Origin of the sequence: Martelella limonii (genome assembly GCF_013344475.1) — a bacterium.
Classification (GTDB): domain Bacteria; phylum Pseudomonadota; class Alphaproteobacteria; order Rhizobiales; family Rhizobiaceae; genus Martelella; species Martelella limonii.
In genome coordinates this window covers 1-53,629 of record NZ_JABUOU010000009.1, presented here as the reverse complement: position 1 = coordinate 53,629, position 53,629 = coordinate 1, and the positions used below count along the sequence as shown (strand labels likewise).

The 53,629-nt window shown below is 61.3% G+C and carries 70 protein-coding genes (1 of these 70 cut by a window edge); 23 read left to right on the top strand and 47 right to left on the bottom strand.

The features are described from left to right. The 8 genes from HPQ62_RS16805 to HPQ62_RS16770 form a co-directional block, all read right to left on the bottom strand. On the bottom strand, positions 1-792 hold the 5' end (the start) of the coding sequence (locus HPQ62_RS16805; protein ID WP_174803727.1) for a [protein-PII] uridylyltransferase. Its footprint begins 2,112 nt before the window's first position; only the first 792 of its 2,904 coding nucleotides appear in the window; its start codon is at positions 790-792; its stop codon lies beyond the left edge, outside the window. A 55-nt stretch (positions 793-847) separates the two neighbouring features. After that, a complete protein-coding gene (gene mutS / locus HPQ62_RS16800) occupies positions 848-3,565 on the bottom strand; it encodes a DNA mismatch repair protein MutS (RefSeq protein WP_174803726.1) in 2,718 nt (905 codons plus the stop codon). Positions 3,566-3,968: 403 nt separating this feature from the next. After that, the gene (gene olsB, locus HPQ62_RS16795; RefSeq protein WP_425312642.1) at positions 3,969-4,829 is read right to left on the bottom strand and encodes a l-ornithine N(alpha)-acyltransferase; all 861 of its coding nucleotides are present in this window, start codon (positions 4,827-4,829) and stop codon (positions 3,969-3,971) included. A gap of 234 nt (positions 4,830-5,063) precedes the next feature. Then, on the bottom strand, positions 5,064-5,552 hold the full coding sequence (gene lspA / locus HPQ62_RS16790) for a signal peptidase II (protein WP_174803724.1): 489 nt from the start codon (positions 5,550-5,552) through the stop codon (positions 5,064-5,066). Then, a complete protein-coding gene (locus HPQ62_RS16785; RefSeq protein ID WP_174803723.1) occupies positions 5,549-6,406 on the bottom strand; it encodes a TrmH family RNA methyltransferase in 858 nt (285 codons plus the stop codon). The genes lspA and HPQ62_RS16785 overlap by 4 nt, the downstream gene beginning before the upstream one ends. Before the next feature lie 10 nt (positions 6,407-6,416). After that, entirely contained in the window at positions 6,417-7,511 is a 1,095-nt protein-coding gene (locus tag HPQ62_RS16780; RefSeq protein ID WP_174803722.1) for an RsmD family RNA methyltransferase, read from the bottom strand. Between the two features lie 80 nt (positions 7,512-7,591). Next, the gene (locus tag HPQ62_RS16775; RefSeq protein WP_174803721.1) at positions 7,592-7,939 is read right to left on the bottom strand and encodes a lipopolysaccharide assembly protein LapA domain-containing protein; all 348 of its coding nucleotides are present in this window, start codon (positions 7,937-7,939) and stop codon (positions 7,592-7,594) included. A gap of 29 nt (positions 7,940-7,968) precedes the next feature. Continuing rightward, on the bottom strand, positions 7,969-8,265 hold the full coding sequence (locus tag HPQ62_RS16770; RefSeq protein WP_138750217.1) for an integration host factor subunit beta: 297 nt from the start codon (positions 8,263-8,265) through the stop codon (positions 7,969-7,971). A 454-nt stretch (positions 8,266-8,719) separates the two neighbouring features. On the opposite strand from HPQ62_RS16770, the gene HPQ62_RS16765 reads away from it, so the two are divergent. The 6 genes from HPQ62_RS16765 to ptsN all read left to right on the top strand — a co-directional run bounded on the left by HPQ62_RS16765 (position 8,720) and on the right by ptsN (position 13,843). Then, positions 8,720-9,376, top strand: a complete 657-nt coding sequence (locus tag HPQ62_RS16765) for an LPS export ABC transporter periplasmic protein LptC (protein WP_174803720.1) — start codon at positions 8,720-8,722, stop codon at positions 9,374-9,376. Positions 9,377-9,398: 22 nt separating this feature from the next. Then, a complete protein-coding gene (locus HPQ62_RS16760; protein WP_174803719.1) occupies positions 9,399-9,935 on the top strand; it encodes an LptA/OstA family protein in 537 nt (178 codons plus the stop codon). A gap of 129 nt (positions 9,936-10,064) precedes the next feature. Next, the gene (gene lptB / locus HPQ62_RS16755; RefSeq protein WP_194246375.1) at positions 10,065-10,778 is read left to right on the top strand and encodes an LPS export ABC transporter ATP-binding protein; all 714 of its coding nucleotides are present in this window, start codon (positions 10,065-10,067) and stop codon (positions 10,776-10,778) included. A gap of 132 nt (positions 10,779-10,910) precedes the next feature. After that, entirely contained in the window at positions 10,911-12,434 is a 1,524-nt protein-coding gene (gene rpoN / locus HPQ62_RS16750) for an RNA polymerase factor sigma-54 (RefSeq protein WP_174803717.1), read from the top strand. 321 nt (positions 12,435-12,755) lie between these two features. Beyond that, complete coding sequence (gene hpf, locus HPQ62_RS16745; protein WP_174803716.1) at positions 12,756-13,325, top strand: ribosome hibernation-promoting factor, HPF/YfiA family; 570 nt, start codon at positions 12,756-12,758, stop codon at positions 13,323-13,325. Positions 13,326-13,378: 53 nt separating this feature from the next. Further along, positions 13,379-13,843, top strand: coding sequence for a PTS IIA-like nitrogen regulatory protein PtsN (gene ptsN / locus HPQ62_RS16740; protein ID WP_174803715.1), 465 nt, complete (start codon positions 13,379-13,381; stop codon positions 13,841-13,843). A 26-nt stretch (positions 13,844-13,869) separates the two neighbouring features. On the opposite strand, the gene HPQ62_RS16735 is transcribed toward ptsN, so the two are convergent. Beyond that, positions 13,870-14,691, bottom strand: coding sequence for an oxidoreductase (locus tag HPQ62_RS16735; protein WP_174803714.1), 822 nt, complete (start codon positions 14,689-14,691; stop codon positions 13,870-13,872). Between the two features lie 74 nt (positions 14,692-14,765). Between HPQ62_RS16735 and HPQ62_RS16730 the strand changes: the two genes are divergently transcribed. Next, on the top strand, positions 14,766-15,689 hold the full coding sequence (locus HPQ62_RS16730) for an AraC family transcriptional regulator (protein WP_174803713.1): 924 nt from the start codon (positions 14,766-14,768) through the stop codon (positions 15,687-15,689). Between the two features lie 77 nt (positions 15,690-15,766). Here the strand turns inward: HPQ62_RS16730 and grpE are convergent, their stop codons facing one another. After that, positions 15,767-16,390 (bottom strand): nucleotide exchange factor GrpE, encoded by a 624-nt coding sequence (grpE, locus tag HPQ62_RS16725; RefSeq protein ID WP_174803712.1) that lies wholly within the window; start codon positions 16,388-16,390, stop codon positions 15,767-15,769. A 77-nt stretch (positions 16,391-16,467) separates the two neighbouring features. Continuing rightward, positions 16,468-17,556, bottom strand: a complete 1,089-nt coding sequence (gene hrcA / locus HPQ62_RS16720) for a heat-inducible transcriptional repressor HrcA (RefSeq protein ID WP_174803711.1) — start codon at positions 17,554-17,556, stop codon at positions 16,468-16,470. Positions 17,557-17,708: 152 nt separating this feature from the next. On the opposite strand from hrcA, the gene rph reads away from it, so the two are divergent. The 5 genes from rph to HPQ62_RS16695 all read left to right on the top strand — a co-directional run bounded on the left by rph (position 17,709) and on the right by HPQ62_RS16695 (position 21,205). Continuing rightward, complete coding sequence (gene rph, locus HPQ62_RS16715; protein WP_174803710.1) at positions 17,709-18,431, top strand: ribonuclease PH; 723 nt, start codon at positions 17,709-17,711, stop codon at positions 18,429-18,431. 4 nt (positions 18,432-18,435) lie between these two features. Continuing rightward, positions 18,436-18,849 (top strand): VOC family protein, encoded by a 414-nt coding sequence (locus HPQ62_RS16710; protein WP_174803709.1) that lies wholly within the window; start codon positions 18,436-18,438, stop codon positions 18,847-18,849. 100 nt (positions 18,850-18,949) lie between these two features. Then, entirely contained in the window at positions 18,950-19,594 is a 645-nt protein-coding gene (rdgB, locus tag HPQ62_RS16705) for an RdgB/HAM1 family non-canonical purine NTP pyrophosphatase (RefSeq protein ID WP_174803708.1), read from the top strand. Between the two features lie 8 nt (positions 19,595-19,602). After that, complete coding sequence (hemW, locus tag HPQ62_RS16700) at positions 19,603-20,766, top strand: radical SAM family heme chaperone HemW (RefSeq protein ID WP_174803707.1); 1,164 nt, start codon at positions 19,603-19,605, stop codon at positions 20,764-20,766. Positions 20,767-20,857: 91 nt separating this feature from the next. Next, on the top strand, positions 20,858-21,205 hold the full coding sequence (locus tag HPQ62_RS16695) for a hypothetical protein (RefSeq protein ID WP_174803706.1): 348 nt from the start codon (positions 20,858-20,860) through the stop codon (positions 21,203-21,205). 122 nt (positions 21,206-21,327) lie between these two features. Here the strand turns inward: HPQ62_RS16695 and mnmA are convergent, their stop codons facing one another. The 4 genes from mnmA to wrbA all read right to left on the bottom strand — a co-directional run bounded on the left by mnmA (position 21,328) and on the right by wrbA (position 25,205). After that, positions 21,328-22,521 carry a tRNA 2-thiouridine(34) synthase MnmA gene (gene mnmA, locus HPQ62_RS16690; RefSeq protein ID WP_174803705.1) on the bottom strand — a complete coding sequence of 398 codons (1,194 nt, stop codon included), beginning with the start codon at positions 22,519-22,521 and terminating at the stop codon, positions 21,328-21,330. A 114-nt stretch (positions 22,522-22,635) separates the two neighbouring features. Continuing rightward, positions 22,636-23,502 carry an N-acetylmuramoyl-L-alanine amidase gene (locus HPQ62_RS16685; RefSeq protein WP_174803704.1) on the bottom strand — a complete coding sequence of 289 codons (867 nt, stop codon included), beginning with the start codon at positions 23,500-23,502 and terminating at the stop codon, positions 22,636-22,638. A gap of 110 nt (positions 23,503-23,612) precedes the next feature. Further along, positions 23,613-24,461, bottom strand: a complete 849-nt coding sequence (locus tag HPQ62_RS16680) for a PA3715 family protein (protein ID WP_174803703.1) — start codon at positions 24,459-24,461, stop codon at positions 23,613-23,615. A 144-nt stretch (positions 24,462-24,605) separates the two neighbouring features. Then, positions 24,606-25,205 carry an NAD(P)H:quinone oxidoreductase type IV gene (wrbA, locus tag HPQ62_RS16675; RefSeq protein WP_174803702.1) on the bottom strand — a complete coding sequence of 200 codons (600 nt, stop codon included), beginning with the start codon at positions 25,203-25,205 and terminating at the stop codon, positions 24,606-24,608. 186 nt (positions 25,206-25,391) lie between these two features. On the opposite strand from wrbA, the gene HPQ62_RS16670 reads away from it, so the two are divergent. The 3 genes from HPQ62_RS16670 (at position 25,392) to gpt (ending at position 27,643) form a co-directional block, all read left to right on the top strand. Then, a complete protein-coding gene (locus tag HPQ62_RS16670; protein ID WP_174803701.1) occupies positions 25,392-26,126 on the top strand; it encodes a competence/damage-inducible protein A in 735 nt (244 codons plus the stop codon). A gap of 87 nt (positions 26,127-26,213) precedes the next feature. Continuing rightward, on the top strand, positions 26,214-27,056 hold the full coding sequence (locus tag HPQ62_RS16665; protein ID WP_174803700.1) for a universal stress protein: 843 nt from the start codon (positions 26,214-26,216) through the stop codon (positions 27,054-27,056). Between the two features lie 86 nt (positions 27,057-27,142). After that, positions 27,143-27,643 carry a xanthine phosphoribosyltransferase gene (gene gpt, locus HPQ62_RS16660; RefSeq protein ID WP_174803699.1) on the top strand — a complete coding sequence of 167 codons (501 nt, stop codon included), beginning with the start codon at positions 27,143-27,145 and terminating at the stop codon, positions 27,641-27,643. Positions 27,644-27,751: 108 nt separating this feature from the next. Here gpt and HPQ62_RS16655 read toward each other — a convergent pair whose 3' ends face one another. The 3 genes from HPQ62_RS16655 to HPQ62_RS16645 all read right to left on the bottom strand — a co-directional run bounded on the left by HPQ62_RS16655 (position 27,752) and on the right by HPQ62_RS16645 (position 30,853). Then, a complete protein-coding gene (locus HPQ62_RS16655; protein ID WP_174803698.1) occupies positions 27,752-27,958 on the bottom strand; it encodes a hypothetical protein in 207 nt (68 codons plus the stop codon). 175 nt (positions 27,959-28,133) lie between these two features. Next, positions 28,134-29,450 (bottom strand): replication-associated recombination protein A, encoded by a 1,317-nt coding sequence (locus tag HPQ62_RS16650; RefSeq protein WP_174803697.1) that lies wholly within the window; start codon positions 29,448-29,450, stop codon positions 28,134-28,136. Continuing rightward, on the bottom strand, positions 29,447-30,853 hold the full coding sequence (locus HPQ62_RS16645) for a DegQ family serine endoprotease (protein ID WP_174803696.1): 1,407 nt from the start codon (positions 30,851-30,853) through the stop codon (positions 29,447-29,449). Before HPQ62_RS16645 ends, HPQ62_RS16650 begins: the two co-directional genes overlap by 4 nt. Positions 30,854-31,081: 228 nt before the next feature. Here HPQ62_RS16645 and HPQ62_RS16640 point away from each other — a divergent pair, with 228 nt between their 5' ends. Together HPQ62_RS16640 and HPQ62_RS16635 are read left to right on the top strand one after the other, a co-directional pair. After that, positions 31,082-31,459: a lysozyme inhibitor LprI family protein gene (locus HPQ62_RS16640; RefSeq protein WP_342343726.1), complete on the top strand. Its 378-nt coding sequence runs from the start codon at positions 31,082-31,084 to the stop codon at positions 31,457-31,459. 136 nt (positions 31,460-31,595) lie between these two features. After that, a complete protein-coding gene (locus tag HPQ62_RS16635) occupies positions 31,596-32,030 on the top strand; it encodes a hypothetical protein (protein ID WP_174803695.1) in 435 nt (144 codons plus the stop codon). Positions 32,031-32,242: 212 nt separating this feature from the next. Here HPQ62_RS16635 and ilvD read toward each other — a convergent pair whose 3' ends face one another. Next, positions 32,243-34,078 (bottom strand): dihydroxy-acid dehydratase, encoded by a 1,836-nt coding sequence (gene ilvD, locus HPQ62_RS16630; RefSeq protein ID WP_174803694.1) that lies wholly within the window; start codon positions 34,076-34,078, stop codon positions 32,243-32,245. A gap of 312 nt (positions 34,079-34,390) precedes the next feature. On the opposite strand from ilvD, the gene HPQ62_RS16625 reads away from it, so the two are divergent. The 6 genes from HPQ62_RS16625 to HPQ62_RS16600 all read left to right on the top strand — a co-directional run bounded on the left by HPQ62_RS16625 (position 34,391) and on the right by HPQ62_RS16600 (position 38,204). Further along, a complete protein-coding gene (locus tag HPQ62_RS16625) occupies positions 34,391-34,651 on the top strand; it encodes a PepSY domain-containing protein (RefSeq protein WP_244629749.1) in 261 nt (86 codons plus the stop codon). A 1-nt stretch (position 34,652) separates the two neighbouring features. After that, positions 34,653-35,291 (top strand): cytochrome b/b6 domain-containing protein, encoded by a 639-nt coding sequence (locus HPQ62_RS16620; protein WP_174803693.1) that lies wholly within the window; start codon positions 34,653-34,655, stop codon positions 35,289-35,291. After that, complete coding sequence (locus tag HPQ62_RS16615; RefSeq protein ID WP_174803692.1) at positions 35,288-35,818, top strand: helix-turn-helix transcriptional regulator; 531 nt, start codon at positions 35,288-35,290, stop codon at positions 35,816-35,818. Before HPQ62_RS16620 ends, HPQ62_RS16615 begins: the two co-directional genes overlap by 4 nt. A gap of 152 nt (positions 35,819-35,970) precedes the next feature. Continuing rightward, positions 35,971-36,948, top strand: coding sequence for a protein-methionine-sulfoxide reductase catalytic subunit MsrP (msrP, locus tag HPQ62_RS16610; protein WP_174803691.1), 978 nt, complete (start codon positions 35,971-35,973; stop codon positions 36,946-36,948). A gap of 8 nt (positions 36,949-36,956) precedes the next feature. After that, entirely contained in the window at positions 36,957-37,634 is a 678-nt protein-coding gene (gene msrQ, locus HPQ62_RS16605; RefSeq protein ID WP_174803690.1) for a protein-methionine-sulfoxide reductase heme-binding subunit MsrQ, read from the top strand. 6 nt (positions 37,635-37,640) lie between these two features. Then, positions 37,641-38,204 carry an ATP-binding protein gene (locus tag HPQ62_RS16600; protein WP_174803689.1) on the top strand — a complete coding sequence of 188 codons (564 nt, stop codon included), beginning with the start codon at positions 37,641-37,643 and terminating at the stop codon, positions 38,202-38,204. A gap of 209 nt (positions 38,205-38,413) precedes the next feature. On the opposite strand, the gene rplQ is transcribed toward HPQ62_RS16600, so the two are convergent. The 28 genes from rplQ to HPQ62_RS16460 form a co-directional block, all read right to left on the bottom strand. Further along, the gene (gene rplQ, locus HPQ62_RS16595) at positions 38,414-38,836 is read right to left on the bottom strand and encodes a 50S ribosomal protein L17 (protein WP_174803688.1); all 423 of its coding nucleotides are present in this window, start codon (positions 38,834-38,836) and stop codon (positions 38,414-38,416) included. Between the two features lie 45 nt (positions 38,837-38,881). Continuing rightward, entirely contained in the window at positions 38,882-39,892 is a 1,011-nt protein-coding gene (locus tag HPQ62_RS16590; protein ID WP_174803687.1) for a DNA-directed RNA polymerase subunit alpha, read from the bottom strand. A gap of 97 nt (positions 39,893-39,989) precedes the next feature. Beyond that, positions 39,990-40,379, bottom strand: a complete 390-nt coding sequence (gene rpsK, locus HPQ62_RS16585) for a 30S ribosomal protein S11 (protein ID WP_018065590.1) — start codon at positions 40,377-40,379, stop codon at positions 39,990-39,992. A gap of 208 nt (positions 40,380-40,587) precedes the next feature. Beyond that, positions 40,588-40,956, bottom strand: coding sequence for a 30S ribosomal protein S13 (gene rpsM, locus HPQ62_RS16580; protein WP_174803686.1), 369 nt, complete (start codon positions 40,954-40,956; stop codon positions 40,588-40,590). Between the two features lie 236 nt (positions 40,957-41,192). Continuing rightward, positions 41,193-41,843, bottom strand: a complete 651-nt coding sequence (locus tag HPQ62_RS16575; RefSeq protein ID WP_174803685.1) for an adenylate kinase — start codon at positions 41,841-41,843, stop codon at positions 41,193-41,195. Beyond that, entirely contained in the window at positions 41,840-43,177 is a 1,338-nt protein-coding gene (secY, locus tag HPQ62_RS16570) for a preprotein translocase subunit SecY (RefSeq protein ID WP_174803684.1), read from the bottom strand. The genes HPQ62_RS16575 and secY overlap by 4 nt, the downstream gene beginning before the upstream one ends. Before the next feature lie 219 nt (positions 43,178-43,396). Further along, positions 43,397-43,873, bottom strand: a complete 477-nt coding sequence (gene rplO, locus HPQ62_RS16565) for a 50S ribosomal protein L15 (RefSeq protein WP_174803683.1) — start codon at positions 43,871-43,873, stop codon at positions 43,397-43,399. Between the two features lie 14 nt (positions 43,874-43,887). Beyond that, positions 43,888-44,088 carry a 50S ribosomal protein L30 gene (gene rpmD / locus HPQ62_RS16560; protein WP_174803682.1) on the bottom strand — a complete coding sequence of 67 codons (201 nt, stop codon included), beginning with the start codon at positions 44,086-44,088 and terminating at the stop codon, positions 43,888-43,890. A 12-nt stretch (positions 44,089-44,100) separates the two neighbouring features. Further along, positions 44,101-44,673 carry a 30S ribosomal protein S5 gene (gene rpsE, locus HPQ62_RS16555; protein ID WP_174803681.1) on the bottom strand — a complete coding sequence of 191 codons (573 nt, stop codon included), beginning with the start codon at positions 44,671-44,673 and terminating at the stop codon, positions 44,101-44,103. Positions 44,674-44,832: 159 nt separating this feature from the next. Beyond that, positions 44,833-45,195, bottom strand: coding sequence for a 50S ribosomal protein L18 (gene rplR / locus HPQ62_RS16550; RefSeq protein ID WP_174803680.1), 363 nt, complete (start codon positions 45,193-45,195; stop codon positions 44,833-44,835). 12 nt (positions 45,196-45,207) lie between these two features. Beyond that, positions 45,208-45,741, bottom strand: coding sequence for a 50S ribosomal protein L6 (rplF, locus tag HPQ62_RS16545; protein WP_174803679.1), 534 nt, complete (start codon positions 45,739-45,741; stop codon positions 45,208-45,210). Between the two features lie 42 nt (positions 45,742-45,783). After that, positions 45,784-46,182 carry a 30S ribosomal protein S8 gene (rpsH, locus tag HPQ62_RS16540; RefSeq protein ID WP_174803678.1) on the bottom strand — a complete coding sequence of 133 codons (399 nt, stop codon included), beginning with the start codon at positions 46,180-46,182 and terminating at the stop codon, positions 45,784-45,786. A gap of 12 nt (positions 46,183-46,194) precedes the next feature. Further along, complete coding sequence (gene rpsN / locus HPQ62_RS16535; RefSeq protein ID WP_174803677.1) at positions 46,195-46,500, bottom strand: 30S ribosomal protein S14; 306 nt, start codon at positions 46,498-46,500, stop codon at positions 46,195-46,197. A 33-nt stretch (positions 46,501-46,533) separates the two neighbouring features. Then, complete coding sequence (gene rplE / locus HPQ62_RS16530) at positions 46,534-47,091, bottom strand: 50S ribosomal protein L5 (protein ID WP_174803676.1); 558 nt, start codon at positions 47,089-47,091, stop codon at positions 46,534-46,536. Further along, a complete protein-coding gene (rplX, locus tag HPQ62_RS16525; RefSeq protein WP_174803675.1) occupies positions 47,084-47,395 on the bottom strand; it encodes a 50S ribosomal protein L24 in 312 nt (103 codons plus the stop codon). Before rplX ends, rplE begins: the two co-directional genes overlap by 8 nt. 13 nt (positions 47,396-47,408) lie before the next feature. Beyond that, entirely contained in the window at positions 47,409-47,777 is a 369-nt protein-coding gene (gene rplN / locus HPQ62_RS16520; RefSeq protein ID WP_018065603.1) for a 50S ribosomal protein L14, read from the bottom strand. Between the two features lie 344 nt (positions 47,778-48,121). Next, positions 48,122-48,367 (bottom strand): 30S ribosomal protein S17, encoded by a 246-nt coding sequence (rpsQ, locus tag HPQ62_RS16515; RefSeq protein ID WP_174803674.1) that lies wholly within the window; start codon positions 48,365-48,367, stop codon positions 48,122-48,124. Between the two features lie 21 nt (positions 48,368-48,388). After that, complete coding sequence (gene rpmC / locus HPQ62_RS16510) at positions 48,389-48,589, bottom strand: 50S ribosomal protein L29 (protein WP_174803673.1); 201 nt, start codon at positions 48,587-48,589, stop codon at positions 48,389-48,391. A 12-nt stretch (positions 48,590-48,601) separates the two neighbouring features. Continuing rightward, the gene (rplP, locus tag HPQ62_RS16505; protein WP_018065606.1) at positions 48,602-49,015 is read right to left on the bottom strand and encodes a 50S ribosomal protein L16; all 414 of its coding nucleotides are present in this window, start codon (positions 49,013-49,015) and stop codon (positions 48,602-48,604) included. Positions 49,016-49,051: 36 nt separating this feature from the next. Next, complete coding sequence (gene rpsC / locus HPQ62_RS16500) at positions 49,052-49,765, bottom strand: 30S ribosomal protein S3 (protein WP_174803672.1); 714 nt, start codon at positions 49,763-49,765, stop codon at positions 49,052-49,054. Beyond that, positions 49,765-50,148 (bottom strand): 50S ribosomal protein L22, encoded by a 384-nt coding sequence (gene rplV, locus HPQ62_RS16495; RefSeq protein WP_174803671.1) that lies wholly within the window; start codon positions 50,146-50,148, stop codon positions 49,765-49,767. The genes rpsC and rplV overlap by 1 nt, the downstream gene beginning before the upstream one ends. Positions 50,149-50,150: 2 nt before the next feature. Beyond that, entirely contained in the window at positions 50,151-50,429 is a 279-nt protein-coding gene (gene rpsS / locus HPQ62_RS16490; RefSeq protein ID WP_024708105.1) for a 30S ribosomal protein S19, read from the bottom strand. Positions 50,430-50,444: 15 nt separating this feature from the next. After that, positions 50,445-51,281, bottom strand: a complete 837-nt coding sequence (rplB, locus tag HPQ62_RS16485) for a 50S ribosomal protein L2 (RefSeq protein WP_174803670.1) — start codon at positions 51,279-51,281, stop codon at positions 50,445-50,447. Between the two features lie 41 nt (positions 51,282-51,322). Continuing rightward, positions 51,323-51,616 carry a 50S ribosomal protein L23 gene (locus tag HPQ62_RS16480; RefSeq protein ID WP_174803669.1) on the bottom strand — a complete coding sequence of 98 codons (294 nt, stop codon included), beginning with the start codon at positions 51,614-51,616 and terminating at the stop codon, positions 51,323-51,325. After that, complete coding sequence (rplD, locus tag HPQ62_RS16475; protein WP_174803668.1) at positions 51,613-52,233, bottom strand: 50S ribosomal protein L4; 621 nt, start codon at positions 52,231-52,233, stop codon at positions 51,613-51,615. Before rplD ends, HPQ62_RS16480 begins: the two co-directional genes overlap by 4 nt. Next, a complete protein-coding gene (gene rplC / locus HPQ62_RS16470) occupies positions 52,233-52,928 on the bottom strand; it encodes a 50S ribosomal protein L3 (protein ID WP_174803667.1) in 696 nt (231 codons plus the stop codon). The genes rplD and rplC overlap by 1 nt, the downstream gene beginning before the upstream one ends. Before the next feature lie 123 nt (positions 52,929-53,051). Beyond that, complete coding sequence (gene rpsJ, locus HPQ62_RS16465; RefSeq protein WP_018065614.1) at positions 53,052-53,360, bottom strand: 30S ribosomal protein S10; 309 nt, start codon at positions 53,358-53,360, stop codon at positions 53,052-53,054. Positions 53,361-53,504: 144 nt separating this feature from the next. After that, on the bottom strand, positions 53,505-53,629 hold a 125-nt coding region (locus tag HPQ62_RS16460; protein ID WP_483308175.1), incomplete at its 5' end, for an EF-Tu C-terminal domain-related protein.

The window sequence follows — 53,629 nt, the reverse complement described above, 5'->3', positions numbered from 1 at the left end:
GAACAGCGTGTTGAGATCGCGCAGGCCGCCCTTGCCTTCCTTGACGTTGGGCACGACGAGATAGCGGGTATCGAATGATTTGCGGTGGCGCTGGTCGCGCTCGGCAAGCTTTGCCGCGATGAAATCCGGGCCGGTTTCGGCCACCACTTCCTTGTCGAAACGCCGCTCCAGCGTGTTGGCGAGCGCCTTGCGGCCAACGATATAGCGCATCTCCAGGATCGAGGTGCGGATCGTCATGTCGGCCTTGGAGAGCTTGATGCATTCCGAGATGCTGCGGGTCGCATGGCCGACCTTCTGGCCGAGATCCCAGAGCATGTAGAGAATATACTCGATCGCCTTCAGCGTGTCGGCACGGTCATTGTCCTCGATCAGGAACAGCAGATCGATATCGGAGCCCGGCGCCAGCGTGTCGCGGCCATAGCCGCCGACAGCGGTGATCGCGAATTCCTTGCGGGTATCGGGAAAGATCGTCTTGGTGACGAGGTCATGCAGCGCGATCAGGATCTGATCTTCAAGCCAGGAAATCCGCCGCGCGCATTCAAGCCCGCCGCCATCGGCCTTCAAGCGCTCATAGGCGCGTTCGCGTCCGGCAGCGTTGATCTCCTTCAGGCGCGCCAGGATATCCTGACGTATCGCATCTGCATTGCCTGCATTTTTCCGGGCAATGGCGCGCAATTCGTTGCGCAGCGCGGATGGTTCGAAGACCTCGGTCATGGCAAAGGAACCGGCCTCGGTTCCATCGCCGGTCACTGTCTGCTGCGCGGCGCGCTGATCTGGCCTTTGTGTCTGCATCGACCTGCCTTTTTCATCGGCGGTTCTTGCGCCGCCGGAGGTGTCTTAAAGCAAATCAGTCATCAATGGAAACGGCATCATGCATTTTCCGCTTCAGCGCATAGAGCGCCTCCAGCGCCTCGCGCGGCGTCATATCGTCGGGACGGATCTCGCCCAGCATGGCCTCGACTTCCGATGCCTTGGGCTCGGGCGCCCGCATCGCCGACTGGAACAGCGGCAAATCATCGATCAGGCTTGCGGCCGGGTTCTTGCGGTCGGCATCCTCGAGCCGGGCGAGCACGTTTTTGGCACGCTTGACCACCGCTGCCGGCAGTCCGGCAAGACGTGCCACCTGAATGCCGTAGGAGCGGTCGGCAGCGCCGGGCCCGACCTCATGCAGGAACACAACCTCGCCCTTCCACTCCTTGACCCGCATCGTGGCATTGACCAGACGGTTGAGCTTTTCCGAAAGCACGGTGAGTTCGTGGAAATGGGTGGCGAACAGGCCCCGGCAGCAATTGACATCATGCAGATGTTCGACCGCGGCCCAGGCAATCGACAAGCCGTCAAAGGTCGCCGTGCCCCGTCCGATTTCGTCGAGGATCACCAGCGAGCGCGGACCGGCCTGATTGAGGATCGCCGCCGTTTCCACCATCTCGACCATGAAGGTGGAGCGCCCGCGCGCCAGATCGTCCGATGCGCCGACGCGGGAAAACAGCCGGTCGACAATGCCGATATGGGCGCTTGCCGCCGGCACATAGGCGCCGATCTGCGCCATGATCGCGATCAGCGCATTCTGCCTGAGGAAGGTCGACTTGCCGCCCATGTTCGGACCGGTCAGAAGCCAGAGGCAGCCCTTGTCGCCCGACACCGGCGACAGCGTGCAGTCATTGGCGACGAATGGACCGGATGATTGCTTGCGCAGCGCCTGCTCGACCACCGGATGGCGCCCGCCGGTGATCTCGAAGGCCGTCGTCTCGTCCACCAGAGGCCGGCAATAGGCCTCGGCCTCGGACAGCACGGCAAAGGCTGCGGAGACATCGATGATGGAGAGCGCAAGTGCGCCCTTCTTGAGCGTTTCGGCTGCATCAACCACGCTTTTGCGCATCGTCTCGAAAGCTTCGAGTTCGATCACCAGCGCCTCGCCAGCAGCATTGGCGATCCGGCTTTCGAGATCGGCAAGCTCGGCGGTGGTGAAACGCATCGCATTCGCCATGGTCTGGCGGTGGATGAACTTCGCCTTTGCGTCATCGCCTTCGGTCAACGAGCGGGCATTGCCAGCGGTCACCTCGATGAAATAGCCGAGCACATTGTTGTGCTTGATCTTCAGCGCCTTGGCGCCGGTCTCCTCGGCATATTGCGCCTGCAGGCCTGCGATCACCCGCCTTGAGGCGTCGCGCAGTCCCCGTGCCTCGTCAAGCGCGGTATCCGCGCCCGCGCGGACAAAGCCGCCATCGCGCTTCAGCAACGGCAATTCGTCGCTCAGCGTTGCGCCAAGCTTCAAGGCGAGATCATCGGGCAGCGCCTCCAGCGCATTGCGTGCAGCGCCAAGCTCATCGGGAAGCGGTGCGCCGGCCAGCATATCGGCGATCGACCGGGCAACCTCGAGCCCCTTCAGGATCGCGCCCAGGTCGCGCGGACCGCCGCGGTCTAGGGCAAGGCGTGACAAAGCCCGCGGCATGTCGGGCAATTGTTTCAGGCCGTCACGCACGGCATCGGTCACGGATGGGTCACTGAGGAAGAAGGCGACGGAATCAAGCCGGTCGTGAATGATCGCGGCATCCGTCAGCGGGGACATCAAACGTTCGCCGAGAAGACGGGCACCGCCGCCGGTCACCGTACGGTCTATCGCCTTCAGGAGCGATCCGTCGCGGGCGCCCGCCATCGTGCGCACAAGTTCCAGATTGGCGCGGGTGGCGGGATCGATGAACATCGACGACGACGCACCGTCCTGTTCGGGGATGCCGAGCGGCGGGCGTTCGTTGATCTGGGTCTTCTCGACATAGGCGACCGCGGCAGCGGCGGCGGAAAGCTCGGTGCGCGAAAACCGGCCGAAGCCATCCAGTGTCGCAACACCGAAGAACCGGCCCAACCGATCCTGCGCGGTTGCCCCATCGAACAGAACGGAAGGCTGTGGGGAGACGGCGCGGCCGAGGAGATCGAAGACCGGGCGCAGCTTCTCGTCGCTGAAAACGCTGTCGGCAACGATCAGTTCGCGCGGCTCCACCCGCATGATATCGGCGGCGAGACGGTTTTCGGTCGAGGCGGTAACGCGGAAGACACCGGTCGAAATGTCGATCCAGGCTAAACCGTAGGCGCTCTCGCCCTTCACCCGCGACAGCGCCATCAGATAATTGCTCTCGCCGGGCGCGAGCAGCTTGTCCTCGGTAATGGTGCCGGCGGTCACGAGCCGGGTAACGTCACGCCGCACCACGGATTTCGAGCCGCGCTTCTTGGCTTCCGCTGGATCTTCAGTCTGCTCGCACACGGCGACCCGGAAGCCGAGGCCAATCAGCTTTTGCAGGTAGTCATCGGCGGCATGCACCGGCACGCCGCACATCGGAATATCGCGGCCCAGATGCTGGCCGCGCTTGGTGAGCGTGATCGACAGCGCGCGGGCGGCTTCGACCGCATCGTCGAAGAACAGCTCATAGAAATCGCCCATGCGGTAGAACAGCAGGAGATCGGGGTTTGCCGCCTTGATCTCGATATACTGCTCCATCATCGGCGTCGCGGATGCGCGGCTTTCCTCTGAGATCAGTTCTTCGGTCGGAATACGATTATCGTCTGCCACGGCGCACGCTCGAAATGAGGGGATTTTCCCCTTTCATCTGTCACGATTTTCTGGCGCTCGAAAGGGCGGGTGGGAAGAAAGCTGGGCAAAACATTATCAGGGTCACAATGGACAAGCTGCAGAGCATCATTATCTCGTTCGCAAGATCAGCGACATTCTCGCTGAATCGCCAAACGTTCGGCGTCATCCTCGGGCTTGACCCGAGGATCCAGTCACCTCTGCCGCGAGCGGAGCCTGCGGGTTTCGGGGAAGACGCGCTCAGAGCAAACCGACCGCTACGCCTGTCGCGAGGAACCGTGTTTACATCCTCGGGTCGAGCCCGAGGATGACGCAGAGTGGAGGTAGAGGGTCAGCGCCGCGCTGCATTTTCTTTCAATCGCTACGCAATCGGTCGCAAACCGCTTCAGCTCGCAAACCGGCCGGCATCGGCGCCGTAATAATTGAGGTAGCGATCCGAGATCGAGGCAATCGGCAGCACGATCAGCACGTCGGTGGTGTTGAACGCCTGGTCGATCACCGCGCCTTCGCCGACCATGGCACCGAGGCGCAGATAGCCCTTGATCAGCGGCGGCAGGCCGGTGAGCGCCCGGCGGCCCGAGGCTTCTTCGGCCGCCATCATGTTCATGTCGACGGCAAGTTCGGGTCGGGCGGCAACAGCCCAGTCGCCGGTGGCGCGGGCATTGTGGTGCAGGAAGGAAAGCGCCATCGCATGGGCTGAAGGGTCTGTGCCATGGAAAGAGGCGCAGCCGAACATCACGCCGATATCGTGCTTCAGCGCATAGGCCCAGTTGCCCTGCCACAAGAGTTCGACCGTGCGCTTGCTGCGATATTCCGGCAGCACGCAGGAGCGGCCAAGCTCCATGAACCGGGTTTCCGGATGACGGGCAACGAGATCGGCGGTCTGAAACTCGGCGTCGGAATAGAAGCCGCCATGGGCGAGCGCCACTTCATGGCGCAACAGCCGGTAGGTGCCGACGATCTGGTCTTCCGTCTCGCCCTCGATCTTGCGGTCGATGACAAGCAGATGGTCGAAGATCTCATCCCAGCGGTCGAAATCGCGCCGCGCGCTCATCGCCTCTTCGGGCAGCCGGGCCTGCATCTCCTCAACGAAGACGCGGTAGCGCACGGACTGAGCCGCATCGATTTCGGAAGGCGTTTCGGCAATCCGCGTTTCCAGGCTGCCAATGCGGCCGAGAATCCCCTCGCCCGCGACCTCAACGGCCCCAGCGGGCGCCGATGGCTGAAGAACGTCGAGAACTTCCATCGTCATAGCGTAATCCGGATTGTTCGTCTTGGGTGTCATAAAGCACTTTACTGCGACATCGTCGTGACAGTCGCATCCCGTATCTGAAGGCTCGGAAACCAAAAGCCGGATCCCCTGCAGCCATTTCGTGCTATCCGGGCCAGAGCCCGACCGATAACAACTGTAATACACGGCGTTAGCGAGGTCCAGCCGGATTTGACGATTGATCAATAACGCCGGAACGGGCGCCTGAAATCAGGACGTCCGGCCCCCAGGCCCTTTCAGGAAAAACTCCTGGATGAAGATCATCACCGCACCGACGGTGATGTAGCTGTCGGCGAGATTGAAGATCGGGAAGGTCCAGTCGCCGACATGAAAGCGGATATAGTCGACGACGTGGCCATACATGAAATGATCGAGAATGTTGCCGAGCGCTCCGGAAACGACGAGCGCAAAGCCGAGCAGAGCAAGCGATTGCCCAGGAGCGGTCTTGCGCCAGAGATAGATCACGACCGCGACGATGACCAGACGCATCGTGACCAGCGCCCAGCCATTGGTATCCGACAGAAGCGAGAACGCTATGCCCGGATTATAGGTCTTGTAGAGGCCGAGGAACGGGATCACGTCATAAGGCTGGTAGAGCGGCAGGTAGATCTCCACCGCATATTTAATCACCGCGTCGAGCAGCACCGCAATCACGATGAAGGCGATGGCGGGGCCCGGCCTGGAAAGGGAAGAGATCATCGGCCGTTATCCTCAAGGGCAAGCAAATGGCGGCGGGCTTCGTAAAGCATCACCGCGGTGGCGACAGCCAGATTGAGCGAATCAGCACGGCCCTGCTGCGGAATGCGGGCGAGCCTGCCAGCGCCATCCGCAAGTTCTGCCGGCAGCCCCTGCTGCTCATTGCCCATCAAAAGCACGACAGGCTTTTTGGTGTAATCGATGGTGCGGTAGTCGACCGAGCCTGCCAGATGCGTCGCGACGATCTCGACATCGCTCTTGCGGGCCCAGTCGAGAAAGGCCTTCGGTTCCGCGCGGGACACAGGCAGGGCAAAGACCGAGCCCATCGTGGCCCGGACAGTCTCCAGCGAAAACGGATCGGTGGTCTCGCCGACGAGGATGATGCCGGACGCGCCCGCGGCATCCGCCGTGCGGATGATGGTGCCGAGATTGCCCGGATCGCGCACCCGGTCGAGCGCGATATAGGTTTCGTTCCGGGTCGGCGCGATGTCGCCAAGCGGGCGGTAGCGGCTTTCGAAAACGCCTGCGACCATCTGCGGATTGTCGCGCCGCGTGATCGCACCCAGCACCTTTTCGGAGACCTCGAGCACCAGACCGCCGGAGGCGACGGTCTTGGCGGCGGCCTTTTCCACCGGCGCCTTGCCCTTGGCGGACTTGGCATAGATCAGCGTGCGGATGGTCCAGCCAAGCTCGAGCGCATCTATGATCAGCTTCAGTCCCTCGGCCAGAAACGTGCCGCTTTCCTCGCGGTGCTTCTTCTGGCCGAGCGCCCTGATATCCTTGATGATCGGGTTGGAGAGGCTTGTGACCTCCTTGACCGTGCCGACGCGCGGGGCGCGTTCCCTGTCGAAACTCATGTGTCGAAACTCATTGTGGCAACCACCGCGCATAAAGGGATGTGGAGAGCGCGCGGCCCGGCTCAGTGCCGGAAACCCCGCCCTCGCGGATGACAAGCTCGCCCGATTCGACCACGCCGCCGAAACCGCGCATGGTCTCCATCATCAGCTCGTGGACCGAGTAGAAGCTTGCCCGGATCGAATAGGCCGTCAGCACCAGGCCCAGGGCATCGGGCTTCAGGATCGCGCGGCAGAGATCGAGCATGCGCGGCAGATGCTCGAACAGCTGCCAGACCTCGCCATTCGGACCCCGGCCGAATTTCGGCGGGTCGGTGAGAATGATGTCATAGTGATTGCCGCGCCGCTCCTCGCGCTCGATGAACTTCATCGCATCGTCGCAGATCCAGCGGATCGGCTTGTCGTTAAGGCCGGAAAGCGCCTGGTTCTCCCGCGCCCAGCCAATCGCCTTCTTGGAGGCGTCGACATGGGTGACTTCGGCTCCGGCGCTGGCGGCCACCAGCGAGGCGACGCCGGTATAGCCGAACAGGTTGAGGACCTTCGGCTTTCCTCCGCGTTTCGAAGCACCCTCAAGCACGTCGCGCATCCACTGCCAGTGCGCGATCTGCTCGGGAAACACGCCCACATGCCGGAACGCGGTAAAACGGCCGAGGAAATCGATATCCATGATCCTGAGCGGCCAGGTCTCGCCGAGAGCGACCTGCGGAAACTGCCAGCGGCCCATGCCTTCTTCATCGGTGTCCCCCGTAAACACCGCATCGGCATTGGCCCAGACCTTGTCGTCGAGAAGCGGCGGCCAAAGCGCCTGCGCTTCGGGACGAACGATCCGCACGTCTCCATATTGCTCGAGCTTCAGACCGTGACCGCTGTCGATCAGGTGAAATCCGTCCGCAGAGGTGGATTCGAGAATATGGGGAATGCGCTCGGCAGGCCGCGCGCCAGGCTTCATCGCCACCCATTGCGGCTCGGGCTGGCTTTTCTTGCGCTCAGTGGCTGGCTCTTCATGCCGGCGCGGCGCATCGTTGCGCTGGGACTTTGCCGGGCGCTGGCCGCGGCCCGAACCATTGCCGGGTTTGCGGCGTGTCTTGTCCTGTCTTGAAGGCGTCATGAAGCCTGTTTCCCGGATTGGTCGAAAGCACGCGGTTTACCAGCCCTGCCGGGAAAATGGCAAGTCTCGTCGAACGAGGGTCAGGCGGACGGCAGCCGGTCGAGGGGCCGGGTCGGCGGAAGTTCGGCAGGCAGCGTCTTCTGGTGATCGGCCTCGGCGCGCCATTTTGCCGCTTCGCGCTTCTTTACCTTCGCGCTTTTGCGGTACTTGTGCTGGGAAAACCAGGTGGCAAGCGAACCGAGCACGATGCCGAGGATGAAGGCGATCAGGATGAACACGAAGAAGGGCGCGGAAACCGAAAGCACCTTGTCGCCCGTATCGAAGGGGTTGAGCGCCATCGAAACCGGCGCGCGATTGACCACGCACAGCACGATGAGCACGACGCCGATCGGAACCAGGATGAGAATATTGATCAGTTTCTTGGTCATGATGCCCTGCCCGTTGCTGTTGCCGCCGCTCAGTCGTCGTCTTTCTGGTCGGGATTCAGGCGTTCACGCAATTCCTTGCCGGTCTTGAAGAACGGAACCCACTTCTCCTCGACGAACACGGTATCACCCGTGCGCGGATTCCGGCCCGAACGCGATGGCCGGTTTTTCACCGAAAAGGCGCCGAAGCCGCGCAGCTCGACACGGTTGCCCGCAGCCAGAGCATCGGCGATTTCATCGAGAATGGCGTTGACGATATTCTCGACATCGCGGTGATAGAGATGCGGATTGCGCGCCGCAACAATCTGTACCAGCTCCGACTTGATCACATTCGACCCCTCAAATCTATGATTTTCATTGCCAATTAGTCTGCCCGACAGACCATGGCCCGTCAACAAGTCCGACCTGCGGCCAATCGACTTCGTGATCGAGCCGGACCGCAGCCGCTGGTTCGAAGCAGCCCCGCCCCCCGATTTTTCGCTAGGGAATGCCTCAAACCTGACCTGTTTACGGTATAGCAAGCCTCGATTTCAAGTATGCGAAGGCATAAGAGCCCGTGAAATTGCGGGTTTGTGCGCGGCGATGATCGCAAGGGGTGTTTTTTTTGCAGTGCAGAGCGGCCTTGGCCACCAATACCCCGACATTCACGCTTGCCAATGAGGGCAGGCGTGCCTACTTGCGAACAACCTTGTTCTCTTTCGCGAAACATAATATCCGTGACGTTTGCGATGAACGCGTGACATCATCGGCGCGGAAGGCGTCAAGACACCGAAACGGCATGGCATGAGCATCACACAAGCAGCACATCGGTCGGCGATTGATGAAGGCTTCCTGAGGGCGGCCAAGCATTCGCGTTCCGTGCGGCGCCTGAAAATATTCCTGCCGCTGGCGGCAGTGATCATCTCGCTGGCGCTGATTGCCGCCGCCTTCGTGCAATCCCTGATGCCTGCCAATGTCTCGCTCAGCGCCGCAACGATCGAAGACGGCATGATCGTGATGACCAATCCCGGCATGACCGGCCGCAATCGCGACGGAGTGCCCTATTCCCTGAAGGCCTCGCGCGCGCTTCTGCCGGCCGCCAACCCCGACGACAGCTCGGTGCTGATGGAAGACGTGGTTGCGAAGGTGCCGGTTGAAGATTCGGTGACGGCCGTGATCAATGCCGCAAGCACGCTCTATGACCGGGCGACGGAACAGCTCAACATTAACGAGCCGTTCACCATCAAGCTGTCAAATGGCATGCATGCGGAATTCAACTCTGCTGCGATCGACATCCAGGGCGGCACGCTGAAGAGCGACGATCCTGTGACGGTGACAGCGCCGCAGGCGTCGGTGGTTGCCCGCAATGTGAATATCACCGATAACGGACAGAAGATTCGGTTCGGGGGCGGTGTCCATGTTACACTTTCTCCTACAGCGCTCGGCAAGGGCGACCAGTGAGGTATTGATGGAGCTTCCGACTTTGAAACTCACAACCGCCATGATCCCGGCTGCTGCCGTACTGGCCTCCCTTCTGGTGGCCGCGCCGGCGTTCGCTCAAAACACGGAGACCACCGGTTTCCAGATCGCGGGCGACCAGCCGATCGACATCGATGCCGATGAATTCGAGGTCGACGACGCCACCAAGCTGATCACATTCTCCGGCAATGTCGTTGCCGTGCAGGGCGTGAACAAGGTGCGTTCCTCCAAGATGACGGTGCGCTACGAAGGCGGCTCCACGGGGATCGCCTCCGGCCAGGGCGATATCGACCGGATCGATCTTTACGGCGGCGTCCGCCTTGATACCGATACCCAGTCCGCCACCGGCGACACGGGTCATTTCGACATACCGACACAGCTCTTCGTTCTGGAGGGCAAGGAAGTCGTCCTGCAGGAAAACGGCAATGTTTTCGTGGGCTGCAAGCTGACGGTCAACATGGCAACCAGCCAGGCCAAGCTCGATGCCTGCGGCAAGCGCGTTCAGGTTCGCCTCAACCCGCAGTCGCGGCCCGGCAACTGATTACCGGGGGCGCATGTGACCACGACCAGAAATGCACCGGGGCGACCGGCTGAACCGACCGCCGCTCAGCCGAATGCTGCTCACGGCGCAAACGGCTCAACGCGCCGTGCTGTCGATTACGAGGGCACGCTGATTGCGGAGGGGCTGACGAAGTCCTACCGCACGCGCCGCGTGGTCAATGGCGTCTCTCTCGTCGTGCGCCGCGGCGAGGCCGTCGGCCTTCTCGGTCCGAACGGCGCGGGCAAGACCACCTGTTTCTACATGATCACGGGACTGGTGCCCGTCGACGAGGGCCGGATTGCGCTTCATGGTCGCGATGTCACCGGTCTGCCGATGTATCGCCGTGCGCGCCTTGGCGTCGGCTACCTGCCGCAGGAAGCCTCGATCTTCCGCGGCCTGACCGTCGAAAACAACATTCGCGCCGTGCTGGAGCTGACGCCGCTTAAAAAGCAGGAGCGCGAGGACAAGCTCGAGCAGTTGATGGAAGAGTTCGGCATTGCAAGGCTCCGGAAATCTCCGGCGGTTGCCCTTTCCGGCGGGGAACGGCGCCGCCTGGAAATTGCCCGTGCGCTTGCAACCGACCCGGCCTTCATGCTTCTCGACGAACCCTTCGCCGGCGTCGACCCGATTTCGGTGTCGGATATCCAGGGCCTGATCCGCCACCTCACCCAGCGCGGCATCGGCGTCCTGATCACCGACCACAACGTCCGCGAAACGCTGGGCATGATCGACCGCGCCTACATCATTCATGCCGGCGAGGTCCTGACCCACGGCAAGGCCTCGGAAATCGTCGCCAACAGCGATGTGCGGCGGCTCTATCTTGGTGACAATTTCAGCCTCTGAAGACCCACCCGAACCAGACGGATTGCGCCCGCTGATTAAAGCTTGATCAGCAAGCAATTTTTATGCCAATCTTCGCCACTGATCTGGCCAATTTCGAGCTGGCCATTGGTTTCGTGGGGGTTTTGCGTTTCTATGGCACTCAGCGCCAATCTGTTCTTGAGGCAGAGCCAGTCTCTGGTGATGACGCCGCAACTGATGCAGTCGATTCAGCTTCTGCAGATGCCGCACGCCGAACTGTCAGCCTTCATTGCCCAGGAAGCCGAGAAGAACCCGCTGCTTGAAGTCGGCGGCGATGATGCACGGCCCGATGAGAAACCGGAAGCGCCCGAGGCCGCCGATTACGACGGCCAGGACCCGTCGAGCGACTGGTTTCGTGAAGACAGCAGATCGGGCGAAAACCTCAAGGAAAGCCTCGACAGCAATTACGACAGTGCTTTCAGCGACGACGGCCCGACGCGGCCGGATGCGCCGGAACTGATGAGCCAGTGGAAATCTATGCCCGGCGGCGGCGGCGAGGATCATGTGGACCTCGACGAATTCGTCGCCAGCAGACCCTGCCTGCGCGACCACCTGACAGACCAGATCGCCCTGACCTTCCGCGACGGCCGGGATCAGGCGATCGCCCGGCACCTGATCGACTATCTCGATGAGGCCGGCTATTTCCGGGGCGAGCCGGGGGAGATCGCAAACCGGGCGGGCATCGCGGCAGACGAAGTCGAACGGGTGCTTGCAACGCTCAAATCGCTTGACCCGCCGGGCATTTTCGCGTGCTCGCTGTCGGAGTGCCTGCGCGAGCAACTCAGCCAGCTCGGCCGTCTCGATCCGGCCATGGCGGCGCTTGTGGACAACCTCGACCTGGTGGCGCGCCGGGACTTCCAGAAGCTTAGAAAGGCCTGCGGCGTCGACGATGACGACCTCTTGGACATGGTTCAGGAACTGCGCCGGCTGAACCCCAAGCCGGCTGCGGCCTTTTCCAGCCAACCGCCCGAATCGGTGCTGCCCGACGTGATCGTGACCGAGCGGGCAAGCGGGGAATGGCAGGTGGAGCTCAACAGCGATACCCTTCCCCGCGTGCTCGTCAACCGCACCTACCTTGCAGAGGTCAAGGCATCGCACGGCATGTCGGAGGCAGACCGCACCTTTCTCAACACCTGCCTGCAGAACGCAAGCTGGCTGACCCGCAGCCTCGATCAGCGGGCGCGCACGATCATGAAGGTCGCAAGCGAGATCGTGCGGCTGCAGGATGGCTTCCTGCGCCACGGCGTAGACCATCTGCGCCCGCTCAACCTCAAGACGGTCGCCGACGCCATCAAGATGCACGAATCGACCGTCAGCCGCGTGACATCGAACAAGTTCATCCTGACGCCGCGCGGCCTGTTCGAATTGCGCTACTTCTTCACCGTCTCCATCGCCGGCGCCAACGAGGAAGAGGCCGGCCATTCCGCAGAATCCGTCCGTCACCGCATCCGGCGGCTGATCGATGGCGAAACCTGCGAAGCCGTGCTGTCGGACGACGATATCGTGCAGGCGTTGAAGGATGACGGCATTGCCCTTGCCCGCCGCACGGTCGCCAAATACCGCGAGGCGATGAACATCCCCTCCTCCGTCCAGAGGCGGCGGGAGAAACGGGCTTATGCGAAGGTCGCAGCCGGCTGAGGCTTTCCGCGCCATGAGCCGCATTGACTTCCATCACCATGAACGTTAGAGCATCCGCCGCAAAGGGGTGCGAACCTGAACCGAAACAGCTGACCGACGCTATGTCGAAGCCCTTGCGGCAAAGCCCGAGTGACTGACGACACGAAAAACGCGGTACGAATTTACGATTTTCCCGCTGGCAAACGGCTGAAAAAAGCCCAAATAGATGGTGATGACCAGTTGTCATCGCACGCCCGGTCGGGCCGATGAGCGGAGGCTCTTGGAGGAGACCGAGGCTTGGCCTACACTGGCGCGTGCAAACACAAGAAGAAGGGAAGAACCATGAGTGTTCGCGTCTCGGGCAAGCAGATGGAAGTCGGCGAGGCTTTCCGCGAAAAGATCGAAGATCAGATCGAGGAAGCCGTCACGAAATATTTCGACGGCGGCTATTCCAGCCAGGTAACGGTGGAAAAGGCCGGTGGTGGCTTCGAAGCAGATTGCAAGGTCCACCTCGACAGCGGCGCAGTTCTTCATGCAGCCGGCAAGGCTCATGACCCTCAGGCAGCCTTCGAGGCTGCGTTCGAGCGGATCGCCAAGCGTCTGCGTCGCTACAAGCGCAAGCTGAAGGATCACCACAACGGCCATGCGTCATCCGCCGAATTCGCCTATTCGGTGATGGACACGCCGGCCGAAGATGATGCCGAAGTGGCGGAGGATTACGCACCGGCGATCGTTGCGGAAGCCAAGGCCGAAGTACGCACCATGGCTGTCGCCACCGCCGTGATGGCGCTCGACATGACCGACAAGCCGCTGATGTTGTTCCGCAACCCGGACAACAAGACGCTGAACATCGTTTACCGCCGCCCGGATGGCAATATCGGCTGGATCGACACAGCCGGCATTCAGGGCTGAACCTAAACCGGCGGGCGCCGCAAGGCGTCCGCTTCACGCCAGGATACCAGGACATGGCACTCGACGACCTGCTGAAACAGGAAGCGATCATTCCCGCCCTCAAGGCCAATTCCAAGAAGCAATTGCTGCAGGAACTCGCCGCCCGGGCAGAAGCCGTGACCGGTATTCCGGAGCGTGAGATTTTCGACGTCGTCCTGCAGCGCGAGCGCCTCGGCTCGACCGGCGTGGGCAACGGCATCGCGATTCCGCATGGCAAGCTTGCAAAACTGGACCGGATCGCGGGCGTCTTCGCGCGGCTCCAGCATCCCGTCAATTTCGACGCGCTCGACGATCAGCCCGTCGATCTCGCCTTTCTGCTGCTCGCCCCAGAAGGCGCGGGTGCCGATCACCTGAAGGCATTGTCCCGCGTCGCCCGTCTGCTGCGCGATCCGGAACTCACCCGCAAGCTGCGCGCCTCCGAGACCGGCAGCGCGATTTACGCGTTCTTGAATTCTGACCCCGACACGTCGGCGGCCTGAGAACGCCGTCGCGTGCTGCAGTCAGCTCAGCCGTCAGTCGAACGGGTGAGCGTTTCCCACTCCGTCAATTCGGCCTCCATCGCGCTCAGCCTTCCCCGCACCAGCCCGAGCGCATCACTGCCCATCAGAAGCTGTGGCGGCGGATTGTCAGAGCCGACAAGCACAAGAACTGCCTTTGCCAGCTTAACGGGGTCTCCGGGCTGACGACCACTTCGCTCCTGCCGCGCCGCGCGGACAGGGTCGAACAGTGCGTCATAATCGGCAATCGAACGCTCGGTCCGGACCATCGACCGACCGGCCCAGTCGGTGCGGAACGAGCCGGGGCAAAGCGCGGTGACATGGACGCCGAACGGGGCCATCTCTGCGCGCATGACCTCCGAAATGCCCTGCAATGCGAATTTGCTGCCGCAGTAATAGGCTATGCCCGGCATGGTGATGAGCCCGCCCATCGAGGTCACATTGACGATGAAGCCGGCGCGGCGCTTGCGGAAGCGGGGCAGGAACGCTTTCGCAACAGCCACGGCGCCAAAGACGTTGACGTCAAACTGGCGCCGCATCTCGTCCAAAGAGGATTCCTCGAGCACGCCCTCGTGACCATAGCCGGCATTATTGATCAGCACATCGACCGGGCCATGCGCCTCCTCCGCGTCGCCGACGACGTCGTCAATCCGTCCGAATTCGGTGACATCGCAAAAAACCGCATGCGCCTGCGGCAGCCGCTCGACAAGGGTGCCGCGGGCTGCCTCGCTGCGCACCGTACCGATGACCCTGTGGCCGGCGTCGATCGCCGCCTCGGCGATCGCAAGCCCGAAACCGGAATTTGCGCCGGTGATGAAAAAGGTGGACATGACTGCCTCCTGAGTTGATTGGACAACGTATTGGCAGATAGTCTCAACACAGAGCATGAAACAGAGCGATTTCTATGAATGAATTGCCTGATCCTACAAACCGACCGGATAAAGCATCTATCACGGCGCTTGCCGCACGGCTCGCCTCGCAGCCGGGTTACAACGCCACGGCTCTGCCATCGGTTCGCATACTCCGCTCCGACACGATCCTCGAGGATGTGCCGGTGTTGTACCGTCCGGGCGCGGTTTTCGTGCTGCAGGGCGCCAAGCAGGGTTTTCTCGATGGGAATGTCTATCGCTACGATGCCGATCATTATCTGACCGTGGCCGTGCCTGTACCCTTCAGGATGGCCTCTCAGGCAACGCCAGAAGCACCGCTTCTCGCCATCTATCTTGATTTCGACTTGCATCTTGCAGCAGCAATCGCGATGGAGCTGGAGGCTCATGGCATCAGGGCGGGAGCGGAGCCGGCCAGAAGCCTTGTCTCCAGCCGGATGGCGCCGGAAATCGAGGACCTGCTGCGGCGCCTTCTTCGGGCGCTATGCGATCCGATCGAGACCGCAATTCTTGGGGAGGCGCTGTTGCGGGAATTGCACTACCGCATCCTGACCGGACCGCAGGGCGGCAGCATGGTCGCAGCGCTTGTCCAGCGCGGGCCGGCCGGGAAAATCGTGCGCAGCCTCGTTTCCATCCGCGCCGACTACGCCGCCCCGCTGTCCGTACCGGAGCTCGCAGCGGCAGCCGGCATGAGCGTTGCGTCCTACCACGCCCATTTCAGGGCGCTCACCGGCAGCACGCCGATCCAATACGTCAAATCCTTGAGGTTGCACGAGGCACGTTTGATGCTTGCGCGCAGGAAGGGTCCGGTCTCCGCCATTGCCACCGCGGTGGGCTACGCCAGCGCAGCCCAGTTCAGCCGCGAATTCCGTCGCCATTTCGGCCGCAGCGCGACCGAAGAGGCACAATGGATGCGCGAGCATCTTGGCGAAGCGTTCTGAACGCGTGTCGCACAGAAAAACCCCGCAGCCTTCTGCGGGGTTCGGTTATCTGGAACGGCTACCGGCGTTCGCAGGTATTATTCGGGCTTTTCGGCGTCGGCTGGCTGTTCCGCCTTGGGACCGCCCTTGGATACACCAACCATGGCCGGGCGCAGCACGCGCTCGCCGATCATGTAGCCGGACTGGACGACCTGGACCACCGTGTTGGACGGGATTTCCGGGTTCGGGATTTCGAACATCGCCTGATGGATGTTCGGGTCGAAACGCTGGCCCTCGGCCTCGATCTTCTTGACGCCGTGGCGCTCAAGCCCGGTCAGCATCGAACGCTCGGTCATTTCGACGCCTTCGATGAAGCCCTTGATCTCCTCGGTCCGCTTGTCTTCCGGAATGGCATCGAGCGCACGGCGCAGATTGTCGGACACGCTCAGCATGTCGCGGGCAAAGGCTGTCACGGCATAGGCCTTGGCATCCTTCACGTCGCGCGCGGTGCGGCGGCGCAGGTTTTCCATTTCGGCCGCAAGGCGCAGAAGCTGATCGCGCTGCTTCTCGTTCTCGGCCTTGAGGATGTCCAGCGGATCGGGCTCGGCTGCAGCTTCCTCGGCGATATCCTCGGCGACGGCGGCATCCATCTCGGCCTGGAGATCGAGTACCGTTTCATTGATGTTTTCGTCAGTTCCGTTTTTCTTGGTCTCGTCGGTCATGACGTCTCCGCAGATTGAATTCCGTTTGTGAGTGGCCCCGATATCGAGGTTAAGCATCGAAAAATCAAGGGCTGATGTCAGCGCGCGCCCGAAAGCCGCGAAAGCAGATGGGCGGTATAATCGACCATCGGCACGACCTTGGCGTAGTTGAGCCGCGTCGGGCCGATCACGCCGACGGCGCCGACGACCTGATTGTCGCTGTCCCGGTAGGGCGCGACGACCAGCGAGGAACCCGAAAGCGAGAACAGCTTGTTCTCCGAGCCGATGAAGATCCGCACGCCAGAACCGTTTTCGGCAAGGCTGATCAGCTCGATCAGGCTGTCCTTCTTTTCCAGATCGTCAAACAGCATCCTGAGCCGGTCTATATCGGCCGCGTCGGCGACCCCCTCCAGCAGATTGGCGCGCCCGCGCACGATGAGACGCCCGGGATTGCCCTCCTCGCTGCTGCCCGACCACACCGCAAGCCCGCGCCCGACAAGATCCTGCGAGAGCTGGTCAAGCTCGCGGCGGACACGGTCCTTCAACCGTGTCAGCACCGATTTGAGCTCCGGCAGCGTCTGGCCGTTGAGATGGGCGTTCAGGAAATTCGCCGCTGCCGTCAGTTGCGAGGATGTCGTGCCTGCCGGCAGATCGATGATCCGGTTTTCGACCTGGTTATGGTCGCCGACGAGCACTGCCAGCGCCTTGGTCGGCTCCAGCCGGATGAACTCGACATGCTTCAGCACGGTGTCGCTCTTCGACGTCATCACCAGGCCTGCGCCCCGCGACATGCCGGAGAGCATCTGGCTTGCCTCGTCGAGCAGCGTTTCGACCGGCTGGCCGCGACCGATGCCGCCGATCTGCCGCTCGATCTCGGCCCGCTCGCCCTCGGCAAGGTCGCCGATCTGCATATAGGCATCGACGAAGAAGCGCAGACCGCTTTCGGTGGGCAAACGGCCGGCGCTGATATGGGGCGCGTAAATCAGGCCCAGCTCTTCCAGATCGCTCATCACATTGCGCACGGAGGCCGGCGACAGCGACATCGGCAGAAGCCGCGACAGATTGCGCGAGCCGAGCGGCTCGCCGCTTTCCAGATAGGTTTCGACAATGCGCCGGAAAACCTCGCGCGAACGGTCATCGAGCGAGATGCCGGACGTATCGTTTTTTTGTCTGCGGTCTGAGGTCATACGCTCTTTTGCCGGGAGGTGAACACGCTATGATCTTAATATAGTGCGAAGCCGCTGCCACGCAATTGAGCGATCGTCATCCACCGTTTTTCTTTGCAAAACCGGGCGCATCCTCGTAGAACGCGGCCAAAAGCAACCGGAAGGAAAAAGCCATGCGGCCATCAGGCAGACAACTCAACCAGATGCGCAACGTTTCGTTCGAACGCGGCTATTCCAAGCACGCCGAAGGCTCCTGCCTGGTGAAGTTCGGTGATACCCACGTGCTGTGCACGGCGTCGCTCGAAGAACGCGTCCCGCCATGGCTGCGCAATGGCGGCAAGGGCTGGGTGACGGCGGAATACGGCATGCTGCCGCGCGCCACGGGCGAGCGCATGCGCCGCGAGGCCTCTGCCGGCAAGCAGGGCGGCCGCACGCTCGAGATCCAGCGCCTGATCGGCCGCTCGCTGCGCGCCGTCGTCGATCTCGAAGCGCTCGGCGAACGCCAGATCAGCGTCGACTGCGATGTGATCCAGGCCGATGGCGGCACCCGCACCGCCTCCATCACCGGCGCCTGGATTGCGCTCCACGACTGCCTGAAGTGGATGGAAGCCCGCAACATGGTAAAGCCCGGCAAGGTCCTGAAGGATCATGTTGCGGCGATCTCCTGCGGCATCTTCGCCGCTCAGCCGGTCATCGACCTCGATTATCTGGAAGATTCGTCCGCCGAGACCGACGCCAACTTCGTCATGACCGGCACTGGCGGCATCGTCGAAATCCAGGGCACGGCCGAAGGCAAGCCGTTCAGCCAGGACGAATTCCTCACGCTGATGGATCTCGCCCGCAACGGCATTGCCGAGCTTGTGGAACTGCAGAAGAAGACCGTCGGGGAGGCCTGAGCCGATGTCGGGCCCGATCGCCGCCGTTCTCGAAACCGCGCTCTACGTCGATGACCTCGATGCGGCCGAGGCTTTCTACAACGGCGTCCTCGGGCTTGAGATCATCAGCCGCTCCGGAAACAGGCATATCTTCCTGCGCTGCGGCAATGGCGTGCTGCTGATCTTCAATCCGGACGAGACCGGGAAGCCTGCGCCTGACGGCGCGCTTCCTGTGCCAACCCATGGGACCCGCGGACCGGGACATGCCTGCTTCCGGCTGGCCGGTGACGATCTTGCGGCCATGGCAGAGCGCCTTTCGGCACACGGCATCGCGATCGAGGCTGACTTTCGCTGGCCGAGCGAGGCCCGCTCGATCTATATCCGCGACCCTGCCGGCAACAGCATCGAGTTCGCGGAAGGCAAGCTCTGGGGGCTTTAGCGCCGAGCGATTTGCTCCCATCGATCACGCCCCTGAGGGAAAGATCGAATGGGGGTTTCAGCGGCTGACACAAGAACGATAGCGACCATCAGGACCTCACATGCGCAAACTTGACACCAAGACCATCGTCGTCGCCAGCCACAATGCCGGCAAGATTTCGGAGATTGCCGAGCTCATCGGGCCGTTCGGCTTTTCGGCGAAATCGGCGAAGGAGCTGGATTTCGACGTGCCGGAAGAGACCGGAACGACGTTCGAGGAAAACGCAGCCATCAAGGCGCTCGCATCGGCGAAACAGTCCGGACTGCCCGCTCTGGCGGACGATTCCGGCATCGTTGTCGATGCGCTGGACGGCGCGCCGGGCGTCTACACCGCCGACTGGGCGGAAAAGCCGGATGGCAGCCGCGATTTCATGATGGCTATGGAAAAGGTCGAAAAGGCGCTCGCGGAAAAGGGCGCGACCGATCCGAAGGATCGCACCGCCCGCTTCGTCTCCGTCATCTGCCTTGCCTGGCCCGATGGCCATACCGAGACGTTCCGCGGCGAGGTCGAGGGCACGCTGGTCTGGCCGCCGCGCGGCGACAAGGGCCACGGCTATGACCCGGTGTTCATGCCGGAAGATTATGGCCGCACCTTCGGCGAGATGGAAACGCAGGAAAAGAATGAAGGTCGCCCGGAAGATGGCGGCGCGCTGTCTCACCGCGCCCGCGCCTTCAAGCTGTTTGTCGAGAAGGGGCTCGACCGCTGACGGACGCGATGGCCCCGAGACGCGACGACGGTGAACCCGGCTTCGGCGTCTATCTGCACTGGCCGTTCTGCGCGGCCAAATGCCCCTATTGCGACTTCAACAGCCATGTCCGCCACCAGCCGGTCGACCAGCAGCGATTCCAGGCAGCGTTTGCGCGTGAGATCGCGCATATGCGCGCCCTTTCCGGTCCGCGGAGCGTGACCAGCATCTTCATCGGCGGCGGCACGCCCTCGTTGATGGCGCCCGAAACGCTCGGCGGCATTCTCGATGCAGTGGCAGGCGCATGGCATGTTCCGGACGGCATCGAGGTGACGCTGGAGGCCAATCCTTCAAGCGTTGAGGCGACACGGTTTCGCGGCTACCGCGCCGTAGGCGTCAACCGTGTCTCCATGGGCGTTCAGGCGCTCGACGACCGGCAATTGCGCTTTCTGGGCAGGCTCCACAATGTCGAACAGGCGCTGGGCGCGATCAGGCTTGCACGCGAAATTTTCCCGCGCATGTCCTTCGATCTGATCTATGCCCGTCCCGGCCAGACCGCTGCGGAATGGGACGCCGAGCTCAACCGCGCCATCGATCTGGCCGCCGATCATCTGTCGCTCTACCAGCTCACGATCGAGGAAGGCACGCCGTTTTACGCGCTGCACAAGGCCGGAAAGCTGACCGTTCCGGACGAGGATGTGGCGGCTGAACTCTACGAGATAACCCAGGCCGTGACCGCAGAGCGCGGACTGCCTGCCTATGAGGTATCGAACCATGCCCGGCCGGGTGCCGAAAGCCGGCACAACCTGACCTATTGGCGCTACGGCGATTATGCAGGCATCGGTCCGGGCGCCCATGGCAGGCTCGCGGCGGGCGGCGGCAAGATCGCGACCGCAGCCGAGCGGCATCCCGAAACCTGGCTATCGATGGTGGAAGCAGCCGGCAACGGCATCGCCGAACAGACGGATCTCGCGCCGGAAGAACAGGCCGACGAATTGTTGCTGATGGGTTTGCGCGTGGTCGAGGGCGTGGACATCGCCCGCTGGTCGGCGCTTGCCGGCAAGCCGCTCGACACAGAGCGCGAAGCCTTCCTCATCGATCTCGGGCTTGTCGAGCGCATCGGCAACCATCGGCTGAGGGCAACCCCTTCCGGGATGCTTGTGCTCAACAGGGTCGTCGCCGAGCTCTCCTGATCGACAATGGCGCGGATAAGTGAGATATCAGGAACCGCGGACCGCCGGTTGCGTTTCTCTTCTGCGTTCTGCGTCGAAAGGAAGTTCGAGAATGTCCACCGCATCCTATACCCACCGCAAGGTCCGCGATCGTGTGAGTGCCGCCCTCTGCGTCATCTTCGCGCTCTACATGGGCTATCTTGCCCACCGTGACGGCGTGGCGCTCGCCCCTTCCATCTTCTACGGCCTGATCGCCTTCGTGCTGCTTGCCATCGTGCTGATGGTGCTGCGCAGCTTTGTCTACGCCCTCATCCTCGCCGCATTGATCGTCTGGCTTGCATCCTATCTCGGCTTCGACTGGGCGGATCGCCTGATCCGCTACGTGCACCAGCTTGCAACCTTCGGCTATCAGGAATCCCAGAAATTGTTCATGGAAGCCAAGAAGCCGATCACGACCTGAGCCCGCGCGCTGGAATACACGCGCGCACCTCCCGTCGGCCATCAGGCCGCCAGCGACCACATTTGGATCTGATTTGACATGAGCCGGCCGATACCGCCTGGGTATCGGCCGTTTCGATGAGATCAGGCAGCGCGCTCGCCCATCAGCGTCTTCAGCGCCGCCTCGGCGTCTGGCGAACGCTCGGAGCGATCGATGAAGCCGCCGCCATAGACGCGCGCTTCATTGCCCGGCCCGTCGTACAGCACGCAGGCTTGGCCGCTTGCGATCCCCGCCTCGCCTTCCGTCAGGTCGACATAGACGCCGGTCCCGTCGGCATGGAGCACCACCGGCAGCGGAGGGCGGGTGGAGCGAACCTTTGCAAAGCAATCGAAGCCCCCTGCCGCTTCCTCGCCGAGCGCACGATCGCCCAGCCAGTTGACGTCGCGCAGATAGATGCGGCGCGTTTCCAGCGCCTCGCGCGGGCCGACGACGACGCGGCGCGAGCGGGCATCGAGATAGACCACATAGAGCGGCTCGCCCGTGGCAACGCCGAGGCCCTTGCGCTGGCCGATCGTATAACGGACGATGCCTTCATGGCGGCCGAGAACGCGGCCATCCAGATGCACGATATCGCCCGCAAGCTCCGCATTCGGCTTCAGCTTGGCAATCACGTCGGAATATTTGCCCTGCGGCACGAAACAGATGTCCTGGCTGTCGGGCTTGTCGGCAACGATCAGCCCCATCTCTTCCGCCAGCCTGCGGGTCTCGGCCTTCGAAAGGCCGCCCAGCGGAAAGCGCAGGAAATCGATCTGCTCCTGCGTCGTCGCAAACAGGAAGTAGCTCTGGTCGCGCTCGGCATCGACGGGGCGGTAGAGCGCCCGGCGCATGGGATTGTCCTCAGACGGATTGGCTGCTGAGCGAATGTAATGGCCGGTCGCCAGCGCATCGGCGCCAAGTTCGCGCGCGGTCGTCAACAGATCGGCAAACTTGACCGTCTGGTTGCAGGCAACGCAGGGGATCGGGGTTTCACCGGCGATATAGGCTTCGGCGAACGGGTTGATCACCGTTTCGCGGAACCGCGCCTCGTAATCCAGCACGTAATGGGGAATACCGAGACGCTCGCTGACGCGGCGCGCGTCGTCGATATCCTGCCCAGCACAGCAGGAGCCCGCGCGGTGCACGGCGGCGCCGTGGTCGTAGAGCTGAAGGGTGATGCCGAGGACATCATAGCCCTCGCGCGCAAGCAGCCCGGCAACAACCGAGCTGTCGACGCCGCCGGACATCGCCACCACAACGCGCGTGTCCGCCGGCTTCTTGTCAAAACCGAGTGTGTTCATGATCCGCCAGTCCAGTTCAAGGTTGGATGTGGAGCCCTATAATGCGCGCTGATATAGAGGCCTTGGGCCAAAGACGCAAGAAATCCCTTGTGGGAAGGCCCTCGTGTACAGGCCTCAGGCCGTGAACTTCGGCGCGATATAGGCCGCATGCACCCAGCCGGTGATAGACCCCTCCTCGCCATCGCCACGCTCGGGCGCGACGAAGGCCCAGTCGCCCTCACGCTTCAGGAGCTTCAGCCGCGTGCCGCGCAAGAGCACGCCCGGCGGCACGATCTTCTCGTAGCCGGTCCCCGGCCCGCCGCGCAGGTTGAGCCTGCCCGCGGTGACCACATGGACCTCCTCCCGATCGGCAGCCTCACCCATGAGCCCCCGAAACCGCTCCATGGGAAAGGCAGGACCGGGATCGGTTTTCCAGCCGCGCGTGTCGATCTCCTCATGGCTGACGATCGCCGCGATCGGATAGGCGGCGATCAGCGCCTGCACGATATCAAGGCCCATCGCGATCTGCGCTTCGGGATAGAGCGGCCAGGCAAAGGCGCCCGAGCCGACCCGGCCGTGCGGGGCGAGCGTATAGCCACCGGCCTTGTTCAGCGCCCGGGCGTTCATGCGTTTGCCGTAGGCATCGATATAATCGCCCAGACCGTTCGGCTTCATCCAGCCGGCATTGACGAATTCGATGCCGATGGAATGGCTGTTGAGGCCCTGCAATTCGCCATAGCGCGAGGGACCGGCATGCCAGGCCGTGCGATCGAAGCCGGCGATCTGCCAGGCCGTGCCGTCGCGATCGACCACCACATGCGCGCTGGAGCGGGTGTTGATGGTTCCGCCCGCCGTCCCCATCAGCCAGTCGCGGCTCGCCTTCCCGTTCCAGCCGGTGGTGTAGTGCAGCACTATGACGACCGGCGGTTTCTCGCGTCGGGCGCCGAGGTTGGAGGATTGGCCATACCAGAGACCGGGGATCTTGTGATTTTCGATGCGCATGGCGGCTGCCCTTCGATGCGGTTGCGATAACCGGAATCGTAAGGGCGGCGCTTTCGCCGGGCATGGGCGGGGAAAAACGGGGAAGACCGCGCCGGCAGCGCGGGCCTTTCTCAATAACCCCGCATGTCGGAGGGAATGGCGTAATGCGCGCCATCATAGCTCAAGGCCTGGCGCGTCTTGTTGACCTCGGTATAGACATCGATGCAGGTCTCGCTTTCATCGAACTTCATCTCTGTCAGGCTCGTGACCGTGGTGACGACGAGATCGTAAAAGCCGGAATGGATATCCTTGCCGATGGCAATCGTGCGTTTGCGATCATCGGCGTAGCCTTCGCAATCCCCGAGAGTTTCTCCCTTCGCCTGTTCAACGGCCAGGGGTTCGAGCACCTGTTTCAGCACGTCGCCATCCATCACGAACAGCGACAGCGCGGTCATCGCGAACGGATTGCTCTTCGCGCTTCCCAGATAATATTTCCGGATCCCGAATGCCGTGTGGTCCTCAGAGAGACGATAAAGCGCGGTGTCGAAGGCCATGCGCTCGAATGCGATCGCATCGGAGGACAGTGCGTCCTTGAGCCGCAACCGGCTTGCAATCGCATTCGTCCGGCGATCGAACACGAGAAGCTCGAGATCGCCGCGCTGGTAGTCGGCTGAAGCCTCCGTCGTCAGCGGCACCGCGACAAGGATCAGATCCGGCTTGCTCGGCCAGATCTTGCAGAGGATCCACCAGGCCCTGTTATCGGGAGAGTTGACTTCGGCCACAGCGACATTCGCGCCGCCGACATCAACCGAACCATCCGCAGCCTGCTTGGCGTCTGGATAGGCGAGACTTACGATCTCGCGGTCCGTCAGGCCGCATGATCCGTCTTCGGCAAGGGACGGACTGGCAAGGAGCACGCCGAGCGAGAAGACGCTTACGAACAGGAAAAAAAGATATTCAAGAGCGCCGTGTCGCCCCATGGTCACTTCCCCGCAAAATACCGATCATGCGGTTTCGTCACCGCACCCACAGGCAGGGGACTATAGCTGCGTTCGGGGTGATGCACACGGCAAAAAGCGCAACCGGGGGCCGCGCTTTCTGGTTCAGTCAGAAAATCTGATGCCTTATGCCGCCGTCTTTGCAGCGATCTTGGCAACGTGCTCACCCTGGTAGCGGGCAGCCGACAGTTCGATTTCGGACGGCATGCGCGAACCATCGCCATCGGTGATGGTGGACGCGCCGTAGGGCGAACCGCCCTTGACTTCCTCAACGCCCATCTGGCCGGCGAAAGCATAAGGCAGGCCGACGACGATCATGCCGTGGTGAAGCATGGTGGGGATGAAGCCGAGAATGGTGGATTCCTGGCCGCCATGCTGGGTTGCGGTCGAGGTGAAGGCGGAGCCAACCTTGCCAACCAGCTTGCCCTGGGCCCAGAGGCCGCCGGTCTGGTCGATGAAGTTGCGCATCTGCGAGGCCATGGTGCCGTAGCGGGTGCCGCAACCGAAAATGATGGCGTCGTAATCGGCAAGTTCGTCGGCGGTCGCGATCGGGGCTTCTTGATCCATCTTGTAGCCAGAATTCTTGGCAACATCGTCCGGAACGAGCTCGGGAACGCGCTTCAGGGTAACGTCAGCGCCGGCGGCCTTCGCGCCTTCGACAACGGCCTTTGCCATGGCTTCGATGTGGCCGTAGGCGGAATAATAGAGAACGAGAACTTTAGCCATTTCAACACTCCGGTTTCGCTTGGATCTGCGTTGCAGACTGATATGGGACATCTCTGGCAATTGTCGAGTGCGCCTGCCAGAAACGCACTGTTCACAGTATCGCCCGAAAGCGTCGAAATGCAGGCTTGAACAATTGCGTGCAAGGGTCCAGTTATCCCTACCGTAACCATCACGGATCGGACCGCCATGACCACGCAACCCACCGCAGCCATGCTCGCCATCGGCGATGAACTTCTGTCCGGGCGCACCAAGGACAAGAATATCGGCTATCTTGCCGATCAGATGACCCTTGCCGCCATCGAGCTGAAGGAGGTGCGGATCGTTGCCGATGATCAGGACGCGATCGTTGCGGCGGTCAATGCGCTGAGAGAGCGCTACACCTACCTGTTCACCTCGGGCGGGATCGGCGGCACCCATGACGATATAACGGCCGATTCCGTTTCAGCGGCGTTCGGCCTTGCCTGCATCTACAATGAAGAGGCCATGGAAAGGCTTGCCGCAAGCTACGAGCGGCGCGGCATCGAATTCAACGCCTCCCGCCAGCGCATGGCGCGCATGCCGGAAGGCGCAACCCTGATCGACAATCCGGTTTCGACCGCACCCGGGTTCAAGATCGGCAATGTCTATGTGATGGCGGGCGTCCCGCAGGTTTTCCAGGCCATGCTCACAAACGTGCTTCCCACGCTCGAGGGCGGTGTGCGGATGATCTCGCAGGTGATCGACTGCTCCTTCGGCGAGGGCGATATCGGAACCCAGCTTGCCGAAATCCAGAAGGCGCATCCCGGCACGTCGATCGGCTCCTATCCGCGCTTTACCGAAACCGGCTTCAATACCCAGCTCGTGGTGCGCGGGCGCGACCAGGCCGCAGTTGATGCGGCGGGAGGCGCGATCCGCGCCATGATCGAAGCCTTGAAGCGGTAATTTTGTCGCAGCCTTCGCTTTATCCTTCGTTTCAGGGCGAGACGCGACTACATTCGGGTAAGACGCGACAAACGGGAGGACGATGCGATGAGCTACAAAACCATTCTGGCGGTGATGGAATCCCCAGCGCAGCAGGGCGGGTTTCTCGATTTCACCGTTGAAGTCGTGCGCAGTTTCGATGCGCATCTGATCGGTCTCCATGCCGAGACGGTCACGCCGACGCCGATCGTGGCCCCCATGGAGCTTCCTGATCCGGTTTCGATGCAATCGCTGCAGGATCTTGCCGAAAGGCGCAGCGCCGAGCTGGAGCACATCTTCCGCACCCGCACAGACCGCGAAGGCCTGTCCGCAGACTGGCGCAATATCGTGTCGGCCTCGGGGTTTGCCGGCAATTCGGTGATCGACAGCGCCCGCGCCGTGGATCTGATCATCGCCCCGCAGCTTGCCTCGGATGCACCCGGCGATATCCGCTCCAATTTCGAAAGCTTCCTGTTCGAGAGCGGCCGTCCGGTGCTGATGGTGCCGCATGTGGCAAAGGCTGCCAAACCCTTTTCCAAGGTGATGGTTGCCTGGAACGGCTCGCGCGAGGCGGCCCGGGCCACATTCGATGCCATGCCCTTCCTGAAAAAGGCCGACGAGGTCGAGATCTTCTCCGTCAATCCGCGCGACGGCGATGACGAGGACAGCGGTCTTTCCGGAGCCGAAATCGCGGCGACGCTTGCGCGTCACGGCATCAATGTGGTGGCCACGACCGCCCATGCCGACAAGGCGAAGGCCGGCGAGATCATCGAGAACCGGCTCTCCGACAACTCGGTCGATCTTCTGGTGATGGGCGCCTACACCCATTCCAGGCTTTGGGAATTGCTGTTCGGCGGCGTCACCCGCACCCTGCTCGGCTCGATGACAGCCGCGACACTGATGTCGCGCTGACGGACCCGAGGGGAGGCTCAGGCTTGCAAAACCGGCTGGAATGCGGCTATTAGCCCGAAATCCTTTATCGCCGTGCGGAGCCTGACATGTCCCTTCCCGAAAAAGCCTTCCCCGTTTCGTGGGACCAGTTTCACCGCGATGCCCGTGCGCTGGCCTGGCGCCTTGCCGGGCTTGAGCAGAATTTCACGTCGATCGTCTGCGTGACCCGCGGCGGCCTGGTGCCGGCCGCGATCATCTCGCGCGAGCTGGAAATCCGGCTGATCGAGACCGTCTGCATCGCGAGCTATCACGATTACACCGATCAGGGCGAAACGCTTCTTTTGAAGGGCATTTCGGAAAAGCTGATGGAAAATGGCGGCGAAGGCGTGCTGATCATCGACGATCTGACCGATACCGGCAACACCGCCCGCGAAGTGCGCGACATGATGCCGAAAGCGCATTTTGCCTGCGTCTACGCCAAGCCGAAGGGCGTTCCGCTGGTCGATACCTTCGTGACCGAAGTCAGCCAGGACACCTGGATCTACTTCCCCTGGGATATGGGCTTCACCTATCAGGAACCGATCAAGAAGGGCCCGGCGGGCAAGTAGACCGACCCGGCGCGGCACCGCCAAGGTCGCTCCTCCAAGATCCGAAAATAGCAAACGCCTGACCAGCTTCCCTTCTGGTCAGGCGTTTGCGTCGCGCGGTCGGGGGATTTACCGCTTGCGGAGACGGGGCCCTTCCGACGGGGCGAGGTAGTGGGTCAGCAGCGGACCTGCGACCCAGGCAATCAACAGCATTGCCGGAAGAAGGAACATGCGTGCGTCATAGAGAGGCTGGACGGCGAGGATGATACCGACGACCGCTGCGCAGCAGATGGCGATGACGAGATAGGCAAGAACGCGTACGGGGAAGTTTTCCATTTCTGCTCTCCATTCGATTTGCATGGTAAACGCAATGTGAATGAAAAGTGTTCCCGTCATTCGTGTATTTTGCCTCCGGAATTTGCGTCCCGAACAGCACCGCTTTCAGGCGCTGCGCCTTACGGCGGTGCCTTGTCTGACTGGACCGGGATAGAACCCACCGAATGCCTGGCGATCAACTGTCGCCGCCGCGTTCGCGCCGCAGCTTGTCCCACCATTGCAGGCGTTTGTTGATCTCGCGCTCGAACCCTCGATCCGGCGGGTTGTAGAATTTCTGGCGGCCCATTTCGGTCGGGAAGTAATCCTGCCCCGAAAATGCATCGGGCTGATCATGGTCGTAGCGATAGCCATCGCCATAACCTTCCGACTTCATCAGCTTGGTCGGCGCGTTCAGGATATGCTTGGGGGGCAGCAGCGAGCCGTGCTCCTTGGCCGCGCGCATCGCCGCCTTGTAGGCGGTGTAGACGCCGTTCGATTTCGGCGCGGTGGCGAGGTAGACGCAGGCCTCCGCCAGGGCCAGCTCGCCTTCCGGCGACCCCAGGAAATCATAGGCATCCTTGGCGGCATTGGCCACGACGAGGGCCTGCGGATCGGCAAGGCCGATATCCTCGCTTGCCATGCGCACCAGCCTGCGCCCCAGAAACAGCGGATCCTCGCCGGCATCGAACATGCGGGCAAGATAATAAAGCGCTGCATCGGGATCTGAGCCGCGGACCGCCTTGTGCAGCGCAGAGATCAGATTGTAATGCCCGTCCTGGCCCTTGTCATAGATCGGCGCCCGGCGCTGGACGATGTTGAGCAGGCTTTGAGGATCGAGAACCTCGCCTTCGCGCGCTGCGCGCCAGACTTCCTCGGCAAGCGTGAGCACCGCGCGGCCATCGCCATCGGCCATCATCAGCAAGGTCTGGCGGGCATTGTCATCAAGCGGCAGCGCCCTGCCCTCCGTTTCCTCCGCCCGCTTCAGCAATTCAGCGAGGCTTTCGCCATCATGCGAGCGGAAAGTCAGGACGCGTGCCCGCGACAGAAGGGCGGCATTGAGCTCAAAGGACGGATTTTCGGTGGTGGCGCCGACGAGGATGATCGTGCCGTCCTCCATCACCGGCAGGAAACTGTCCTGCTGGGCGCGGTTGAAACGGTGGATCTCGTCCACGAACAGCAGGGTCTGGCGGCCGTTCATCCGGCGTGCGCGCGCGCTTTCGAACACCTTCTTCAGGTCCGCAACCCCGGAAAAGATCGCCGAGATCTGCTCGAAGGCGAGATTGGCCTCCCCCGATAGAAGCCGCGCGACCGTGGTCTTGCCGGTGCCCGGCGGCCCCCAGAAGACCATCGAACCGAGCGAGCCGGACGCAATCATCCGCGTCAGCACGCCGTCGGGGCCGGTCAGATGCGGCTGACCGGTCACCTCGCTCAGATGCTTCGGACGCAGACGATCGGCAAGCGGGCGCTTGTTTTCGACGTCCACGGGGACTTTCGGGGCAAAAAGGTCGCTCATCTGAAGATCTGGTTTATCATTCTGCCGCCGCGATTGATGGAAAGCCGCCAGTAGCCAGGCTGTTCGGCGGCCTGTTCCTCGAGCGTCGCGGTGCTGTCGATCTCGTCACCATTGACGGAAACGATCACATCGCCCGGCCTGAAGCCGATCCGGGCGGCGGGTGAACCTTCCGTGACGTCCGCAACCACCACACCAGCAGATATGTCGGGCAGGCGCAACTCCTCCACCACGCGCGGCGAGATATTTTCCACCGTCAAGCCGGCAAACGGGCTTTCGCCGGCAATCGAGCGGCTGTCGCGCGGCGGATCTTCCGGCGCAAGGTTCAACGGCATGGCGATATGGCTGGTCTTTCCGTCGCGCTCGACCGTCAGGTCTGCCGTGGCATCAAGGCCCAGCACCGTGAGGCGGTAGATCAGCGCATCGGGGTGTTCCACCGGCACATCATCGACGGCGATGATCACCGAGCCCGGCTGGAGGCCCGCCTTTTCGGCAGGGCTTCCGGGCTTCACTGCAGAAACGATCGCCCCGCGCGCCGCTTTCAGCCCCAGCGCCTCGGCCATGTCGGAGGTAACCGGTCCGAAGGTGGCGCCGACATAGGGACGCTGGAACCGGGTCTCGCCGTTTTCCGCAGCAGCAAGGAAGACCTTGACCATGTTGGCCGGAATGGCAAAGCCGATCCCGTTCGAACCGCCGCCCTTGGAAAAGATCGCCGTGTTGATGCCGATCAGCTCACCATCCATGTTCAAGAGCGCACCGCCCGAATTGCCGGGATTGATCGCGGCATCGGTCTGCAGGAAGAAGCCGAACTCGCCGTCCGTGACCGAGTTGCGGGCAAGGCCGGAAATGATGCCGCTCGTCACCGTCTGACCAACGGCGAAGGGGTTGCCGATGGCAAGCGAGAGATCACCCACCTCCACGGAATCGGAATTGCCGATCGGGATCGTCGGGAATGATTCGTCGGCATTGATCTTCAGAACGGCGAGATCGTAGCGGTCGTCCTTCAAAAGCACAGTGCAGGAAAATTCCCGTCCGTCGGACAGTGCCACCCGCACCTCGTCCGCGCCGTTGATGACGTGATTGTTGGTGATGATCGTGCCGTTGCCGTCCACGATCACGCCGGAGCCGAGCGAGGTCTGCTTTTCGGAGCGGCCGGGCATCTGCTGGCCGAAGAACTGGCCGAAGAAGGGGTCGGCGAACAGCGGCGACAGCCGCCGCGTGACCATCCGTTCGGCATAGACATTGACGACGGCAGGCGCAGTCTGTTTCACCAGCGGCGCGTAGGAAAACTGCAATTCGGCTTCGTTGCCGGGCACGACCCTATCCTTGGCGAGGCTCGGCTGCATGGTAAGTACGACGCCTGCAAGAAGCGCGGCGGCTGTCATGCGGGTAATATATGCGGTCATCAGTCACCTGTGGTATCGTGAATTATCCGGAAATGCCGGACGAGGCGAAACAATCATGCCCTGATATAGGGTGAAAAAGCGGCGAAGGCGACAAATACGCCTGCCACCGTTCTCATTCATCGCGCATTCATCGTCATCGCCGAAGATGACGGGCCGAGGATTACGCATCGAGCTACATTTTCATGGTGCGCGATCTCGTTCCCGGAAGACCAAACAGGAGGAAATACCGTGACGCCCAAACTCGCCTCGAAAACCGCAGCCCTGGCACTTGCCGCTTCTGTCGCCCTCGCGGGCTCTGCCGCTCTGCTGCCGGTCACGGCAAATGCCGCGAGCTTCGACTGCAGCGCCTCCGGTCTGACGCCGAACGAAAAGACGATCTGCGGCAATCTCACGCTCAACGATGACGACGTGAAGATGGCGACGATGTACACCATGCTGAAAGGCCTGTTCGCCATGGGCGTTTCCGGCAACATGGCCGACGACCAGAAGGCCTGGCTGCAGACCCGCGAGGCATGCGGCACTGATGTGAGCTGCACAGAAAAGGCATACGACACCCGCATCGACCAGTTGCAGAAGCTCTATGACGGGATCGACAAGCCTTTGTGATTGTTGCGGTTCCAAGTCGGGCTTCTCGGCCGCAATACACGCGACTTGTCCCTTCTGGCTTTTAGAGGTTAGTTTGAAGTAACGGGAGCGGTTGCCGCGAGATGACCGGACAACCGCCCCGCCGGAGAAACTTGCCATGCCTCGACACACGAAATGGTGCCTGACTATCCTCGTACTGGCTTCGCTGACGAGTGCGGGTGGGTGCGCACGCATCCCGGAAACTGATGTCGATTTTGTCGAGCGCCAGATCCCAATTGGAGAAGACGCGTCTACTGCCCGTTTAGCTCTGGAAAGACGAGGCTTCGCTCAATCTGAGCTCCTTGGCAGAATCGATTATGGCTATAATGAAACTACGAAGCAGGCTGACAAACGGCCAGTGGAACTGCGGGAACTGGCCCGGAGAAATATCGGGTTTGTCGATCTGAAAGGTGAGCCTGCGGGGCAGCTATCCTGCTTCGCCAAAGACTACAGCGCGTTCCTCGCCAGGGGACGGCGAATGATCTGCTGGACCGTGGACAAAGACAACCTCATCACCTGGAGACAGGCAGGCTGGGTGGGCGTAACCTTGTAGCGCTTTTGCCCAAACCGTGCTTCAAAACTACTTTGATGCCGGAGGCACCGTATGCGATATCTTCGAAACGCGAATTCCCCAGGAAAGGCGTTCGTCGGGTGCCAAGATGAAACTCATCCGAGCGTGCGTAATCAGCCTCATAGCATCCAGACGCAAAAAAGGCGCAGCCCTCACGGACCGCGCCTTCTGCATTCTTAAAACCAATCCCGTGCCTATTCCGGCAGGATCCGCACCGCGCCCTTGTCGGCGCTGGCGGCGAAGGCGGCGTAGGCCTTCAGCGCGGTCGTGACCTTGCGGCGGCGAGGCGCTTCCGGCTTCCAGCCCTTTTCGTCCTGCGCGCTCCGTCGGGCTTCAAGCTCGGCAGGCGAGACGCGCAGCGAGATCGTGCGGCCCGGAATGTCGATGTCGATCATGTCGCCCTGACGGACGAGACCGATCGTGCCGCCCTGGGCTGCTTCCGGCGAGACATGGCCGATCGACAGACCGGAGGTGCCGCCCGAAAAGCGGCCATCGGTGATCAGCGCGCAATCCTTGCCGAGGCCCTTCGACTTCAGATAGCTGGTCGGGTACAGCATTTCCTGCATGCCCGGCCCGCCCTTCGGCCCTTCATAGCGGATGACGACGACGTCACCGGCCTTGACCTCGTTGGAAAGAATGCCCTTCACCGCGGCGTCCTGGCTTTCATAGACGACCGCCGGACCGGAGAATTTCAGGATCGACTCATCTACGCCCGCCGTCTTCACGATGCAGCCGTCGAGCGCGATATTGCCCTTCAGCACCGCAAGTCCGCCATCCTTCGAGAAGGGATGCTCAGCATTGCGGATCGCGCCGGAAACGCGATCGAGATCGAGTTCCGTCCAGCGGCGCTCCTGCGAGAAGGCCTGCTGCGACGGCACGCCGCCCGGCGCGGCCAGGAAGAAGTTGCGCACGCTTTCCGAATTGGTGCGCACGATATCCCACTGGTCGATGGCATCACCCAGCGTGGCCGAATGCACGGTCGGGCTGTCGCGCTTGATCAGCCCTGCCCGGTCGAGTTCGCCGAGGATCGCCATGATGCCGCCGGCGCGGTGAACGTCTTCCATATGGACGTCGTTCTTGGCCGGCGCGACCTTGCAGAGACACGGGACGTGGCGCGACAACCGGTCGATGTCGTCCATGGTGAAATCCAGTTCCGCCTCATAGGCCGCCGCCAGAATGTGCAGAACCGTATTGGTGGAACCACCCATGGCGATATCAAGCGTCATCGCGTTTTCGAAGGCAGCCTTCGATGCGATGTTGCGCGGCAGCGTCGTCTCGTCGTCCTGCTCGTAGTAGCGGCGCGCCAGATCGACGATCTGATGGCCGGCCTCGACGAACAGGCGGCGGCGGTCGGCATGGGTCGCCAGCGTCGAGCCATTGCCCGGCAACGACAGGCCAAGCGCTTCCGTCAGACAGTTCATCGAATTGGCGGTGAACATGCCTGAGCAGGAGCCGCAGGTGGGGCACGCAGAGCGCTCGATTGCCTGAACGTCGGCGTCTGAATATTTGTCATCGGCGGCGGCCACCATGGCATCGACCAGATCGAGCGCCTGTTCCTTGCCGTTCAGCACAACCTTGCCGGCTTCCATCGGCCCGCCGGAAACGAAGATCGTCGGGATGTTGAGACGCAGAGACGCCATCAGCATGCCGGGGGTGATCTTGTCGCAGTTCGAGATGCAGACCATCGCATCGGCGCAATGGGCGTTGACCATGTATTCGACGCTGTCGGCGATGACCTCACGTGAGGGCAGCGAATAGAGCATGCCGTCATGGCCCATGGCGATGCCGTCATCAACGGCGATCGTGTTGAATTCCTTGGCAACGCCGCCCGAGCTTTCGATCTCGCGGGCCACGAGCTGGCCGAGGTCCTTCAGGTGGACGTGGCCGGGCACAAATTGGGTGAAAGAATTGACGACGGCGATGATCGGCTTGCCGAAATCACCATCTTTCATGCCGGTTGCGCGCCAAAGACCGCGCGCGCCGGCCATGTTTCGACCATGGGTCGTCGTTCTGGAACGATAGGCAGGCATGGGGCTTCCTTTCTAAAATGGGCGTTTCAGCACATATGACCTTTCAGGTCCTCCTCAATGTGCGCCTGCGCTTCACGCAGATATCGCCGCTTGTGGGTGGTGGTAACCCATATTGACAGGACTGTCACTATCGGTTGGCGACAAAACGGTACTCTCCGGTACGGTTGCGGTGAAAACGCGAGCCAGCCTCATAAGCAATCGCTTACGCGGGCCAGGCTCAGCCATAAGCAGATGGACGGCGAGGCCTTCAGACAGCAGATCGAGGCTGTTGCGTGCCACTTCCGGCGCGCCTTCCCAAGAAAGGAAACGCTCATGATCCGTTCCATGGTTCTCGCGGTGTCGCTGATTGCCGCCCCTGTCGCCGCCCTCGCAATGCCCGCCGTCGGCGATATCGTCGGCACCAATCCGACCGATGCTGCCGCCGCCCTGCAAAAGGCTGGCTGCAACCTCAAGGGCTTCGAAGCCGAAGGCGGCATGATCGAGGCGAAGTGCTATGATGAGAACAAGAAGATGCACGAAGTCTACATCAACCCGAAGACCGGTGCGATCGCCAGAATTTCCGGGAAAGACTGAAATGTCGACCGGAAGCCGAACAGGGACAGGGGCAGCGGTTGCCCCGCCCAACCCGTGGGACCCGGTGGTGCGCCTCAGCCACTGGCTCATCGCCGCCGCCGTCATCATCAACGGCCTGCTCTCGGAGCCGGGCGGAGCCGTCCACATCTGGATCGGATGGATTGCGATGGCGGTTCTGTTCATTCGACTGGTCTGGGGCTTCATCGGCCCGCGGGAGGCCCGGTTTGCCGCCTTCCTTCCGGATCCGCGCGCTGCGATATCGCATCTCGTCTCGCTGATACATGGCAAGCCGAAGGAATATCCCTCGCACAACCCGGCCGGGGCGATTATGGTCTATGCGCTCTGGGCATGTCTTGCGGTGGTGATCGCGACGGGATTGATAATGACCGACGCGAAAACGCCGATCGCCATCGCAAAGGAGCGGACCGCGGTCGAACAGGGCGACTGGTCCGTGCTTGCAGGGGACAGCGGGGGGGAGGAAACCTCCGAGGACTCGGGCGAAATCGTGAAAGAGATACACGAGACAGCAGCCAATCTGATGCTAATACTGGCACTCGTTCACGTGGCAGGCGTTGCGGCCGAAAGCTACGCACTCAGGAGAAATCTGTTGCGTCCGATGATCAAGGGTCCGCCGCGTTGACGAAAACCCGCAAACCAGCACGGCAAGGGCGGTCGCAAACGATCGCCCTTGCGATCTTCATGATGCTGCAGAGCGTGGCAGCCCTGTTCTTCGTCGCCGATGCCATCCGGGATCTTGCCGATGCGCCGGTGAATGCCGAGTCGATCATCGAGGCGTTGACCGCATTCGTTCTGGTGCTCGGCATCTTCATGGCGGGCTGGCAGCTTCGGCTGACGCTGGAGCGCATGGCAGCACAAGGACGCGCGCTCGATATAGCCCGCGGCGATTTCGTGCGAATCATCGAAACCCAGTTCGACATCTGGGGGCTGACGATGGCGGAGCGGGAAGTCGGCATGCTCGCCCTGAAGGGCATAGATCTGGCGGAAATTGCCCGCCTTCGCGGATCGGCACAGGGAACAGTGCGCGCGCAGATGACCCGGATCTATGCCAAGGCCGGCGTTTCCGGACGTGCACAGTTTGCAGCATGGTTTGTCGAGGAACTTCTGGGAGAGGGAATATCGCAACCTGCGGCCGACCACGAAAGCTGAGAGCTTTTAGCGCCGGCAAAACCATGCCTTGAGCAGCGCTCAAGCCTTTCACGCCCCCTACACAAAAATGTGGTCGCGATGTTTCTTGTGAAAACACAATCTATCAGCGATCCTCCCTCGTAATGAGTTCATCATGAACGGGAGGCATTTCGATGTCCGCTTACAAGCCGCCGCATATTCCCTCTTCACAGATTACGCCCGAACATCTTTATCTGAAGCGGCGTACGCTTCTGGCGGGGCTTGCCGCCGGTGCGACCTTTGCCGCTGCTCCCGGCGCGTTCGCGGCAGGCACGGACCTCGCCCAGGGTGAGGACCTGAAGACGGTCAAGGGCCCGATCGCACCGCCTGCGGACCGCAAGGTCACGAGCTACGAGGACATCACCCACTACAACAATTTCTACGAGTTCGGGACCGGCAAGGAAGACCCCTACCGCAACTCCGGCAAGTTCCAGCCCTACCCCTGGACCTTCGAGATCGACGGCATGGTACAGAAGCCGCAGACCGTCGATATAGAAACCCTGCTGAGCAAGTTCCCGCTTGAGGACCGCACCTATCGCATGCGCTGCGTCGAGGCGTGGTCGATGGTGATACCCTGGGTCGGCATTCCGCTGAAATCGATCCTCGCCATGGCGGAGCCGACGGGCTCTGCGAAATACGTCGCCTTCGAAACCGTGGTGCGCCCGAGCGAGATGCCGGGCCAGAGCGGCTTCGGACAACCCATGCCCTGGCCCTATGTCGAGGGTCTGAGGCTTGACGAGGCCTATCACCCGCTGACGATCATCGCCGTCGGGCTCTACGGCAAGACGCTTCTGAACCAGTCCGGCGCGCCGATGCGGCTGGTCGTGCCGTGGAAATACGGCTTCAAGGGCATCAAATCGATCGTGAAAATGACGCTGACCGACAAGCAGCCGCCCAATAGCTGGAACCTGCTGCAGTCGAACGAATACGGCTTTTACGCCAATGTGAACCCGAACGTGCCCCACCCGCGCTGGAGCCAGGCCTCCGAGCGCGTGATCGGCGAAGGCAGCGGCTTCTTCGGCGGCGAGCGGATCCCGACGCTGATGTTCAACGGCTATGGCGATGAGGTGGCTAGCCTTTACAGCGGCATGGACCTGGCGAAGAACTACTGAGCAGAGCCATGAGCGATATCGCAGCCAAGCGGCGCCCCGCCGCCAAAGCCAACTGGTGGCGCCCCGCCTCCGTCTGGGCACTCTATGCACTCGGGCTGGCGCCTGCCATCTGGTATTTCTATCTCGGCGCCACCAACCAACTCGGCGTCGATCCGGTCAAGACCTTCGAGCATGTGCTCGGCATCTGGGCGCTGCGCTTCATCCTCGCCACGCTCTGCATCACGCCGCTGCGCGATCTCGCCGAGATCAACATGATGCGCTACCGCCGCGCGCTCGGTCTGCTCGGCTTCTATTATGTCTGCTTCCACTTCCTGGTCTATCTCGTGCTCGACCAGCGCATGGATGTCGGCATGGTCATTCAGGACATCATCAAGCGGCCGTTCATCACCTTCGGCATGATGGCGCTCGTGATGCTGATCCCGTTGGCCATAACCTCCAACAACTGGTCGATCCGCACGCTCAAGAAGGGCTGGACGCTGATCCACTCCTTCATCTACGAGATCACCGCCCTTGCCACGCTCCACTTCGCCATGTCCCGCAAGGTCATCGGCCTGGAGATCATGATCTATATCGCGATCGCCGTGCTGTTGCTGGGGTATCGCTTCGCGCGCCCGACGATCATGGCGCGAAGGCGTGCCAAGAAGAAGGCAGCGCGGATGCAGGCCGGCCTCGATCAGGCGAAGTAACCACCCATGACCGTCATTCTGATCGGCGGCTCGTCACATGCCGGCAAATCCAGTCTCGCGAAGCACATGACCGACAAGCGGGGCTGGCCGCTGCAATCGACCGATGCACTTGCCCGCCATCCAGGGCGCCCTTGGCCAGAGCCGCGAGCTGAGATCGCGGAATTCTACAGCCGTCTTTCGCCGGGCACGACTCACTGGCTGCTGCTCGCGCACCACGAAAACATGCGCCCGATGCTGGATGAACTGATCGGCGAAACCGTTCTCCGCAATAAAAATCTCCTGCTTGAGGGCTCGGCATTGAGGCCCGAATATATGGCGGACTGGGCAAGCGCGACTGTGCACTGCGTGTTCCTTCATGCCGACCCCGCTCACATCATCGAACGGATACATGCCGGCAGCCGCTACCACGAACAAAGCCCGAGCCAGCGCGCCCTGATCGACGCCTTCGCCGCGCGGTCGCTGCTCGACAATGATGCGGCACTTGAGAGCGCCCGTGCGCATGGCATCAGGACCTCGTCCGCTGCGACGGAGGACACTGCCGCTGGACTGCTCGCCGGGCTTTTCGACTGAGCCAGCCCTTCGAAAACATCTGTCCTCTGCAACCAGCAGCCTGGCGGTCGTGTTTTGCCTCACGATAGCCCTGCCTCAAGAGGGCGATCGAGAACCGCAAAGCTTCGGTGCAACAGAACGATTGAAAGGGTGAAACACCGCCCCGAAAGCCAAAAAAGCCGGGCGCTTGCGCACCCGGCTCTTCAATTCATATGACCTGAAAGCGCTGCTTACGCTGCTTCCATTTCCGCTTCGGCTTCGACGCGGGCCTTGTCGGCGGCGCCCTTGGCGTTCACGTCGCGGTCAACGAATTCGATCACGGCGATCGGAGCGTTGTCGCCGTGGCGGAAGCCGGCCTTCATGATGCGGGTGTAGCCGCCGTTGCGGTCAACGTAACGCGATGCCAGAACGTCGAAGAGCTTCTTGACGGCTTCGACATCCTTGACCTGCGCGATCGCCTGACGGCGGGCATGCAGATCGCCGCGCTTGCCGAGCGTGACAAGCTTTTCGACGATCGGACGGATTTCCTTGGCCTTGGGCACAGTCGTGACGATCTGCTCATGAACGATGAGCGAGACTGCCATGTTTGCAAACATCGCCTTGCGATGGCTTGCGGTTCTGTTCAGCTTGCGGCCTGCACTTTTATGGCGCATTGCTATTCTCCTTCACTTGCAGGCATCAACCTGCAGTATGACGTGTTAGTACTGATCCTCGTACCGCTTGGCGAGGTCGTCGATATTTTCCGGCGGCCAGGCCGGCACTTCCATGCCCAGATGCAGGCCCATGGAGGCCAGCACTTCTTTGATCTCGTTCAGCGACTTGCGGCCGAAATTCGGCGTACGCAGCATTTCCGCTTCCGTCTTCTGAATGAGATCGCCGATATAAACGATGTTATCGTTCTTCAGGCAGTTGGCCGAACGGACCGAAAGTTCGAGTTCGTCGACCTTCTTGAGAAGGGCCGGATTGAAGGCGAGTTCGGTGACGTCGTCTTCTTCGGTATCCTTCTGCGGCTCTTCGAAGTTCACGAAGACCGAAAGCTGATCCTGGAGGATGCGGGCGGCAAATGCGACCGAATCTTCACCGGTGACCGAACCATCGGTTTCGATGGTCATCAGCAGCTTGTCATAGTCGAGAACCTGGCCCTCACGGGTGTTCTCAACCTTGTAGGAGACCTTGCGGATCGGCGAGTAGAGGCTGTCGACCGGAATGAGGCCGATCGGCGCGTCTTCCGAGCGGTTACGCTCGGCAGGCACGTAGCCCTTGCCGTTGTTGACGGTGAATTCCATGCGGATTTCAGCGCCTTCGTCCAGCGTGCAGATCACGAGGTCGGGGTTCAGGATCTCGATATCGCCAACCGTCTGGATATCGCCAGCGGTGACAACACCCGGGCCCTGCTTGCGCACGACCATGCGCTTGGCCTCGTCGCCTTCCATGCGGATGGCGATTTCCTTGATGTTGAGAACGATGTCGGTGACATCTTCGCGAACACCCGGGATCGACGAGAATTCATGCAGAACGCCATCGATCTGAACCGCGGTCACGGCAGCGCCGCGCAGCGAGGACAGAAGGATGCGGCGCAGCGCATTGCCGAGCGTGAGGCCGAAGCCGCGTTCCAGCGGTTCGGCAACCAGCGTCGCCTTCTTGGGGCCGCTCGAGGTGAATTCCACCTTGGAGGGCTTGATCAATTCCTGCCAGTTTTTCTGGATCATGTTTCTACCTTTCGTTCGCCGCACTATCCAATCGTGACGGCCGAGCTTCGTAGAACCGGGATCTCAAACGAGACCACCGGAGCAAATTGACAGATGATTAGACGCGACGCTTCTTGCGCGGGCGGCAGCCATTGTGCGGGATCGGCGTCACATCGCGGATCGAGGTGATGACGAAACCGGCAGCCTGGAGCGCGCGCAGAGCCGATTCACGACCCGAACCCGGACCGCAGACTTCGACTTCCAGCGACTTCATGCCGTGTTCCTGAGCCTTCTTGGCGCAGTCTTCGGCAGCGATCTGGGCGGCAAACGGGGTCGACTTGCGCGAACCCTTGAAGCCCTTGGCACCAGCGGAAGACCAGGCAATCGCATTGCCCTGCGCATCCGTGATGGTGATCATCGTGTTGTTGAACGAGGAGTTGACGTGGGCAACGCCCGACGAAATGTTTTTACGTTCGCGACGGCGAACGCGTGTGGCTTCCTTGGCCATGGTAGTCCTTTCGTTGATCTCGACACCGCCGTAGCACCAGCGGCTCCACCGGGAAAACCTCGCCCTTGGCGAAAGCTTTCCTGATCCCTTGCATCGCGGTCGGGCTTTCGCCTTCCCGCATCGAGCCCCCGTTTCAGGGACCCGTCATCTACGCAGAAAGCCGGCGCAAACCCGCCGGCTTCTTCCGGAACTGAAATGTCCCGTGAAATTACTTCTTCTTGCCTGCAATCGCCTTTGCCGGGCCCTTGCGGGTACGGGCATTGGTGTGCGTGCGCTGGCCGCGAACCGGCAGGCCGCGACGATGACGCAGACCACGGTAGCAGCCGAGGTCCATCAGGCGCTTGATGTTCATGGAGTTTTCGCGACGAAGGTCGCCTTCCACCATGTAATCACGGTCGATCGCTTCACGGATCTGCAGGACTTCAGCGTCCGTCAGTTCGTGAACGCGGCGCTCGGCCGGGATGGAAACCTTCTCGCAGATTTCCTGAGCGAATTTCGGTCCGATCCCGTGAATATACTGCAGCGCGATAACAACGCGCTTGGCAGTCGGGATGTTGACGCCAGCAATACGAGCCACGCCGATTCTCCTTAGCATTTTTCATTGGCAGTTCGATGTCGCAAGAACTGCCGGTTTCTTTGGCGGCAAGCCGCCATTCATTTGCTCGGCCGCGACCGATATTCGTGACAAGGCGCGTCCTGATCGAAATCAAAAGGACTTTTACAGCCTTGCCCCATGTCGCGAGTTGGAGCGCTCATAGCGGAAACGGCGGCCCTTTGCAACCGATTCCTTTATATTTGTGGCTTTCCAGCCGATCAAAGCGTGGAAAGAACCTTCTCGATGCTGGCGGTCACGTCATCCATGCTGGCCATGCCGTCCACGGAGGAAAGCTTGCCCTTGGCATAGTAGTAACCGATCAGCGGTGCGGTTTCCTTGTAATAGGCTCGCAAACGATTCTCTACCGTCTCGCGATTGTCATCCGGACGGCGTTTGAATTCGGTCGAACCGCACTTGTCGCAGACGCCGTCCACCTTAGGCTTGTGGAACGCGTCATGATAGCCCGTACCGCACTTGGCGCAGCTGTAGCGTCCTGCAATCCGCTCCGTCAGCGCCTCGTCCTTGACCTGGATCTCGATCACCGCGTCAAGCTCGATGCCCTTTGCGGCCATCATCTTCTCGGTGGCGTCCGCCTGCACCAGCGTGCGCGGGAAACCATCGAGAATAAAGCCGTCCTTGCAGTCATCCTGATCGATCCGCTCGGAAACGATCGCGATCACGATGTCATCGGAGACGAGGCCGCCGGCATCCATGACCGCCTTCGCCTGCTTGCCCACATCCGTCTCGGCGGCGACAGCTGCACGCAGCATGTCACCCGTCGAAAGCTGCGGAATACCGTGTGCGGCAACGATGCGCTGCGCCTGCGTCCCCTTGCCGGCGCCCGGCGGTCCCAGAAGTATTAGTCTCATCGTCCCCTCTTTCCTCCCCGCAATTTCGATTTCTTGATCAGCCCCTCATACTGCTGGGCGATCAGATGTCCCTGGATCTGCGACACGGTATCCAGCGTCACGCTCACGATGATGAGCAGCGAGGTACCGCCAAGCGCCAGCGACACACCAGTGCGGGCCACGAGCATTTCCGGCAGGATGCAGACGAAGACCAGATAGACTGCGCCGACGAGCGTGATGCGCGTCAACACGTAGTCGATGTATTCCGCCGTGCGCTCACCCGGACGGATGCCCGGAATGAAGCCGCCATGACGCTTCAGATTGTCGGCCGTCTCCTTCGGATTGAAGACGATCGCGGTATAGAAGAAAGCGAAGAAGGCAATCAGCAGACCATAGACGATCATGTAGAGCGTCTGACCGTGGCCCAGCGCGGCGATGGTCGCGGTTGCCCAGCCCGGCAGCGTCGATTCGGTGAAGCCCGCAAGGGTCGCCGGCAGAAGCAGCAGCGACGAGGCGAAGATCGCAGGGATCACGCCCGCAGTGTTGAGCTTCAGCGGCAGATGCGAGGTATCGCCCTGGAACATGCGATTGCCGACCTGACGCTTCGGATACTGGATCAGAAGGCGGCGCTGGGCGCGTTCGACAAACACGATCAGAGCGAACACGGCAACGACGATCACGAGGATCAGGATTGCGATGAAGGCCGAGAGCGAGCCGACGCGCGACAGTTCCAGCATATTGCCGATGGCCGACGGCAGACCGGCGACGATGCCGGAGAAGATGATCAGCGAAATGCCGTTGCCGATGCCGCGCGAGGTGATCTGCTCACCGAGCCACATCAGGAACATGGTGCCGCCGACAAGCGTGACGACCGTCGACAGGATGAAGAACCAGCCCGGATCGGTCACGAGATTGGCGCCCGCCTGCAGACCGATCGCAATGCCATAGGCCTGCGCCGTAGCAAGCACCACCGTGCCGTAGCGGGTGTACTGGTTGATGATCTTGCGCCCCTGCTCGCCTTCCTTCTTCAGCGCTTCCAGCGACGGTACAACGGCCGTCAGGAGCTGCACGATGATGGAGGCAGAGATGTAGGGCATGATCCCGAGCGCAAAGATCGCCATGCGCTGCACAGCGCCGCCGGAGAACATGTTGAACATGCCAAGAATGCCTTCGGACTGTCCCTTGAAGGCCTGGGCATAGGCGTCGAGATTGATGCCGGGGAGCGGAATGTGCGTACCAAGACGGTACACCAGAAGTGCGAGAAGCGTGAACCAGATCCGCTTCTTCAGATCCGTCGCCTTGGCGAAGGTCGAGAAGTTCAGATTGGATGCGAGTTGTTCCGCTGCAGAAGCCATGCGTATCTCCGCGTCGCCGCACGGCCGCGGGTTTGCGCCCGGTGCGAAAAATTGCCCGATCGTAACAGGCGACATCGCTCCATTGAACGCGGGCCGTCTTCACGATGAACCACCCGCATGGCAAGTTTGAAAAGCCAGCCGGGAGGCCGAGGCACATATGGAAGAAAAAACGCCCGGTGTGAAGCACTCCGGGCGTAGATTTTTCAGTTCGAGGTCGAATTATTCGGCGTTTTTGGCGCCGCCGGCCACGGTGATCGAACCACCGGCCTTTTCGATCTTCTCGATGGCAGCCTTGGAGGCGCCGGCAACTTCAAGCGTAAGCTTTGCCTTGAGTTCGCCGTCAGCGAGGACGCGAACGCCATCCTTGACGCGGCGAATCACACCGGCTTCCTTCAGCGCTTCGGCGGTAACCGTCTTCTTGGCGTCGAGCTTCTTGGCATCGACGGCTGCCTGGAGGCGGCCGAGCGATACTTCAGCGAAGTCCTTCGCGAAGATGTTGACGAAGCCGCGCTTCGGCAGACGGCGGTAGATCGGCATCTGGCCGCCTTCGAAGCCGTTGATGGCAACGCCCGAACGGGACTTCTGACCCTTGACGCCACGGCCGCCGGTCTTGCCGAGGCCCGAACCGATACCACGGCCAACGCGCTTCTTCGAATGCGTCGCGCCTTCGCGATCCTTGATTTCGTTCAGTTTCATGATGTTCTCCCGTCTCACTTCTCGTCGACGACGCGGACGAGATGGGGAATGCTGTTGATCATGCCACGCACGGAAGGCGTATCTTCCAGGGTGCGAACACGATGCATCTTGTTGAGGCCGAGACCGATCAGCGTCTTGCGCTGGACGGCGGGACGGCGGATCGGGCTACCGATCTGCTCAACGGTGACAGTCTTCTTGGTGCTAGCTTTGGCCATTGATGCCTCCCCTTACTCGTCGACGACAGCGCCGGCGGCCTGGCGGCGAGCCTGCAGCGTGGCGTATTTGAGGCCGCGCTGAGCTGCAATGTCCTTCGGATGGACCTGGCTCTTCAGGGCATCAAACGTGGCGCGAACCATGTTGTAGGGGTTGGACGAACCGGTCGACTTGGCAACCACGTCAGCAACGCCCAGCGTTTCAAAAACAGCACGCATCGGACCACCGGCGATGATACCGGTACCGGCCTTGGCGGTGCGCAGCAAAACCTTGCCGGCGCCGTGACGGCCGTTGACGTCGTGATGCAGCGTACGGCCGTCGCGCAGCGGTACGAAGATCATTTCGCGCTTGGCAGCTTCGGTCGCCTTGCGGATCGCTTCCGGCACTTCGCGTGCCTTGCCGTGGCCAAAGCCTACGCGGCCCTTGCCATCGCCGACGACGACGAGAGCGGCAAAGCCCATGCGACGGCCGCCCTTGACGGTCTTGGCGACGCGGTTGATGGCGACGAGCTTGTCTACAAATTCGCTGTCGCGCTCTTCGCGGTTGTTCTGGCGATCGTCGCGCGATCCCCGTCTTTCCTGTGCCATTGTCCTGTTCCTTTTTCTTTTCCGGGTGCAATCGGCATAAGAGAAAGCCGCTAGCCCTCAGGCGTGGCGGCCGGTGAAACACCGGGCGACTTGGCTCTTGAAGAACAGTATCGTCCCGATGCGGGAGAAGCGCGCGTTGCCGCGCGCCTCAAGTCTTGATCAGAAGCTCAGACCACCTTCGCGGGCACCATCGGCAAGAGCCTTGATGCGACCGTGAAAGATGAAGGCGCCGCGATCGAACACGACTTCCTTGACGCCGGCCTTGGTGGCGCGCTCTGCAACGAGCTTGCCAACGGCCTCGGCGGCTGCGCGATCGGCCCCCGTCTTCAGGTCGCCGCGGAGCGAAGCGTCGAGCGTCGATGCGGCAGCCAGCGTGCGGCCGGCAACATCATCGATGATCTGGGCGTAGATGTTCTTCGAAGAACGATGAACCGACAGACGCGGACGGCCGTTTGCGACCTTCTTGAGCTGTCGACGCACGCGGCTGGCGCGGCGTGCAACTGTTTCTTTCCTGCTAGCCATGTCGCGTGATCCTTACTTCTTCTTGCCTTCCTTGCGGACGATGCGCTCTTCCGCGTATTTCACGCCCTTGCCCTTGTAGGGCTCGGGACCGCGATATTCGCGAATGTTCGCAGCGACCTGACCCACCTGCTGCTTGTCGATGCCGGTGACGGTGATTTCCGTCGGCTTCGGGCAGGCGAGTGTGATGCCTTCCGGCGGCTGATACACAACTTCGTGGGAGAAGCCGAGCGAGAGCTGCAGGTTCTTGCCCTGCATCGCCGCGCGGTAACCAACGCCGTTGATCTCGAGCTTGCGCTCGTAACCGTCGGTGACACCCTTCATGATGTTCTCAACCATCGTCCGGGACATGCCCCACTTGGAGCGGGCTTCCTTGGACTGGTTGATCGGAGAAACGACGATCGCGCCGTCTTCCATCGAAACGCTGACTTCGTCATTGGCGACGAAGAACAGTTCACCCTTCGGGCCCTTGGCAGTGATCTTCTGGCCGTCTACCGACGCAGTCACACCCTTGGGAACCTGAACGGGCTTTTTACCGATACGAGACATTTTGTTTACCTGTCTGTTTCGCTAGGAGGATCTGCTCAGGTCTTAGAAGACCGAGCAGAGTACCTCGCCACCAACATTCTGTTCGCGCGCCTGGTGATCAGCCATCACACCCTTGGGGGTGGAGAGGATCGTGATACCCAGACCGTTTGCGATCTGCGGAATGGACTTGACCGAGACATAAACCCGGCGGCCCGGCTTGGAAACGCGGGCGATCTCGCGGATCACCGAAGCGTTTTCGTAGTACTTCAGCTCGATTTCGATCTCGGACTTGCCGTTGTCGAAGTCGGTCTGGGTGTAGCCGCGGATGTAGCCTTCTGCCTGCAGCACGTCCAGAACGCGGGCACGCAGCTTGGAAGCCGGCGTGGTCACGGAAGACTTGCGGCGCGAGGCACCATTGCGGATACGGGTGAGCATATCACCCAGGGGATCAGACATTGCCATCGAAACGCCTCCTTACCAGCTCGACTTGACAATACCGGGCACTTTGCCGGTGTTGCCGAGGTCACGAAGTGCGATACGGGACATGCCCAGCTTGCGGTAATACGCACGCGGACGGCCAGACACTTGGCAACGGTTGCGGATGCGCGTCTTGGAGCCGTCGCGCGGCATGTCGGCAAGCTTCAGGGTAGCGCGAAAGCGCTCCTCGATCGGAAGCTTCTGGTCCATGATGATCGCCTTCAGCGCGGCACGCTTTTCAGCATCCCGTGCAACCGTCTCGCGGCGGCGCTTATTTTTCTCGACTGCGCTTACTTTAGCCATGTCGTTGTTCCTTTTCTACGCTCGTCGTTACGGTTACTTGCGGAACGGGAAGTTGAACGCTGTGAGCAGCGCCCGTGCTTCGTCGTCCGACTGAGCCGTCGTGCAAACGATGATATCCATGCCCCACATCTGATCGACCTTGTCGTATTCGATCTCAGGGAACACGATGTGCTCCTTGATGCCCATGGCGAAGTTGCCACGGCCGTCAAAGCTCTTCGGATTGAGACCCCGGAAGTCGCGAACGCGCGGAAGCGCGATGTTGATGAGGCGATCAACGAATTCATACATGCGTGCGCCGCGCAGCGTCACCTTGGCGCCGATCGGCATGCCTTCGCGGACCTTGAAGCCTGCGATGGAGTTGCGCGCATGGGTGATGATCGCCTTCTGGCCGGCAATTGCCGAAAGATCGGCAGCAGCGGTTGCGGGCTTCTTCGAATCGCCCACAGCTTCGCCGACGCCCATGTTGATCACGACCTTGTCCAGGCGCGGGATCATCATCTCATTGGCGAAGGAGAACTGCTCCTGCAGCTCAGCGCGGATCTTTTCGCCGTAAACCTTCTTCAGGCGCGGCTCGTACTTTGCTTCAGCCATCGATCACATCTCCCGAACGCTTTGCATAGCGCACCTTCTTGTCGCCCTCGATCTTGAAACCGACGCGGGTCGGCTTGCCGTCCTTGGGATCGGCAATGGCGAGGTTCGACAGATGAACCGGCGCTTCCTTGGTGATGATACCGGCTTCGGCGGTCTGCGTCTGGCGCTGGTGGCGACGCACGACATTGATGCCGGACACGACGGCGCGGTCTTCCTTCGGGAACACCGAAACCACTTCACCGGTGCGGCCCTTGTCCTTGCCGGCGATGACGACAACCTTGTCGCCCTTCTTGATTCTCTGCATTTTCCGCGCTCCCTTACAGAACTTCAGGAGCCAGGGAGATGATCTTCATGTGGCTCTTGGCGCGCAATTCACGCGGCACTGGCCCGAAGATACGCGTACCGATCGGCTCTTTGTTGTTGTTGATCAAAACGGCAGCGTTGCCGTCGAAGCGGATGACCGAGCCATCAGCGCGGCGGATGTCCTTTGCCGTGCGAACGACAACGGCCTTCATCACATCGCCCTTCTTGACGCGCCCGCGCGGAACAGCCTCTTTTACGGATACGACGATGATGTCGCCGACGGAGGCATATTTACGCTTGGAGCCGCCCAGAACCTTGATGCACATGACACGACGTGCGCCGGAATTATCCGCCACGTCGAGGTTTGTTTGCATCTGAATCATATCAGGTCGCCTTCTTGTTGTTACCGGCCCGGTTGGGATACCCCCTAGACCAGCTTAATCGACACGTATCGAAGCGCCCGCCTGCCCTTCATCAAGGCCTGCGGCCGCTCAAATTCCTTACCCGGCCATCGCGTCGCCTTGCGGCGGCACGGTTTCAAGAGCCGGAGCGTCTTGGTGTAGCGTCTTTCAGGGCCGCCATTCGGATCGAGATCCTCCCCAAAGGGGTAGCGCCCTTACGGAAAAGGCCGCCCGTTGCCGGACGCCCTTTGCACTTCTGCCGTGCTACATACAGAAATTTCGCCAAAGCGCAAGGGCTGTGGCGAAATACTGCCTGTATTTCCGGATCAAGCGTCGGCGGAAACGGTGGAAACCACCGTCCAGCGCTTGTCCTTCGAGATCGGGGCGCACTCCTGGATGAATACGGTGTCCCCGGTCTTGTACTGGTTTTCGGCGTCGTGCGCCTTGTACTTCTTCGAGCGGCGTACGGTCTTCTGAAGCAGCGGGTGGGCGAAACGACGCTCTACCCGGACGACGACCGTTTTATCGTTCTTGTCGCTAACGACAACGCCTTGCAGGATGCGTTTAGGCATTTTCTTGTCGGTCCCTTACGTTCAGGCCTTGGAGGCCGAAGCCTTCTGGCTTGCGATTGTCTTTACACGCGCGATGTCGCGACGAACCTGCTTGATGCGGCCCGTCTGTTCCAGCTGGCCGGTCGCCTTCTGAAAGCGCAGGTTGAACTGCTCCTTCTTCAGCTTGACGAGTTCGTCCTTGAGCTGGTCTTCCGTCATGGCGTGTACGTCAGAGGTTTTCATCAGTACCACTCCTTATTCGGCGATGCGCTGGATGAAGCGGGTCTTGACCGAAAGCTTGGCTGCGCCGAGACGCAGGGCTTCGCGGGCAATGTCTTCGCTCACGCCGTCGATTTCGAACATGATCCGGCCCGGCTTGACCTTGGCTGCCCAATAGTCAACGCCGCCCTTACCTTTACCCATACGCACTTCGGTCGGCTTCGAGGTGACCGGAACGTCAGGGAAAATACGGATCCATACGCGGCCGGCACGCTTCATGTGACGGGTGATCGCGCGGCGGGCCGCTTCGATCTCACGTGCGTTGACGCGGTTGGGTTCCTGCGCCTTCAGCCCATATTCACCGAAAGCCAGGTCGCTGCCGCCCTTGGCAACGCCATGGATGCGGCCCTTGAACTGCTTGCGGTACTTTGTACGCTTTGGCTGCAACATTTTCTTCTATCTCCGAACTTCGCGGAACGCCTGAAATCAGGCGTTCTCGCGGCGGCGATTGTTGCCGCTGTTACCCTTGTTGTCGCCTTCGGTGGCGCGACGCTCGGAGGCCATCGGATCGTGCTCAAGGATTTCGCCCTTGAAGATCCAGACCTTGATGCCGCAGATACCGTATGCGGTTTCAGCTTCAGCCGTACCGTAGTCGATGTCGGCGCGCAGCGTGTGAAGCGGAACGCGGCCTTCGCGGTACCATTCGGTACGAGCGATTTCCGCGCCGCCGAGACGGCCGCCGCAGACGATACGAATACCTTCAGCGCCCATGCGCATCGCGGTCTGAACCGAACGCTTCATGGCGCGGCGGAACGCGATACGGCGTTCCAGCTGCTGAGCGATCGACTGAGCGACGAGCGTGGCGTCGGTTTCGGGCTTGCGCACTTCAACGATGTTGAGGTGCATTTCCGAATCCGTCATCGTGGCGAGCTTGCGGCGCAGCTTTTCGATGTCAGCGCCCTTCTTGCCGATGATCAGGCCCGGACGCGCCGAGTGGATCGTCACGCGGCACTTCTTGTGCGGACGCTCGATCACGACCTTGGAAATGCCGGCCTGCTTCAGTTCCTTCTGGATATAGCTGCGGATCTTCAGGTCTTCGTGAAGAAGCTTGCCATATTCGTGGTTGTCTGCGAACCAGCGGCTATCCCAGGTGCGGTTGATACCGAGGCGGAAGCCGATCGGATTGATTTTCTGACCCATTATGCGGCCTCCTCTTCGACTTCGCGAACGACGATCGTCAGGTGCGAGAACGGCTTCAGGATGCGCGATGCACGGCCACGACCACGAACCATGAAGCGCTTGGCGACAATCGACTTGCCGACATAGGCTTCCGCGACGATGAGCTGGTCAACGTCGAGATCGTGGTTGTTTTCAGCGTTCGCGATCGCCGATTCCAGCGTCTTGCGAACAGTCTCGGAAACCCGCTTCTGCGAGAATTCGAGTTCGGCCAGCGCCCGGTCAACCTTCTTGCCGCGGATCATTGCGGCGACGAGGTTGAGCTTCTGCGGGCTGACGCGGATCGTGCGCGTAACAGCCTGCGCCTCATTTTCCTTAAGCCGACGTGCGGCTTTTGTCTTGCCCATTGTTACTTCCTCTTCGCCTTCTTGTCGGCGCCGTGACCATAATAGGTACGGGTCGGCGCGAATTCGCCGAACTTGTGGCCGACCATCTCTTCCGATACCGAAACCGGAATGTGCTTCGAACCATTGTAGACGCCGAAGGTGAGGCCGACGAACTGAGGCATGATCGTGGAGCGACGGCTCCAGATCTTGATCACTTCGTGGCGGCCGCCTTCACGAACCTTCTCAGCCTTCTTGAGAAGATAGCCGTCAACAAACGGTCCCTTCCATACTGAACGAGCCATTTCAGACTACCTCTCTTATTTCTTCTTCTGGTGGCGCGAACGCATGATGAACTTGTCGGTCGACTTGTTCTTGCGCGTACGCTTGCCCTTGGTGGGCTTGCCCCAGGGCGAGACCGGGTGACGACCACCCGAAGTGCGGCCTTCACCACCACCGTGCGGGTGGTCGATCGGGTTCATGACGACGCCGCGAACATGCGGACGCTTGCCCCGCCAGCGCGAACGACCGGCCTTGCCGTCATTCGTGTTGGAATGGTCGGGGTTCGATACAGCGCCGATCGTTGCAAGGCAAGAGCCCGGCACCAGACGCTGTTCACCGGAGTTCAGGCGAAGGATCGCCATGCCCTGGTCGCGACCGACGAGCTGAACGTAGGTGCCTGCCGAACGGGCGATCTGGCCACCCTTGCCCGGCTTCATCTCGACGTTATGCACGATCGAGCCGACCGGAATGTTCTGCAGGGGCATCGCGTTGCCCGGCTTCACGTCGATGGCGCTGTCGGAAGCCGACACCTTGTCGCCAACTGCCAGACGCTGCGGGGCCAGGATGTAGGCCAGTTCGCCGTCTGCATAGTTGATGAGCGCGATGAAGGCCGACCGGTTGGGGTCGTACTCAAGACGCTCGACCGTGCCCTCAACGCCGAACTTGCGACGCTTGAAGTCGATCATGCGATAGGTGCGCTTGTGGCCACCGCCCTGGAAGCGCGCCGTAACGCGGCCGTAGTTATTGCGGCCGCCCTTGGACGACAGGCCCTGCGTCAAAGCCTTGACGGGCTTGCCCTTGTAAAGCTCCGAACGCTCGACGATCACCAGCTGGCGCTGGCTCGGCGTTGTCGGATTGAATGTTTTCAATGCCATTTTCTCATTCCCTATTGGGTCTTTACCCTAACGGGTCTGTTTCAAACGCCGGTCGTCACGTCCACGGACTGGCCTTCAGCCAGGGTGACGATCGCCTTCTTGACGTCCTTCTGCTTGCCGGAGAAATTCCGGAAGCGCTTGATCTTGCCCTTGCGAACAAGCGTGTTGACGGCCTTGACCTTCACGCCGAAGAGACCTTCGACAGCGGCCTTGATCTCCGGCTTGCTTGCATCCTTGGCAACATTGAACACGATCTGGTTGTTATCGGAAACCAGCGTGGACTTCTCGGTGATGACCGGCGAAACGATCACGTCGTAATGGCGGATATCGCTCATTTGAATCGCTCCTCCAGAGCTTCGACCGCAGACTTCGACAGCACGAGCTTGCCGCGGCGCAGGATGTCATACACATTGATGCCCTGAACCGGCAGAACATCGATATTCGGGATGTTGCGGGCAGCAAGCTTGAAGTTGCCATCCACTTCCGCACCGCCGATGATCAGCGCATTGTCGAGCCCGAGACCGGAGAACTGCGACAGCAGCGCCTTGGTCTTGGCTTCCTTTGCAACCAGATCGTCGATGATGATCAGGTCTTCGGACTTGGCCTTGGTCGAAAGCGCATGCTTCAGAGCAAGCGCACGAACCTTCTTCGGCAGATCGTGAGCGTGATCGCGCACAACCGGACCATGGGCAACACCACCGCCGCGGAACTGCGGCGCACGCTTGGCGTGGTGGCGGGCGTTACCTGTGCCCTTCTGCTTGTACATCTTGGCGCCGGTCAGAGAAACTTCCGAGCGGCCCTTGACCTTGTGCGAACCCTGACGCTTGGCAGCGAGCTGGTAGCGCACCATGCGGGCGAGGATGTCTTCGCGCGGCTCGAGGCCGAAGATCTCGTCCTTCAGGCTGACCTTGCCGGCGTCCTTGCCCTCAAGTGTTTTAACTGTGAGATCCATTATTCGGCTCCATTGGTTTCAGCCGCACGCAGGCCTGCAGGCCGCGGCGCATTTTCAGGAACACCGGACTTCACGGCATCGCGAACCACGATCCAGGCGCCCTTCGAACCGGGAACGGCACCCTTGACGAGGATCAGGCCGCGCTCTTCATCGGTGCGGACAACCTCGAGGTTCTGCGTCGTGACGCGGGTCTGGCCCATGTGGCCAGCCATGCGCTTGCCCTTCCAGACCTTACCCGGATCCTGGTTGGAACCGGTCGAGCCGTGCGAACGGTGCGAAACCGATACGCCGTGGGTGGCGCGCAGGCCGCCGAAGTTGTGGCGCTTCATCGCACCGGCAAAACCCTTACCGATGGTGGTGCCGGTCACGTCGACGAGCTGGCCGGAAACGAAGTGGCTGGCCGTCAGTTCGGCGCCAACATCGAGGAGGTTGTCTTCCGACACGCGGAATTCAACGAGCTTGGCCTTCGGCTCAACCGAGGCTGCAGCGAAATGGCCGCGCAGTGCCTTCGAGGTGTTCTTCACCTTCGAACGGCCGGCGCCGAGCTGAACGGCGGTGTAGCCGTTCTTTTCCTTGGTGCGCGTGGAAACGACCTGGCAGCCGTCCATTCGCAAAACTGTTACAGGGATATGCTCTCCTGCGTCTGTGAAGACGCGGGTCATTCCCACCTTCTGTGCTATCACACCTGAACGCATCGGTTCGTTCCTTTTAGAGTTCCGGCAAAGACCAGAGGCCCTTGCGTGTCTCCGTTTGGGACATCCTCACGCCATTCACGGCGCAATCGATTGGTCCCGTTTAATTATCCCTCGCCCTGAAGATCAGAGCTTGATTTCTACGTCCACGCCGGCAGCCAGATCGAGCTTCATCAGCGCGTCAACGGTCTGCGGAGTCGGGTCGACAATATCGAGCAGGCGCTTGTGGGTGCGCATTTCAAACTGCTCGCGGCTCTTCTTGTCGATATGCGGACCACGGTTGACCGTGAACTTCTCGATCCGCGTGGGAAGCGGAACCGGACCGCGAACATTGGCGCCGGTGCGCTTTGCCGTCGAAACGATTTCACGCGTCGAGGCATCAAGGATCCGGTGGTCAAACGCCTTCAGGCGGATGCGGATATTCTGGCCGTTCATGCGACTCGTCCTTGTCTTGTTCTTATCAGCGCCGTCTCTCACAGATCAGGCGTGTTGTTAACTTGCAGCCCAGGCTTTCCAAATATCTGCAGGGGCGGATAACCCGCCCCGTGCATATTTGCAACCAGCCCGAAGGCCAGCCGCTTACTTGATGATCGAGGCGACGATGCCGGCGCCGACGGTACGGCCGCCTTCGCGGATAGCGAAGCGCAGCTTTTCTTCCATCGCGATCGGAACGATCAGCTCGACGTCAACCGTGACGTTGTCGC

Coding starts and splice junctions, on each gene's coding strand:
- olsB (WP_425312642.1), bottom strand. CDS start 4,829: ATGGAAGTTCTCGACGTTCTTCAGCCATCGGCGCCCGCTGGGGCCGTT.
- lspA (WP_174803724.1), bottom strand. CDS start 5,552: ATGATCTCTTCCCTTTCCAGGCCGGGCCCCGCCATCGCCTTCATCGTG.
- HPQ62_RS16785 (WP_174803723.1), bottom strand. CDS start 6,406: ATGAGTTTCGACAGGGAACGCGCCCCGCGCGTCGGCACGGTCAAGGAG.
- HPQ62_RS16780 (WP_174803722.1), bottom strand. CDS start 7,511: ATGACGCCTTCAAGACAGGACAAGACACGCCGCAAACCCGGCAATGGT.
- HPQ62_RS16775 (WP_174803721.1), bottom strand. CDS start 7,939: ATGACCAAGAAACTGATCAATATTCTCATCCTGGTTCCGATCGGCGTC.
- HPQ62_RS16765 (WP_174803720.1), top strand. CDS start 8,720: ATGAGCATCACACAAGCAGCACATCGGTCGGCGATTGATGAAGGCTTC.
- rpoN (WP_174803717.1), top strand. CDS start 10,911: ATGGCACTCAGCGCCAATCTGTTCTTGAGGCAGAGCCAGTCTCTGGTG.
- hpf (WP_174803716.1), top strand. CDS start 12,756: ATGAGTGTTCGCGTCTCGGGCAAGCAGATGGAAGTCGGCGAGGCTTTC.
- ptsN (WP_174803715.1), top strand. CDS start 13,379: ATGGCACTCGACGACCTGCTGAAACAGGAAGCGATCATTCCCGCCCTC.
- HPQ62_RS16735 (WP_174803714.1), bottom strand. CDS start 14,691: ATGTCCACCTTTTTCATCACCGGCGCAAATTCCGGTTTCGGGCTTGCG.
- HPQ62_RS16730 (WP_174803713.1), top strand. CDS start 14,766: ATGAATGAATTGCCTGATCCTACAAACCGACCGGATAAAGCATCTATC.
- grpE (WP_174803712.1), bottom strand. CDS start 16,390: ATGACCGACGAGACCAAGAAAAACGGAACTGACGAAAACATCAATGAA.
- hrcA (WP_174803711.1), bottom strand. CDS start 17,556: ATGACCTCAGACCGCAGACAAAAAAACGATACGTCCGGCATCTCGCTC.
- rph (WP_174803710.1), top strand. CDS start 17,709: ATGCGGCCATCAGGCAGACAACTCAACCAGATGCGCAACGTTTCGTTC.
- HPQ62_RS16710 (WP_174803709.1), top strand. CDS start 18,436: ATGTCGGGCCCGATCGCCGCCGTTCTCGAAACCGCGCTCTACGTCGAT.
- rdgB (WP_174803708.1), top strand. CDS start 18,950: ATGCGCAAACTTGACACCAAGACCATCGTCGTCGCCAGCCACAATGCC.
- hemW (WP_174803707.1), top strand. CDS start 19,603: ATGGCCCCGAGACGCGACGACGGTGAACCCGGCTTCGGCGTCTATCTG.
- HPQ62_RS16695 (WP_174803706.1), top strand. CDS start 20,858: ATGTCCACCGCATCCTATACCCACCGCAAGGTCCGCGATCGTGTGAGT.
- mnmA (WP_174803705.1), bottom strand. CDS start 22,521: ATGAACACACTCGGTTTTGACAAGAAGCCGGCGGACACGCGCGTTGTG.
- HPQ62_RS16685 (WP_174803704.1), bottom strand. CDS start 23,502: ATGCGCATCGAAAATCACAAGATCCCCGGTCTCTGGTATGGCCAATCC.
- HPQ62_RS16680 (WP_174803703.1), bottom strand. CDS start 24,461: ATGGGGCGACACGGCGCTCTTGAATATCTTTTTTTCCTGTTCGTAAGC.
- wrbA (WP_174803702.1), bottom strand. CDS start 25,205: ATGGCTAAAGTTCTCGTTCTCTATTATTCCGCCTACGGCCACATCGAA.
- HPQ62_RS16670 (WP_174803701.1), top strand. CDS start 25,392: ATGACCACGCAACCCACCGCAGCCATGCTCGCCATCGGCGATGAACTT.
- HPQ62_RS16665 (WP_174803700.1), top strand. CDS start 26,214: ATGAGCTACAAAACCATTCTGGCGGTGATGGAATCCCCAGCGCAGCAG.
- gpt (WP_174803699.1), top strand. CDS start 27,143: ATGTCCCTTCCCGAAAAAGCCTTCCCCGTTTCGTGGGACCAGTTTCAC.
- HPQ62_RS16655 (WP_174803698.1), bottom strand. CDS start 27,958: ATGGAAAACTTCCCCGTACGCGTTCTTGCCTATCTCGTCATCGCCATC.
- HPQ62_RS16650 (WP_174803697.1), bottom strand. CDS start 29,450: ATGAGCGACCTTTTTGCCCCGAAAGTCCCCGTGGACGTCGAAAACAAG.
- HPQ62_RS16645 (WP_174803696.1), bottom strand. CDS start 30,853: ATGACCGCATATATTACCCGCATGACAGCCGCCGCGCTTCTTGCAGGC.
- HPQ62_RS16635 (WP_174803695.1), top strand. CDS start 31,596: ATGCCTCGACACACGAAATGGTGCCTGACTATCCTCGTACTGGCTTCG.
- ilvD (WP_174803694.1), bottom strand. CDS start 34,078: ATGCCTGCCTATCGTTCCAGAACGACGACCCATGGTCGAAACATGGCC.
- HPQ62_RS16625 (WP_244629749.1), top strand. CDS start 34,391: ATGATCCGTTCCATGGTTCTCGCGGTGTCGCTGATTGCCGCCCCTGTC.
- HPQ62_RS16620 (WP_174803693.1), top strand. CDS start 34,653: ATGTCGACCGGAAGCCGAACAGGGACAGGGGCAGCGGTTGCCCCGCCC.
- msrP (WP_174803691.1), top strand. CDS start 35,971: ATGTCCGCTTACAAGCCGCCGCATATTCCCTCTTCACAGATTACGCCC.
- msrQ (WP_174803690.1), top strand. CDS start 36,957: ATGAGCGATATCGCAGCCAAGCGGCGCCCCGCCGCCAAAGCCAACTGG.
- HPQ62_RS16600 (WP_174803689.1), top strand. CDS start 37,641: ATGACCGTCATTCTGATCGGCGGCTCGTCACATGCCGGCAAATCCAGT.
- rplQ (WP_174803688.1), bottom strand. CDS start 38,836: ATGCGCCATAAAAGTGCAGGCCGCAAGCTGAACAGAACCGCAAGCCAT.
- HPQ62_RS16590 (WP_174803687.1), bottom strand. CDS start 39,892: ATGATCCAGAAAAACTGGCAGGAATTGATCAAGCCCTCCAAGGTGGAA.
- rpsK (WP_018065590.1), bottom strand. CDS start 40,379: ATGGCCAAGGAAGCCACACGCGTTCGCCGTCGCGAACGTAAAAACATT.
- HPQ62_RS16575 (WP_174803685.1), bottom strand. CDS start 41,843: ATGAGACTAATACTTCTGGGACCGCCGGGCGCCGGCAAGGGGACGCAG.
- secY (WP_174803684.1), bottom strand. CDS start 43,177: ATGGCTTCTGCAGCGGAACAACTCGCATCCAATCTGAACTTCTCGACC.
- rplO (WP_174803683.1), bottom strand. CDS start 43,873: ATGAAACTGAACGAAATCAAGGATCGCGAAGGCGCGACGCATTCGAAG.
- rpmD (WP_174803682.1), bottom strand. CDS start 44,088: ATGGCCAAAGCTAGCACCAAGAAGACTGTCACCGTTGAGCAGATCGGT.
- rpsE (WP_174803681.1), bottom strand. CDS start 44,673: ATGGCACAGGAAAGACGGGGATCGCGCGACGATCGCCAGAACAACCGC.
- rplR (WP_174803680.1), bottom strand. CDS start 45,195: ATGGCTAGCAGGAAAGAAACAGTTGCACGCCGCGCCAGCCGCGTGCGT.
- rplF (WP_174803679.1), bottom strand. CDS start 45,741: ATGTCTCGTATCGGTAAAAAGCCCGTTCAGGTTCCCAAGGGTGTGACT.
- rpsH (WP_174803678.1), bottom strand. CDS start 46,182: ATGGCAATGTCTGATCCCCTGGGTGATATGCTCACCCGTATCCGCAAT.
- rpsN (WP_174803677.1), bottom strand. CDS start 46,500: ATGGCTAAAGTAAGCGCAGTCGAGAAAAATAAGCGCCGCCGCGAGACG.
- rplE (WP_174803676.1), bottom strand. CDS start 47,091: ATGGCTGAAGCAAAGTACGAGCCGCGCCTGAAGAAGGTTTACGGCGAA.
- rplX (WP_174803675.1), bottom strand. CDS start 47,395: ATGCAGAGAATCAAGAAGGGCGACAAGGTTGTCGTCATCGCCGGCAAG.
- rplN (WP_018065603.1), bottom strand. CDS start 47,777: ATGATTCAGATGCAAACAAACCTCGACGTGGCGGATAATTCCGGCGCA.
- rpsQ (WP_174803674.1), bottom strand. CDS start 48,367: ATGCCTAAACGCATCCTGCAAGGCGTTGTCGTTAGCGACAAGAACGAT.
- rpmC (WP_174803673.1), bottom strand. CDS start 48,589: ATGAAAACCTCTGACGTACACGCCATGACGGAAGACCAGCTCAAGGAC.
- rplP (WP_018065606.1), bottom strand. CDS start 49,015: ATGTTGCAGCCAAAGCGTACAAAGTACCGCAAGCAGTTCAAGGGCCGC.
- rpsC (WP_174803672.1), bottom strand. CDS start 49,765: ATGGGTCAGAAAATCAATCCGATCGGCTTCCGCCTCGGTATCAACCGC.
- rplV (WP_174803671.1), bottom strand. CDS start 50,148: ATGGGCAAGACAAAAGCCGCACGTCGGCTTAAGGAAAATGAGGCGCAG.
- rpsS (WP_024708105.1), bottom strand. CDS start 50,429: ATGGCTCGTTCAGTATGGAAGGGACCGTTTGTTGACGGCTATCTTCTC.
- rplB (WP_174803670.1), bottom strand. CDS start 51,281: ATGGCATTGAAAACATTCAATCCGACAACGCCGAGCCAGCGCCAGCTG.
- HPQ62_RS16480 (WP_174803669.1), bottom strand. CDS start 51,616: ATGAGCGATATCCGCCATTACGACGTGATCGTTTCGCCGGTCATCACC.
- rplD (WP_174803668.1), bottom strand. CDS start 52,233: ATGGATCTCACAGTTAAAACACTTGAGGGCAAGGACGCCGGCAAGGTC.
- rplC (WP_174803667.1), bottom strand. CDS start 52,928: ATGCGTTCAGGTGTGATAGCACAGAAGGTGGGAATGACCCGCGTCTTC.
- rpsJ (WP_018065614.1), bottom strand. CDS start 53,360: ATGAACGGCCAGAATATCCGCATCCGCCTGAAGGCGTTTGACCACCGG.